This window comes from Nonomuraea sp. NPDC048892, from assembly GCF_040649735.1.
GTDB classification, from domain to species: domain Bacteria; phylum Actinomycetota; class Actinomycetes; order Streptosporangiales; family Streptosporangiaceae; genus Nonomuraea; species Nonomuraea maheshkhaliensis.
In genome coordinates this window covers 817,088-874,758 of record NZ_JBEZFZ010000001.1, presented here as the reverse complement: position 1 = coordinate 874,758, position 57,671 = coordinate 817,088, and the positions used below count along the sequence as shown (strand labels likewise).

Annotated in this window: 47 protein-coding genes and 2 pseudogenes (2 of these 49 running past the window's edge); 25 read left to right on the top strand and 24 right to left on the bottom strand. The window is 70.6% G+C overall.

Annotated features, from left to right (window positions below; genetic code table 11):
* Positions 1-1,152, bottom strand: the 5' portion of a protein-coding gene (locus tag AB0C28_RS04295; protein WP_358073053.1) for a carbamoyltransferase C-terminal domain-containing protein. It extends 633 nt beyond the left edge of the window; only the first 1,152 of its 1,785 coding nucleotides appear in the window; it begins with the start codon at positions 1,150-1,152; the stop codon falls past the left edge of the window.
* Positions 1,153-1,467: 315 nt separating this feature from the next.
* On the opposite strand from AB0C28_RS04295, the gene AB0C28_RS04290 reads away from it, so the two are divergent.
* The 3 genes from AB0C28_RS04290 (at position 1,468) to AB0C28_RS04280 (ending at position 4,449) form a co-directional block, all read left to right on the top strand.
* The gene (locus tag AB0C28_RS04290) at positions 1,468-2,106 is read left to right on the top strand and encodes a GNAT family N-acetyltransferase (protein WP_358073052.1); all 639 of its coding nucleotides are present in this window, start codon (positions 1,468-1,470) and stop codon (positions 2,104-2,106) included.
* Between the two features lie 214 nt (positions 2,107-2,320).
* Entirely contained in the window at positions 2,321-3,454 is a 1,134-nt protein-coding gene (locus tag AB0C28_RS04285) for an alkaline phosphatase PhoX (protein ID WP_358073051.1), read from the top strand.
* A 191-nt stretch (positions 3,455-3,645) separates the two neighbouring features.
* Positions 3,646-4,449: an SGNH/GDSL hydrolase family protein gene (locus tag AB0C28_RS04280; RefSeq protein ID WP_358073050.1), complete on the top strand. Its 804-nt coding sequence runs from the start codon at positions 3,646-3,648 to the stop codon at positions 4,447-4,449.
* Positions 4,450-4,540: 91 nt separating this feature from the next.
* Here AB0C28_RS04280 and AB0C28_RS04275 read toward each other — a convergent pair whose 3' ends face one another.
* The gene (locus tag AB0C28_RS04275) at positions 4,541-5,731 is read right to left on the bottom strand and encodes a helix-turn-helix domain-containing protein (RefSeq protein ID WP_358073049.1); all 1,191 of its coding nucleotides are present in this window, start codon (positions 5,729-5,731) and stop codon (positions 4,541-4,543) included.
* A gap of 26 nt (positions 5,732-5,757) precedes the next feature.
* On the opposite strand from AB0C28_RS04275, the gene AB0C28_RS04270 reads away from it, so the two are divergent.
* Entirely contained in the window at positions 5,758-6,198 is a 441-nt protein-coding gene (locus AB0C28_RS04270; protein WP_358073182.1) for a hypothetical protein, read from the top strand.
* A 46-nt stretch (positions 6,199-6,244) separates the two neighbouring features.
* Here AB0C28_RS04270 and AB0C28_RS04265 read toward each other — a convergent pair whose 3' ends face one another.
* Entirely contained in the window at positions 6,245-6,712 is a 468-nt protein-coding gene (locus AB0C28_RS04265) for a hypothetical protein (protein WP_357838696.1), read from the bottom strand.
* Positions 6,713-6,901: 189 nt separating this feature from the next.
* On the opposite strand from AB0C28_RS04265, the gene AB0C28_RS04260 reads away from it, so the two are divergent.
* The 6 genes from AB0C28_RS04260 to AB0C28_RS04235 all read left to right on the top strand — a co-directional run bounded on the left by AB0C28_RS04260 (position 6,902) and on the right by AB0C28_RS04235 (position 17,148).
* On the top strand, positions 6,902-10,612 hold the full coding sequence (locus tag AB0C28_RS04260) for a BTAD domain-containing putative transcriptional regulator (RefSeq protein WP_358073048.1): 3,711 nt from the start codon (positions 6,902-6,904) through the stop codon (positions 10,610-10,612).
* A gap of 69 nt (positions 10,613-10,681) precedes the next feature.
* Positions 10,682-13,204 (top strand): glycoside hydrolase family 9 protein, encoded by a 2,523-nt coding sequence (locus tag AB0C28_RS04255; RefSeq protein WP_358073047.1) that lies wholly within the window; start codon positions 10,682-10,684, stop codon positions 13,202-13,204.
* 103 nt (positions 13,205-13,307) lie between these two features.
* Complete coding sequence (locus AB0C28_RS04250) at positions 13,308-13,727, top strand: hypothetical protein (protein WP_358073046.1); 420 nt, start codon at positions 13,308-13,310, stop codon at positions 13,725-13,727.
* A gap of 57 nt (positions 13,728-13,784) precedes the next feature.
* Positions 13,785-14,414 (top strand): TetR/AcrR family transcriptional regulator, encoded by a 630-nt coding sequence (locus tag AB0C28_RS04245; RefSeq protein ID WP_358073045.1) that lies wholly within the window; start codon positions 13,785-13,787, stop codon positions 14,412-14,414.
* On the top strand, positions 14,411-15,730 hold the full coding sequence (locus tag AB0C28_RS04240; protein WP_357838710.1) for an MFS transporter: 1,320 nt from the start codon (positions 14,411-14,413) through the stop codon (positions 15,728-15,730). Before AB0C28_RS04245 ends, AB0C28_RS04240 begins: the two co-directional genes overlap by 4 nt.
* Complete coding sequence (locus tag AB0C28_RS04235; RefSeq protein ID WP_357838713.1) at positions 15,727-17,148, top strand: aspartate aminotransferase family protein; 1,422 nt, start codon at positions 15,727-15,729, stop codon at positions 17,146-17,148. The genes AB0C28_RS04240 and AB0C28_RS04235 overlap by 4 nt, the downstream gene beginning before the upstream one ends.
* 148 nt (positions 17,149-17,296) lie before the next feature.
* Here AB0C28_RS04235 and AB0C28_RS04230 read toward each other — a convergent pair whose 3' ends face one another.
* Both AB0C28_RS04230 and AB0C28_RS04225 read right to left on the bottom strand, forming a co-directional pair.
* Entirely contained in the window at positions 17,297-18,379 is a 1,083-nt protein-coding gene (locus AB0C28_RS04230) for a histidine kinase (protein ID WP_358073044.1), read from the bottom strand.
* A 54-nt stretch (positions 18,380-18,433) separates the two neighbouring features.
* Complete coding sequence (locus tag AB0C28_RS04225) at positions 18,434-20,401, bottom strand: family 10 glycosylhydrolase (RefSeq protein ID WP_358073043.1); 1,968 nt, start codon at positions 20,399-20,401, stop codon at positions 18,434-18,436.
* A 185-nt stretch (positions 20,402-20,586) separates the two neighbouring features.
* Here AB0C28_RS04225 and AB0C28_RS04220 point away from each other — a divergent pair, with 185 nt between their 5' ends.
* The 4 genes and pseudogenes from AB0C28_RS04220 (at position 20,587) to AB0C28_RS04205 (ending at position 25,905) form a co-directional block, all read left to right on the top strand.
* Positions 20,587-22,119, top strand: a complete 1,533-nt coding sequence (locus AB0C28_RS04220) for an N-acetylmuramoyl-L-alanine amidase (protein ID WP_357838723.1) — start codon at positions 20,587-20,589, stop codon at positions 22,117-22,119.
* A gap of 99 nt (positions 22,120-22,218) precedes the next feature.
* On the top strand, positions 22,219-23,724 hold the full coding sequence (locus AB0C28_RS04215) for a sugar ABC transporter ATP-binding protein (RefSeq protein WP_357838726.1): 1,506 nt from the start codon (positions 22,219-22,221) through the stop codon (positions 23,722-23,724).
* Between the two features lie 113 nt (positions 23,725-23,837).
* A pseudogene (locus tag AB0C28_RS04210) lies at positions 23,838-24,791 on the top strand (ABC transporter permease); the annotation flags it as partial.
* Positions 24,792-25,077: 286 nt separating this feature from the next.
* Entirely contained in the window at positions 25,078-25,905 is an 828-nt protein-coding gene (locus AB0C28_RS04205; RefSeq protein ID WP_357838728.1) for a D-ribose ABC transporter substrate-binding protein, read from the top strand.
* 322 nt (positions 25,906-26,227) lie between these two features.
* On the opposite strand, the gene AB0C28_RS04200 is transcribed toward AB0C28_RS04205, so the two are convergent.
* Both AB0C28_RS04200 and AB0C28_RS04195 read right to left on the bottom strand, forming a co-directional pair.
* Positions 26,228-26,647, bottom strand: a complete 420-nt coding sequence (locus AB0C28_RS04200) for an ATP-binding protein (protein WP_357838730.1) — start codon at positions 26,645-26,647, stop codon at positions 26,228-26,230.
* Between the two features lies 1 nt (position 26,648).
* Positions 26,649-26,999 (bottom strand): STAS domain-containing protein, encoded by a 351-nt coding sequence (locus AB0C28_RS04195; protein ID WP_043629845.1) that lies wholly within the window; start codon positions 26,997-26,999, stop codon positions 26,649-26,651.
* A gap of 409 nt (positions 27,000-27,408) precedes the next feature.
* Between AB0C28_RS04195 and AB0C28_RS04190 the strand changes: the two genes are divergently transcribed.
* Positions 27,409-29,715 carry a DEAD/DEAH box helicase gene (locus tag AB0C28_RS04190; protein WP_358073042.1) on the top strand — a complete coding sequence of 769 codons (2,307 nt, stop codon included), beginning with the start codon at positions 27,409-27,411 and terminating at the stop codon, positions 29,713-29,715.
* A 186-nt stretch (positions 29,716-29,901) separates the two neighbouring features.
* On the opposite strand, the gene AB0C28_RS04185 is transcribed toward AB0C28_RS04190, so the two are convergent.
* The 4 genes from AB0C28_RS04185 to AB0C28_RS04170 form a co-directional block, all read right to left on the bottom strand.
* A complete protein-coding gene (locus AB0C28_RS04185) occupies positions 29,902-32,292 on the bottom strand; it encodes a hypothetical protein (protein WP_358073041.1) in 2,391 nt (796 codons plus the stop codon).
* Positions 32,293-33,579: 1,287 nt separating this feature from the next.
* Positions 33,580-33,972 (bottom strand): Rv3654c family TadE-like protein, encoded by a 393-nt coding sequence (locus AB0C28_RS04180; RefSeq protein ID WP_357838742.1) that lies wholly within the window; start codon positions 33,970-33,972, stop codon positions 33,580-33,582.
* Between the two features lie 40 nt (positions 33,973-34,012).
* Positions 34,013-34,396 (bottom strand): TadE family type IV pilus minor pilin, encoded by a 384-nt coding sequence (locus tag AB0C28_RS04175; protein WP_357838745.1) that lies wholly within the window; start codon positions 34,394-34,396, stop codon positions 34,013-34,015.
* A gap of 23 nt (positions 34,397-34,419) precedes the next feature.
* Positions 34,420-34,887, bottom strand: coding sequence for a DUF4244 domain-containing protein (locus AB0C28_RS04170; RefSeq protein ID WP_358073040.1), 468 nt, complete (start codon positions 34,885-34,887; stop codon positions 34,420-34,422).
* Positions 34,888-35,604: 717 nt separating this feature from the next.
* Between AB0C28_RS04170 and AB0C28_RS04165 the strand changes: the two genes are divergently transcribed.
* A complete protein-coding gene (locus tag AB0C28_RS04165) occupies positions 35,605-36,381 on the top strand; it encodes a tyrosine-protein phosphatase (protein ID WP_358073039.1) in 777 nt (258 codons plus the stop codon).
* A 153-nt stretch (positions 36,382-36,534) separates the two neighbouring features.
* On the opposite strand, the gene AB0C28_RS04160 is transcribed toward AB0C28_RS04165, so the two are convergent.
* From AB0C28_RS04160 to AB0C28_RS04135, 6 genes and pseudogenes are all read right to left on the bottom strand, one after another.
* Positions 36,535-36,825: a hypothetical protein gene (locus tag AB0C28_RS04160; RefSeq protein WP_358073038.1), complete on the bottom strand. Its 291-nt coding sequence runs from the start codon at positions 36,823-36,825 to the stop codon at positions 36,535-36,537.
* A 348-nt stretch (positions 36,826-37,173) separates the two neighbouring features.
* Positions 37,174-37,752, bottom strand: a complete 579-nt coding sequence (locus tag AB0C28_RS04155; protein ID WP_358073037.1) for a type II secretion system F family protein — start codon at positions 37,750-37,752, stop codon at positions 37,174-37,176.
* Between the two features lie 415 nt (positions 37,753-38,167).
* On the bottom strand, positions 38,168-38,884 hold the full coding sequence (locus tag AB0C28_RS04150) for a type II secretion system F family protein (RefSeq protein WP_357838795.1): 717 nt from the start codon (positions 38,882-38,884) through the stop codon (positions 38,168-38,170).
* Between the two features lie 296 nt (positions 38,885-39,180).
* Positions 39,181-40,332 (bottom strand): annotated as a pseudogene (locus tag AB0C28_RS04145) (TadA family conjugal transfer-associated ATPase); the annotation flags it as partial.
* Positions 40,329-41,372: a septum site-determining protein Ssd gene (gene ssd / locus AB0C28_RS04140; protein ID WP_358073036.1), complete on the bottom strand. Its 1,044-nt coding sequence runs from the start codon at positions 41,370-41,372 to the stop codon at positions 40,329-40,331. The gene ssd and the pseudogene AB0C28_RS04145, both read right to left, overlap by 4 nt.
* Positions 41,373-43,446: 2,074 nt before the next feature.
* Positions 43,447-44,226 carry an oxidoreductase gene (locus AB0C28_RS04135; RefSeq protein WP_357838801.1) on the bottom strand — a complete coding sequence of 260 codons (780 nt, stop codon included), beginning with the start codon at positions 44,224-44,226 and terminating at the stop codon, positions 43,447-43,449.
* Between the two features lie 344 nt (positions 44,227-44,570).
* Between AB0C28_RS04135 and acs the strand changes: the two genes are divergently transcribed.
* The 4 genes from acs to AB0C28_RS04115 all read left to right on the top strand — a co-directional run bounded on the left by acs (position 44,571) and on the right by AB0C28_RS04115 (position 48,662).
* Positions 44,571-46,544: an acetate--CoA ligase gene (gene acs / locus AB0C28_RS04130; RefSeq protein WP_357838804.1), complete on the top strand. Its 1,974-nt coding sequence runs from the start codon at positions 44,571-44,573 to the stop codon at positions 46,542-46,544.
* Between the two features lie 327 nt (positions 46,545-46,871).
* On the top strand, positions 46,872-47,315 hold the full coding sequence (locus tag AB0C28_RS04125) for a phage holin family protein (RefSeq protein ID WP_357838807.1): 444 nt from the start codon (positions 46,872-46,874) through the stop codon (positions 47,313-47,315).
* Complete coding sequence (locus AB0C28_RS04120; protein WP_357838810.1) at positions 47,305-48,225, top strand: alpha/beta hydrolase; 921 nt, start codon at positions 47,305-47,307, stop codon at positions 48,223-48,225. The genes AB0C28_RS04125 and AB0C28_RS04120 overlap by 11 nt, the downstream gene beginning before the upstream one ends.
* Positions 48,222-48,662 (top strand): DUF309 domain-containing protein, encoded by a 441-nt coding sequence (locus tag AB0C28_RS04115; protein ID WP_358073035.1) that lies wholly within the window; start codon positions 48,222-48,224, stop codon positions 48,660-48,662. The genes AB0C28_RS04120 and AB0C28_RS04115 overlap by 4 nt, the downstream gene beginning before the upstream one ends.
* On the opposite strand, the gene AB0C28_RS04110 is transcribed toward AB0C28_RS04115, so the two are convergent.
* Positions 48,659-49,849, bottom strand: coding sequence for a MarP family serine protease (locus AB0C28_RS04110; protein ID WP_357838816.1), 1,191 nt, complete (start codon positions 49,847-49,849; stop codon positions 48,659-48,661). The genes AB0C28_RS04115 and AB0C28_RS04110 overlap by 4 nt on opposite strands.
* 82 nt (positions 49,850-49,931) lie before the next feature.
* Between AB0C28_RS04110 and AB0C28_RS04105 the strand changes: the two genes are divergently transcribed.
* Positions 49,932-50,444: a hypothetical protein gene (locus tag AB0C28_RS04105; RefSeq protein WP_357838819.1), complete on the top strand. Its 513-nt coding sequence runs from the start codon at positions 49,932-49,934 to the stop codon at positions 50,442-50,444.
* Here the strand turns inward: AB0C28_RS04105 and AB0C28_RS04100 are convergent, their stop codons facing one another.
* Together AB0C28_RS04100 and nth are read right to left on the bottom strand one after the other, a co-directional pair.
* Positions 50,445-51,092, bottom strand: a complete 648-nt coding sequence (locus AB0C28_RS04100; protein WP_357838822.1) for a CoA pyrophosphatase — start codon at positions 51,090-51,092, stop codon at positions 50,445-50,447. It abuts the gene before it with no gap.
* Between the two features lie 40 nt (positions 51,093-51,132).
* Complete coding sequence (gene nth / locus AB0C28_RS04095; RefSeq protein ID WP_346107238.1) at positions 51,133-51,855, bottom strand: endonuclease III; 723 nt, start codon at positions 51,853-51,855, stop codon at positions 51,133-51,135.
* Between the two features lie 85 nt (positions 51,856-51,940).
* On the opposite strand from nth, the gene AB0C28_RS04090 reads away from it, so the two are divergent.
* Entirely contained in the window at positions 51,941-52,423 is a 483-nt protein-coding gene (locus tag AB0C28_RS04090) for a hypothetical protein (RefSeq protein ID WP_358073034.1), read from the top strand.
* A gap of 246 nt (positions 52,424-52,669) precedes the next feature.
* A complete protein-coding gene (locus AB0C28_RS04085) occupies positions 52,670-53,305 on the top strand; it encodes a Crp/Fnr family transcriptional regulator (protein WP_326645726.1) in 636 nt (211 codons plus the stop codon).
* On the opposite strand, the gene AB0C28_RS04080 is transcribed toward AB0C28_RS04085, so the two are convergent.
* From AB0C28_RS04080 to AB0C28_RS04065, 4 genes are read right to left on the bottom strand one after another with little or no spacing between them, the layout of a single operon-like run.
* Positions 53,287-54,078 (bottom strand): MBL fold metallo-hydrolase, encoded by a 792-nt coding sequence (locus AB0C28_RS04080; protein ID WP_357838829.1) that lies wholly within the window; start codon positions 54,076-54,078, stop codon positions 53,287-53,289. The two genes, AB0C28_RS04085 and AB0C28_RS04080, sit on opposite strands and share 19 nt — an antisense overlap.
* A gap of 13 nt (positions 54,079-54,091) precedes the next feature.
* Positions 54,092-54,886: an NUDIX hydrolase gene (locus tag AB0C28_RS04075; protein WP_357840640.1), complete on the bottom strand. Its 795-nt coding sequence runs from the start codon at positions 54,884-54,886 to the stop codon at positions 54,092-54,094.
* Between the two features lie 56 nt (positions 54,887-54,942).
* The gene (locus AB0C28_RS04070; RefSeq protein WP_357838831.1) at positions 54,943-55,401 is read right to left on the bottom strand and encodes a RidA family protein; all 459 of its coding nucleotides are present in this window, start codon (positions 55,399-55,401) and stop codon (positions 54,943-54,945) included.
* Positions 55,398-55,553 carry a DUF4177 domain-containing protein gene (locus tag AB0C28_RS04065; RefSeq protein ID WP_148438127.1) on the bottom strand — a complete coding sequence of 52 codons (156 nt, stop codon included), beginning with the start codon at positions 55,551-55,553 and terminating at the stop codon, positions 55,398-55,400. Before AB0C28_RS04065 ends, AB0C28_RS04070 begins: the two co-directional genes overlap by 4 nt.
* Before the next feature lie 77 nt (positions 55,554-55,630).
* Here AB0C28_RS04065 and AB0C28_RS04060 point away from each other — a divergent pair, with 77 nt between their 5' ends.
* Entirely contained in the window at positions 55,631-56,632 is a 1,002-nt protein-coding gene (locus AB0C28_RS04060; protein WP_357838834.1) for an ArsA-related P-loop ATPase, read from the top strand.
* Positions 56,629-57,671: the 5' portion of an ArsA family ATPase gene (locus AB0C28_RS04055; RefSeq protein WP_358073033.1), read on the top strand. It continues 85 nt past the right edge of the window; 1,043 of the gene's 1,128 nt are visible here — the first part of the coding sequence; its start codon is at positions 56,629-56,631; its stop codon lies beyond the right edge, outside the window. Before AB0C28_RS04060 ends, AB0C28_RS04055 begins: the two co-directional genes overlap by 4 nt.

Here is a 57,671-nt window from a genome sequence, read left to right as displayed (position 1 = left end):
GCCGAGGAAGTCGTCCGTCCAGCGGAACCCGGGCCGTACCCCGAGGCAGGCGGCCAGCCCGTACAGGGCGCAACCCACGGCGGTGCCGCCGGTGTGCGGGGCGGGCGGGACGAACAGCTCGCGGAACGGGGACTCGCGGATCAGCCGTCCGTTGGCCGAGCCGCTCAGCGCCGCACCACCGGAGAAGGCCAGCGCGTCCAGGCCGGTCTCGGCGTGCAGCCAGGCGACGACCTGGAGCAGCGCCCGCTCGAAGGCCCGCCGTCCGGCGGCGGCCAGATTCGCGGCCCGCCGGAACTCCTCACCGCCCGGCTCGTACCGGAAGGAGTCTGTACGGCGGGGCTCCCCACCACCTGGCTCGGTACGGCGGGACTCGCCACCGCCCGGCTCGGGTCGCCGGAACTCCCCGCCGCCCGGCTCCTCCCCGAAAGCGCCCGCGTGACGGAACAGCTCCGTCCAGGCGGGCGGGATGTGCACCTCGTGGCCGCGTACGTCCAGGTCGGGCAGACCCAGCGCGTCCGGGTCGCCGTACGGGGCCAGCTCCATCACCTTGGTCCCGTCGCCCTCGCTCCCCGGCCACGTCACCTCGGCCAGCAACGCGTAGAAGCAGCCGAGCCCGGCGGGCCTGGCCCAGTCGCCGTCCCAGAACTGCTTGGCCAGGCACTCGATCCGCCCGCGCGTGCACCGGTAGTAGGAGGCGACCTCCAGCAGGTCCTCGTCCGCGTCGAACGGCAGCTCGACCTGCTCGACCAGGTCCCCGATCCGGCTGCCCCGCGCGTCGATCACCAGCCCCGCCGCCTCCTCGAACGGCGACGGGTGGAACGCGCCGTAGATGTGGGACAGGTGGGAGGAGACCATCACGATCGGCGTCTCGTCCCCGAGGCCGAGGGCCTGGCGGGTCTCCTGCTCGTACGCGCCCGCGTGCTCGATCTCGGTGTCGGCGGCGTAGCCCTCCACGACCAGGTCGACCCGCTCCTTGAGCAGCGGCATGGCGGGCACGTACCGGTCCGGCAGGTCGCCGAGGCGGCCCCAGTGGTGCTCGCGGCGGCTGACGCGCTCCTTCTGCAGGCTGTACATGCCCGACTCGCCCACCGCGACGGCGATGGAACCATCTTGCGTACGATTTATACCGACAACAATGGGAAAGTCAGCCATCGCGATGCCTCCTGATCGTGATCACGGGCACCGATACCCACGGCCAGAACAAGTGGATCTCCCAACCACGTAAGGGACCCGTCAGCCGAGCAACCGCCCGAGGTCACGCCGAGCAACCGCCCGAGGTCACGCCGGGCAGCCGGCCGAGGTCGCACCGGGGCAGCAGGTCGACTCCCGCACGCCCGCGCGACAGGGCGGCGAGGACCCTCGTGCTGCGTTCCCGTACGCCCTCCGTTTACGCTGCGATTGGGGATGGACGCCGAGGCGGCCACCGCCCAGGACACCGCATGACTGATGAGAGGAGACCTGGGCCTCGTGAAAGATACATTCGAAGCCTGGCCGGTCATGGACCGCACATCAGGAGGACCCTTCGCGCTGCGGGTGACCGTCCGCAGGGCCGCGGCCGACGAAGGAGCGGCCGCGGCCGAGCTGATCGCCACCGCGTTCGCCGGGCTGAGATGCTCGGCCTACCTCGTGCCCGACCGCCGGTCGCGGCACCGGATCCTCGCCGCCGACTACCGCATCTTCGTCGAGCACGCTTTGGAGCACGGTGAGGTCCACTTCGCCGACGACGGCCAGGCGGTCGCCGTGTGGTTCCAGCGGACGGCCGACCTGCCCGGGCCGGCCGACTACGACCGGCGGCTGAGCGAGGCCACCGGCGAGTGGGCCGAGCGCTTCCGCGCCCTCGACGAGCTGTCCGAGCAGAACCAGCCGCAGCCGCCGTACCACCACCTGGCCTTCCTGGCGGTCCATCCCGACCGGCAGAACCAGGGGCTGGGCACGGCCCTGCTGCAGTACCAGCACGCCCGGCTGGCGGGCGCGCCGGCGTACCTGGCGGCCAGCGACCCGCGCAACCGCGACCTGTACGCGCGGCACGGCTACCAGCCACGGCAGCCGTTCGCGCTGCCGGACGGCGCGCTCTTCTGGCCGATGTGGCGCCCCGGCGACGCCTGACCCGCTGATTCGGCCGTCGCGGCGGCCCGGCGACGCCTGACCCAGAGCCGGCCGTCGCGGCGGCAGGCCGACTGCTGACGCACAGTGGCGCATGCCCTTTTGTGAGGCGTCACAGATTTGACCGCCCACATTTACTCCACGGTCCAGTTCACAGAATGACGAGCATGGCTCATCGTTTGTCTGCGAATCGAACCGCGACCAGTGGGGAGCCTCCATGCGCCGCCGTACCTTCCTCATGTCCGTGCCGGTAGCGGTGGCGTTCTCGGGGGCGGTGTGGCACGAGGCGGCGGCGTCGATCTCGTCGGTGTCCGCGGGGGCGAGCCCGTACGGGCCGCTCGGCGCGCCCGACGCCAACGGCATGGCGTTACCCTCCGGGTTCACCGGCCGCGTCGTGGCCCGGTCGGGCCGGCTGGTCGGCGGCACGCTGTGGCACCCGGCCCCCGACGGCGGCGCCTGCTTCGCCGACGGCGCCGGCTGGATCTACGTCTCCAACTCCGAGGTGCCGCTGATCGGTGGCGCCTCGGCGATCAAGTTCAGGGCCGACGGGTCCGTGGAGCGCGCGTACCGGATCCTCAGCGGCACGAACATCAACTGCGCCGGCGGCGCGACCCCGTGGCAGACCTGGCTGTCGTGCGAGGAGATCTTCCGCGGCCGCGTGTACGAGACGTACCCGCTCGGCGGCGAGGCCCGCGCCCGCCCCGCCATGGGCCGCTTCAAGCACGAGGCCGCCGCGTGCGACCCCGACCACCGCGTGATCTACCTGACCGAGGACGAGAGCGACGGCTGCTTCTACCGTTTCACGCCCACGACCTGGGGTGATCTGTCCAGCGGCCGGCTCGACGTGCTCTGCGGCCTCGGCGGCGACGCCGTGGAGTGGCGCCAGGTCCCCGACCCCACGCCCGGCGTGCTCGAACGCCAGACCAGGCACCAGGTCGCCGCGGCCAGGCACTTCAACGGCGGCGAGGGCTGCCACTACGCCGCCGGCGTCTGCTACTTCACCGCGAAGGGGGACCGTAGGGTCTGGGCGTACGACACCGCCCGCCAGACCGTGACCACGATCTACGACGGCACGGGCACTCTCGACGGCGTCGACAACATCACCGGCCGGCCGTCGGGCGATCTCTACGTGGCCGAGGACGGCGGCAACATGGAGATCAACATCATCACACCGGACGGCGTCGTGGCCCCGATCATGCGCCTCGACGGCCACGCGAGCTCGGAGATCACCGGCCCCGCCTTCTCCCCCGACGGCACCCGGCTCTACTTCTCCTCCCAGCGCGGCACCAGCGGCGAGTCCGCCGGCACCGGAGGCATCACGTACGAGGTGACCGGCCCCTTCCGCAGCTGACCGACCCACGGATTCCGCACCCCCCACCCCCTGCCGAAGGAGTCCTCATGGCGCGACCGGCCAGAACGCCCCGAACGGCCCGGAAAACGGCATTACGAACGGCCCGGAGAACAGCACGGAGAACTGCGCGGAGAACGCTCAGCACACTCACCGCAACCTGCCTCGTCCTCGTTCTGGGTCTCAGCCTCACGATGTCATCCGCGCACGCCGCCCAGGCCGAGGTGTACGTGGCGCTGGGCGACTCGGCCGCCGCCGGCCCGCTGGTGCCCAACCAGATCGGCCCCGACTACGGCTGCCTGCGCTCCGACCGCAACTACCCCCACCTGACCGCACGGGCCATCGGCGCGAGCACGTTCCGCGACGTGACGTGCTCGGGCGCCAAGTCCACCGACATGTACGAGTCGCAGGACACCGAACTCGGCGACGTGGCACCCCAGCTCGACGCGCTCAGTCAGAACACGACACTCGTCACGGTGCAGATCGGCGCCAACGACGTCGGGCTGACCGACTTCATCGAGGACTGCCTGAACCTGCTGCCGCCCCCGATCGGCGACGCCTGCAACGACGACTACAACTCAGGCGGCCAGGATCAGTGGCGGGTCGCGACCGACGCGCTGCGCCCCCGCCTCACCACCCTGGTCTCCGACATCCGCGCCCGCGCCCCGCAGGCCAGGATCTTCGTGGTGGGCTACGCCACGTACGCGCGGCAGAACGGCTGCTACCCGCGCGTCCCGATCATCCGCGCGGACGCGAACTACATCAGGGCCACGCTGATGTACTTCAACCAGATGCTGGCCGAACAGGCCGCCTCGGCCGGGGCGGGCTTCATCGACCTGCAGACGCCGAGCGCGGGCCACGACCCGTGCGCGTCGCCCGGCGTGCGGTGGATCGAACCGTACGTCCCGGCCGCGCCCGCCGCGCCGTTCCACCCGAACGCCCTCGGCATGCGCAACTTCGCCACCATCGTGACGTCCGCGGTAACCGGCGTCCTATAAGCACCAGCTTGACCAGGATCCGGTGAGGCGGCGGCATTACCGGCATCCGCCGGGGCGGCGGCCTTACCGCGATCCGCTGGAGCAGCGGGCCTTACCGGGATCCGGTGAGGCGGCGAGCGGCCAGCGCGGCCCCGATCCGCTGAAGGTGAGCCGAATCCATCGGATCGAGCCCGGTCAGCGCGGCGGCCCGGCGCAACCGGTAGTCGACGGTGTTCGGGTGCACGTGCAGCAACTCGGCCGTACGCCGCCGATCGAGCCCGGTGTCCAGGTACGCCGTGAGCGTCCTGAGCAGGTCGGGATTGTCGAGCAGCGGGTCCAGCAGCCCCGCGAGCAACGCCGTGGCCTGGCTCGACCGGGTCAGCTGGTATTCGAGCAGCACATCGGCCAGCCGGTAGGCGCCCGGCGGCTGCTCGAAGACCCGCGCCACCTCCAGCACCTCCTCGGCCAGCCGCGCCGCCGCCGGCACGTCGTCCGGTGGCGCCGGCTCGGCCGCCAGCCACACGGGCACGCCCGCCGCCCGCCCCGCCACCTCCGCCAGCTCTCCGACGTCCGGATCGGCAGCCTCCTGCAGCGGAAGAAGCACCACCCCACCCGACGTGTCCAGCGCGGTCAGCACGGGCTCGCTCACGTGCCGCTGCAGCGCACTCCTGATCCGGTGCAACTTGCGCCGCCCCGCCACCGCCGCACCAGGCCCGTCCTCGTCCGGATGCCGCCCCACCGCGATGGCCAGCACCAGGTAGCGCGGCGCCAGCCGGATCCCCGCCAGCGCCGCCCGGTCACCGCCGAGCAGCGCCGCCACGGTGGCGTGCATGGCGTGCTGCTCCTGGCTGAGCACGCTCTCCCGCTCCTCCAGGTACGCCGTGCACACGGCGGCCGTCACGGACTCCATGTACCGCAGGATGATCCGGTTCGCCTCCAGCACGTCACCCAGGTCGTCCGGCCCCGCCTGCGCGAACAGCCGCTCACACACCATCCGCGCCCCCAGGTGATAGGCCGCGAGCAACGCCTCCAGCGGCACCCCCTCCTGCGCCCGGCGCACCGCCGACACCCGCAACGGCGCCAACTCGGCCCTGGCAGGCGGCCGCCGATCACGGAACACCCGGGCGATCAGGCGCAGGTTATGCTCGGTGATGGCCGTGATGTCCCCGTCCAGCTCCTCTTGGGGCAGCCGCCGGTAGACGGGGATCTGCTCGGCGAACCCACGTACGAGCAGCCGGGCCAGCTTGGCGGACTGACGCTCGAGCAACTCGTGCACGGGGCACCCGGCCAGAGTGAGAGCCACGCTCGAACACTCCCAGATCGCGCGACATCAATAAAGGCCCCGCGGAGACGGCGGCGCTGATCTCCCATGTGGTGGGTGAGCACGGCCAGGTGACGTCGGTCGAAGTGGACGCTGTCGTCGCCGAGCACGCGGCCGGGAATCTGCGCGAGGCCGGGTGCCGGCCGCGGCTGCTCGTCGGTGACGGTGCGGAGGGGTGTCCAGATTTCGCCCCGTTCGATCGGGTGCACGTCACGTGCGGGATCCGGCGGGTGCCGTACCCGTGGGTCGAGCAGGTCCGGCCCGGCGGCGAGCGAGACCATCAGGTGTACCAGCTGGGCGATCGGTCCCTGTGGGACGAGCTGGTGGATGCCTACTTCCGCTGGGTGTCGTGGGGCGAGCCCGGACATGAGCGGTTCGGGTGGACCGTCTCCCAGGACGGCGGTCACTCGATCTGGCTCGACTCGCCGGAACGGGTGCTGACGCCGTGAACCGATCGGCCACCTCGCAGGCGGCCGATCGGCGGAGAAGGGACGGTCACTGGCCGGTCAGCTTGAGCCTGACCGTGTAGGCGTACTTGCTGCTGGACAGGACGGTGTCCTCGATGTGGATGTCCCCCACGCCGAGATTGTCGCAGTCGTAGCCGAAGGCCCACGCCTCGCCCAGGTTCTGGCCGCCGGTGATGATCGGCGGGTTGACCTCGCGCAGTTCGAAGTACTTGTTCTCCTGCCGCTGGACGATGGTCGACGGGTTGCCGAAGTCCCCCGGGTCGCCGTCCGAGCGCGCGATGCTCATGTCGAAGTGTCCGTTCTGCGGGAACCAGTTCCCGTCGACCTTGAAGCGGAGCTCGTCGACGCCGTCCTTCTCCCTGGGGTTGCTGAGGTCGATGTCATAGAGCGTCACGACGCACGAGGACGCCATGGCGTGGGCCGGCGCGGCGGCCACCGCCGGCCCGATCATGCCCGCGGCGAGGGTGAGTGCGGCGATGAGCTGAGGAGTGCGCATGCTCTTGTTCTCTCCTTGATGCCTGGATGCCTTGATGTCGAACGCCCCGCGACATTCACCGAGCGCGGCATCAGAGTGGCCACGCCACCGTGAGCACACCGTTAACCCCCAGGTGAGTCACGCAGAACACAACCCATATGTGCCTTTTCGAACAGTCGCCCGGCCGGCTCACGCCTAGCCTGCTCCGCTATGAGGCAGTCGCTGACCATGCTCCTGCTCGGCTCACCGGACGTGTCCGTCGGAGGGATGCCCCTGCGCATCCGCTCCGCCAAGACGCGCGCGCTGCTCTGCCACCTCGCCACCAAGACCGGCCCACAGCCGCGCTCCACGCTGGCCACGCTGCTGTGGGGCGAGCGTCCCGAGGCCAACGCCAGGGGCAGTCTGCGGCTGGCGCTGTCCGAGTTGCGCGCGGAGGTGGGCGGCTGGCTGGAGATCACCCGCACGCACGTACGGTTCCGCGAGGCCGGCGAGTGCTTCGTGGACCACCGGGTGCTGTGCGGGGCCCCGGCCGTGGCCACGGCGCTGCGGTTGTGGCGCGGGGACTTCATGGACGGGGTCGCGTTCTGCGACACGCCGGCGTTCGGCGAGTGGGTGAGCGTGGAACGGCAGCGGATGCGTACGCTGCTGCGCTCGCTGCTCCCGCCGCCCGGGTCGGCGGCGTCCGACGAGGTGACGCGGCTGGCCCGCATCATCACCGGGCTCGATCCGTACGACGAGGAGGCGTACCGGGTGCTCATGGCCTCCCTGGCCGGGACGGGGAACCGGGCCGCCGCCCTGGCCTGCTACGACGAGCTGCGCCGGCGGCTGGCGGACGAGCTGGGAGTCGCCCCCGCACCGCCGACCCAGGCCCTGCGGCGGGAGCTCGCGCCCCGTGCTGCGGCCCGGCCCGGTCCGCCCCTTCCCGGCACGGAGCTGATCGGCCGGGACGCCGAGGTGGCCGCGCTGCGGGCGCTGCTGGCGCGCGAGCGGCTGGTCACGCTGCTCGGGCCCGGCGGTATCGGCAAGACCCGCCTCGCCATCGCCGCCACCGCCCCGGAGTCCCGTCTCGACGCGGGTACGAAGGCCCGAGCCGGCCCTGCGGCCTCGCCGGGCACCGGAGGGAACGGCTTGCCCGTGGAGACGGTCTTCGTGTCGTTCGCCGGGGTGCGGGCGGAGGCGGCCGTCACGACGCTGGCGCGCCGTCTGGACGTGGATCTCGCGCCGCCACGTCCCGCCCTCGACCTGCTCCTGGCCCACCTCGCAGCCCGCCGCCGGCGGCTCCTGCTCGTCCTCGACAACCTCGAACACCTTCCCGCCTTCGACGCGGTCATCGGCGCCGTCCTGCACGCTGCCCCGTCCGTACGGGTCCTCGCCACGAGCAGGCGGCGGCTGAGTCTGCCCGGCCAGGCGACGGTCACCGTGGAAGGGCTGCCGGGACCGGCCGCCGAGGCGTTGTTCGCGGTACGGGCACGCGCGGCGCGACCGGCGTTCGACCCCGACCGCGAGGCGGCCCCGGTGGCGGCGATCTGCGCGGCCACCGGCGGCCTGCCCCTGGCCATCGAGCTGGTGGCAGGCCTGCTGCGCGCCGTGCCCTGCGCCGACCTGGCCCGGCGCCTCGGCGTGGACCCCGGGCTACTGTCGGCCGCCGGGCCCGCCGCCCGGCCGCGGCACGCCTGCATGCGTACGGTCTTCGAGACCTCGTGGCACCTGCTCGACCCGGCCGGGCAGCGGGCGCTGGCGGCGCTGTCGGTGTTCGGCGGCGGGTGCACGCTGGAGGCGGCGCTTGAGGTCGCCCGCACCAGCCTCGACGTGCTGGTCCGCCTGGTGGATCACAGCATGATCCGGCTGACCTCCTCCGGCCGGTACGTGATCCACCCCCTGATCCAGCAGCTCGCCGCCGAACGCCAGAGCCCGGCGGACCTCCAGGCCGCGCGCCGGCGCCACGCCGCCTACTTCGCCCGCCTGCTCGACCGGCACGCGGACGCGTTGCAGGACGCCTCCGACACCGAGGTCACCGCCGTGCTCGGGGCGGAGCTGGACAACATCAGGCCGGCCTGGGCCGCGTCGGGCGACCCGGGTTTCCTGGACCACTACTGGATTCTGTGCCTGCGGCTGCACCTGTACGAGGAGTCGGTGGCCATCCTGCGCCGGCACCTCGAAGGCGCGACGGAGAACCGGCTGCTCCGGGCCCGGCACCTGTGGATGGCGGGGACGAGCGAGCACCATCTGGCCAGGGACCTGGACGCCACCCGCCTGGCCAGGGCGGCCCTGGCCACGCTGGGCGAGCCGCTGCCGGAGTCGCGTACCGGCCTGGTCGTCACCTGCCTGACCGCAGCGGCCCGCCAGAGCGCCCACCGCCTGACCCCGCCCCGCCTCACCCTCCCGCCCAGCCTCACCCTCCCGCCCAGCCTCGGACGCGCCCCCGACCGGCCGGCCTCCGACCGACACGGCTCCGGCGACCACGATCCGGGCGGACGCGAGCGGGAGGCCGGTAGGCGGGAGGCCGGTGGGCGGGAGGCGGCGCAGGCGCTGACCATGCTGGCCAGGCTCGCCTACCACCAGCAGGACCTGCTCACGATGCTGGCCGCCTCGTTACGCCAGCTCAATGCCGCAGAACGGACCCAGGACCCCGCCCTGCGCGCCGAGTCCTACGCCAACGCCGCCACCATCGCCCGCGTCGCGGGCCTGCACCGGACGGCCACCCGCTACGGCACGCTGGCAGACCGCGCCCTGGCCGAGGTCGAGCACGCCCGACTGGAGCCGGCGGGGTCAGCAGGATCAGCGGAATCGGCCGGCTCGGCGGGCACGGCCGGCTCGGCGGGCACGGCGGGCACGGCGGGCTCGGCAGGCGGTGGGGCGGTGGGCGGTGGGGCGGTGGGCGGCAGGCCGGTCGAACTGGCCGTGGAGGCCGCGAATCGGGCCCGGCTGGCTCGGGGGCTCGACCAGCTGCACGCCGGGGCGTTCGAGGCGGCCAGGCGTTCGTTCACCGAGTGCCGCGCCAGGACGCTGACGCCCCGCGTGGCGGAGAACTGCACGGGCATGCTCGCCGAGACCGCGCTCTGGCAGGGGGACTTCACGGCGGCGGCCGAGCTGTTCGCCGACACGGCCGAGCAGGCGGCCAGGCGCGTGGGCGGGGACGACATCGGCCGGCACTGGTGCCTGACCGGCCAGGTCGAGGCGATGCTGCGGATCGACGGGACGGCTCCGGAGCGGATCCGGCAGGTGCTGGAGGCGGCCAGGGCGTCCACGGAGCGCCGCCGTACGTGCGAGAAGGAGCTCGGCCTGCGGGACGGCCCGGTCATGCGCACGATCCAGGACATGCGCCTCCTCACCGCCACCGCCCGCCTGCACCTGCGCACCCAGCACCCCGAAGACTCCGCCTTCCACCACGGGCCCGGCGACGCCGTCCTCCGCCACGGGCCTGACGACCGGGCGCTGACGGTCGGCGTTCCCCAGCCACCGGACGACGTGGCGGCGGTGCGGGAGGTGCGGGAGGTGCTGGGGCTGGCCGAGCGGTTGCCGGTGGGGCAGCGGGGCATGCTGGAGTGCTGGGCCGGGCTGGCGGAGCTGCTCTGGGCGCTGCCCGACCCGCCGGACCGGACGTCCGCGCGGCGCCTGCACCAGCATCTGTCCAGATACCAGGCCAGGAACCCGGGCGCCGCGGCCAGGATCGGCTGGGCCCGCGCGCTCGTGCTGGCCGTCGCGGGCAGAAACGGGCCGGCCGAAAAGGCGGCGCACCGCGCGCTGGCCGCCGCCGAACGCCTGGCCACCCCGTACGACCGCGACCGCGCCGAGGAGATCCTCCTGCACCTCAGCCGCACCACGACCAGGCGACCATCCGGCCGGCAGCCCGACCACGGAACAGAGAGCGGCGTGTCGCCGTCACGGGAAAATTTCAGCCAGGAGTTCCGCGCCCGTTGACGCGGCGGCGCAGGGAATGGAGGATCAGGGTCGCCCTGTTGGGAGCGCTCCCACCCCCTAAGGACCTCCATGACCCGACGCCGGGCCGCCTTACTGGCCCTCTTCACCATGGTCGCCCTGTCCCCCGCCCCAGCGGCCCAAGCCGCCGACGAGGGACCCGAGCAGATCGTGAACGGCACCTTCGACACCGGCACCGCCCCCTGGTGGGGCACCGGCAACGTCACCCTCGCGGTGGACGACGGCCGGTTGTGCGCCGACATCCCCGGTGGCACCACCAACCCCTGGGACGTGATCATCGGCCAGAACGACCTCCCGCTCGTGGCGGGCGAGACGTACGCCTACCGGTTCTTCGCCACCGCGACCCCGGGCAGAGTCGGAAGGGCGCTGATCCAGCTCCCCGTGGACCCCTACACGCAGTATCTGGCGGCCGCGCCGGAGATGAGCGTCTCGGGCAACTCCTACACCTACACGTTCACCGCCCCCGTGTCGCTGCCCGACGCCCAGGCCGTCTTCCAGCTGGGAGGCAGTCCCGAGCCCTGGAGGTTCTGCATGGACGACGTGTCGCTCAAGGGCGGCGCGGAGCCCGAGGTGTACGAACCGGACACGGGCCCCCGCGTACGCGTGAACATGGTCGGCTACCTCCCCACGGGCCCGAAGAAGGCCACGGTCGTGACCGAGGCGACCACGCCCCTGGACTGGCAGCTCAAGAACGCCGCCGGCACCACCGTGGCCCGCGGCAGAACCACCCCGAGAGGCGTGGACGCCAGCTCCGGCCATAACGTGCACACGCTCGACTTCGGCACCTACCGCAAGCCGGGCAAGGGCTACACGGTGACGGCGGACGGCGAGACGAGCAGGCCGTTCGACATCGCGGCCGACCTGTACGCGCAGCTTCCGACGGACGCGCTGAAGTTCTACTACACCCAGCGCAGCGGCATCGAGATCCTCGACAGCCTGCGCCCCGGCTACGGCAGGCCGGCCGGTCATGTCGGCGTCGCGCCGAACCAGGGTGACGTGAGCGTGCCGTGCCAGCCGGGCGTCTGCGACTACAGCCTGAACGTCAAGGGCGGCTGGTACGACGCCGGCGACCACGGCAAGTACGTCGTCAACGGCGGGATTTCGGCCTTTCAGCTCATGGCCGCGTACGAACGTGACAAGACCGCCTTCAAGGACGGCCAGCTGAACATCCCGGAGAGCGGCAACGGCCGCCCTGACATCCTGGACGAGGCCCGCTGGGAGCAGGAGTTCCTGCTGAGCATGCAGGTGCCGGACGGCAAGCCGGACGCGGGCATGGCGCACCACAAGATCCACGACCAGAACTGGACCGGCCTCCCGCTCCTGCCCCACCTGGACCCGCAACTGCGCGAGCTGCACCCCACCTCCACCGCGGCCACGCTGAACCTGGCCGCGACGTCGGCGCAGGCGGCCCGGCTGTTCGCCCCGTACGACGCCGCGTTCGCCGCCAGGAACCTCACCGCGGCGCGCAAGGCGTGGGCGGCGGCCAAGGCGAACCCGGAGCGGTACGCCGACCCGACCGACGGCACCGGCGGCGGCGCCTACAACGACAACGACGTGAGCGACGAGTTCTACTGGGCGGCGGCCGAGCTGTACCTGACCACGGGCGAGCGCGAGTTCAAGGACTTCGTGCTGGCCTCGCCGCACCACACGGGCGACATCTGGCGTGATCGCGGCTTCGACTGGGGCAACACGGCCCAGCTCGGCCGCCTGGACCTGGCGACGGTGCCGAACGCGCTGCCGGACCGGGCACGGGTCCGCAAGTCGGTGGTCGAGGGGGCCGAGAAGTATCTGGCGATCCAGCGGGCGCACCCGTACGGGCTGGCCTACGACCCGCCCGACTTCGACTGGGGCTCCAACAACCTGGTGCTGAACAACCTGGTCGTCATCGCGACGGCGTACGACCTGACCGACCAGGAGAAGTACCGCGCGGCCGTACAGGAGGGCATGGACTACCTGCTCGGCCGCAACGCGCTCAACCAGTCGTACGTGACCGGCTACGGCGAGGTCGCCTCCAAGAACCAGCACAGCCGCTGGTACGCCCGCCAGCTCGACCCCGCCCTGCCCAACCCGCCGCGCGGCACGCTGTCGGGCGGCCCGAACTCCAGCATCCAGGACCCGCTCGCGCAGCGCCTGCTGCAGGGCTGCGCGCCGCAGTTCTGCTACGTGGACGACATCGAGTCGTGGTCCACGAACGAGCTGACCATCAACTGGAACTCCCCGCTGGCCTGGGTCTCCGCGTTCCTCACCGACGAGGGCGGGCGCTCGGACTGCCGGGTCCGCTACACGGCGTTCGGCTCGCGTCCGTTCACCGCCCAGGTCGTGATCGAGAACACCGGCAGGCACAGTGTGGACGGCTGGGACCTGCGCTGGTCGTTCCTGAGCGGCCAGCGGGTGCGTGACGACTGGGGCGCGTCGCTGTCGCAGTCGGGCTCGGTGGTGACGGCCAAGGGGCTCGGCGCGAACAGCCGCATCAAGCCCGGTAAGTCGGTGACCTTCGGCTTCACCGGTACGAACACCTCAGGCCCCAACCCGGCCCCCGAGGTGTTCCACCTCAACGGCGCCCGCTGCGGGTAGCCGCGAGGGGTCCCCTGGGCGTCGCGGGCACCTTCGGACGCCCAGGGGACTCCAGGTAGACGCGTTCGGTGAGCCGTTCGCGGCCGGCGTACGTCGTAGGAGCATGAGGATCTGGCGAATAGTGCTCCTGCCCCTGCTGCTCCTGGCGCTGAGCACGTCCATGGCGCCGGCGCAGGCGGAGGTCGCGTCGAAGCGGGCGCTGGTGGACTTCCGCAAGCAGGGCGGCTTCGCGGGGCTGAACGACCGCGTGATCGTCTACGGCAACGGGTGCGTACGGCTCAGCCGGCGTACGGGGCCGACGATCGACAAGTGCCTGACCGCCAAGGAGCGGCGCAAGCTCCACGGCCACCTGCGTAACCTGCGCATCGGCGCTTCCGAGCGGCCGCCGCAGGGGGCGGACTTCATCAAGTACACGCTCGCGTACGACCACCGCAGGGCCGCCCGCTACCGGCTGCCCGCGAGCTGGCAGCCCGTGGTGCGGCTGCTCGATCAGATCATGGAGAAGTACTGGGCCCCGGACTGACCTGATCTTCCATCAAGCGATTGACCGAGACGGGTCGGCCGAACTACCTTCGGTGGTATGACTCCCGGCGAAAGCACCCAGGCCGGCCTGATTCTCAAGGTGGCCACACACCTGTTCGCGGCGCTCGGCTACGACGGCACCTCCACCCGGCAGATCGCCGAGGCCGCCGGGCTGAACATCGCCACCGTCAACTACCACGTGGGCGGCAAGCGCGAGCTGTACCTGGCCGTCATGGAGCGCGCCCACCAGGCGGAGAAGGCGGCGCTGGAGACCGCGCTCACCCGGCTGCCCGGCGCCGACCCGGTCGCCGCCATCCACCGTCTGGCCGACGACTATCTCGACTTCTGCGTGGACAACCCCGAGGTGCCCGCCCTGTGGATGCACCGCTGGCTCTCCGACGCCAGTGACATCACCGAGCTGGAGCGCCAGTACGTGCAGCCGCTGCTCGCCACGGTGACCGGCGCGCTGCGGCCGGCGGTCGAGTCCGGGCTGATCTCCGGCGAGATCGACCTGGAGTACACCGTGTGGACGGTGATCTGGTCCGTGCACGGTTTCGCCAAGGGCGGAGTGCTGGACGCGGAGGGGCGGCGCAGAGGCGCCGGCGACCGGGCCGCACTGCGCCGCTTCCGCGCCCACCTGCACACCAGCCTCCACCGCACCCTCGGCCTCCCCGGCGACCCCAGGTGACCCAACTGGGGCGAGGCCGGCTGTTCGGTTACGGCGTCGGCTCCGTCGGGACCGGCGTGTTCTCGGCGGTCCCCGGCCTCCTGCTCCTCTACTACCTGACCGACCTGCTCGGCGTCCCCGCCGCCGTGGCGGGCGCCGTGCTGGTGGCGCCCAAGATCTGGGACGTGCTGCTGAACCCCCTGATCGGCGCCGCCAGCGACCGCGAGGCCGTCCGCACCGGCCACAGGACCCGCCTGCTGACCATCGGCGCAGTCGCGCTGCCGGTGACGTTCGCGCTGATGTTCGCGGTGCCGGGCGACGTGCCGGGGGCGGTCTGGGCCGGGGCGGCGTTCCTGCTGGCGGCCACGGCCTTCGCCTGCTTCCAGGTCCCGTACGTGGCGCTTCCGGCTGAGATGTCCCCCGACCCGGGCGAGCGGACGAGGATCATGTCCTGGCGGGTGGTGTGCCTGACGGTCGGCATCCTCGTGGCCGGCGGCCTGGCCCCGGCCGTGGTCGATCTGGCCGGGGGCGGCCGGGCCGGATACGCCGTGATGGGCGTGACGATCGGCGCGATCATGGCGGCGGCGCTGGCCGGTGCGACGCTGGCCACCCGCTGGGTGCCGTCGAGGCCGGGGCCCAGGCAGCTCGGTCCCGTGGCGGCCTTCCGGCTGGCGAGGGGCAACCGGCCGTTCTTCGTGCTGCTGGCGGCGTTCGTGGCGCAGGCGCTGGCCGTGGCGGTGATGCTGGCGGGCGCGCCGTACGTGGCGTCGTACCGGCTGGGGGACTACGGGCTGACGTCGGTGATGTTCGTCTGCCTCGTCGGGCCGAGCATGCTCGCCGTGCCCGGCTGGGCCTGGCTGGCCCGCGTGCACGGGCCGGTGCGCTGCTACCTGGCCGCCTCCGCCGGCTTCTGCGGCGTCGCGCTCGCGCTGATCCCGGCCATCGCCTCGGGCGCCCTGGTGGCCACGCTGACGCTGACCGCCCTGGCCGGGGTCTGCTACGCGGCGCTGCAACTGCTGCCGCTGTCGCTGCTGCCCGACACCGTGCACGCCGACGCCGCCCGTACGGGACACGCGCAGTCCGGCGCGTTCACCGGCCTGTGGACGGCGGGCGAGACGGCGGGGCTGGCGCTCGGACCCGGGCTGTTCGCGCTGGTGCTGACCCTGTCGGGCTTCACCTCAGCAGCGGCAGGCGGGCCGGTCGCGCAGTCGCCCGGCGCGCTGACCGGGCTCCTGCTGGGCTTCACCGCGCTGCCCGCCCTGCTCATGCTGATCAGCCTGCCGTTCGTCGTCAGGTACGGAAGGCTCACCCCCACGAGAACGAAGGAGGCCGCGTGAACCTGCCCCCGGCCGGAAGGACCACGGAAGACCTGCTGGCTGAGGTCGCCCGGCTCAAGGAGCACGACCTGCCCGTACGCGGCGGTCAGGTGACCGCCTACGTCTACGACACCGGGCGGTCCGAGGTGAACGACGCCGCCACCCGGGCCTACCTGGAGATGCTGGAGGTCAACTGCCTCGACCCGACCGCGTTCCCCAGCGTGGTGGACATGGAGCGGCAGGTCGTGGGCGCGGTGTCGGACCTGCTCGGCGGCGGCCACGGCGTCTTCACCAGCGGCGGCACCGAGTCGATCATGCTGGCCGTCAAGGCGGCCCGCGACCTGGCCGGACGGGACCGCCCCAACCTCATCCTGCCGGTCACCGCCCATCCGGCCTTCCACAAGGCGGCGCACTACCTCGGGGTCGAGGTCGTCGCCCTGCCGGTGGACCTTTCGACGTACAAGGTGCGCGCCCGCGACGTCGAGGCGGCGATCACCCCGGACACCGTCCTCGTCGTCGCCTCCGCGCCCTCCTACCCGCAGGGCGTCATCGACCCGATCGAGGAGGTGGCCGCCGTGGCGTCGGCGGCGGGGGTGCCGTTCCATGTGGACGCGTGCGTGGGCGGCTGGCTGCTGCCGTGGTTACGCGAGGCGGGTGCGCCGGTGCCGCCGTTCGATCTGTCGGTGCCCGGGGTGACCTCGATCTCCTGCGACCTGCACAAGTTCGGCTACGCGCCCAAGGGTGCCTCGGTCCTGCTGTTCGCCGATCCGGCGATGCGGCGGCGGGCGTATTTCGCCTCGGCCGCCTGGCCCGGGTACACGATCATCAACGCGACCGTGCAGAGCTCACGGTCGGCGGGCCCGCTCGGCGGCGCCTGGGCCACCCTTCAGGCGCTGGGCCGGGAGGGGTACGTGGAGTTGGGCCGGGCCACGCTGGAGGCGACGGCCAGGCTGCGCGCCGGCCTGGCCGCCGTCCCGGGGCTGCGGGTGCTCGGCGAGCCCGAGTCGTCGCTGGTGGCCTTCGCGGGTGACGACATCGACGTGTTCGTGCTGGCCGACGAGGCGCGGGCGCGCGGCTGGTTCCTGCAGCCGCAGCTCTCGTACGCCGGCATCCCCGCGAACCTGCACATCACGGTCACCGGGGTCACGCTCTCCGGGGTGGAGGCCATGCTCAAGGTGATCGCCGAGTCGGCCGATGCGGCCAGGGAACGCGGTCCCGTCGTGCTGCCCGAGGGGCTGGTCGAGCTGGTGGCGGGGCTGGACCTGGACGCCATCGACGACGCGTCGTTCGCCGAGCTGAGCGCCTCTGTCGGGGTGGACCTGCGGCCGGGGGCGGGGCAACCGGAGATGGCGATGGTCAACGCGGTGCTGGACGCGCTGCCGCCCGCCTCGCGGGAGGCGGTGCTGGTGCGCTTCCTGTCGGTGATTTACGGATCCTGAACCCGCGCGCTCGGGCAGCCGGGAGGGGGCGTCGCGGGCTCGGGCAGCCGGGAGGGGATGCCCGCCCGGGCTCAGGCGGGGAGGGGCGTCGTGGGCTCAGGCGGGAGGGGTCGCCGCGGGCTCCGGCGGCCGGCGGCGCCGCGCCGGTTCAGGCGGCCGGGAAGGTGGCCTCGACGTGGAAGCCGCCGTCCTCCAGCGGCCCGCTCTCCAGCGTCCCCCCGGCCACCTCCACCCGCCGCCGCAGGTCGAGCAGGCTCGGCCCAGGCCCGGCGACGCCGACCCAGGCGCCGGGCCGCCCGGCGGAGCTGCGCACGCCGATCCGCACGTAGCCGGGCGGGTAGCGGACGCGTACCCGCACGTCCGCCCCCGGCGCGTGCTCGCGCACGTTGGCCAGGGCCGCCTCGACCACCAGGTACGCGCTGCGCCCCACCGGCCCGGGCACCGGCACGGGTGTGCCCTCGACCGACAGCTCGACGGGCACCCCCGCCTGCGCCGAGTCGATCACCAGGGGCCGCAGGTCCGGCAGCGGCAGCCCCAGGTCGAAGCCCTCCCCGGTACCCCGCCGCAACAGGGCGGTCATGTGTCGCAACTCCTCCAGCGTCTCGCAGCCGGTCGTGCGGATGTCCTCGGCCGCCGCCCTGGCGCGTTCGTCGCCGGCCGCCAGTGCCAGCGTGCCGGCCTCCAGCACGATGCGGCCGACCCGGTGGGTGACGACGTCGTGCAGCTGGCCGGCCAGGCGCTCGCGTTCGATCCGTTGTTCGCGTTCGGCCAGCTCGGCACGCAGGCGTTCCCTGACGGAGACGTACAGGCCGTACAGGACGGCGAGCGCGATCACCGCCTCGGACCTGGCGACGAGCCCGAACCGGTCGGGCAGGGTCAGGACGCCGAGGACCAGCACGAACACCGGCAGCCGGCGGCAGAGCGGGCGGCTGTCGCGCGCGTACGCCATCGCGGCGTACGCGGCGAACGGCCCCAGGGGCGGCCAGATCAGCGCGTCCTGCGACGGAAGGGGCACGACGGACGGCGCGAGCAACGACAGGGCGGGCACGGCGACCGCGGTGCCGGCGGCGATCCAGGCCACGACCAGAGGCGCCCGGCGCATCCAGAACACCGGCAGCGCCCCTGCCAGCAGAAGCACCAGCCCCGTGCCCGAATAGCCGGCCACCGGCGTCAGACCCGCCGCGGCCAGGACCGCGACCGCGTCGATCGGCCGCGGGCGGGCACCGTCCACGGCCTCATCGTACGATCACCCGCCGTACGTGCCCACCCCTACTTTCGTAGCCGGTCAGAGCCGGGTGATCCGGACGGCGTCCGCGATGACGTACCCGGTCGTGGAGGTCCAGCGGCTCACCCCGACCACGTTGTACGTCCCCGCGTCCAGCCGGTACGTGCCGAGGCCGCGCCACGCGCCGCCCCCCGTGCGCTGGTCGACGGTCACCGTCCGATTCCCACCGGAGGCCGCGACGATGTACGGCGTCGCGCTGTTGTAGCCGGGATCGGCCGGATGCCACACCTCCACCCGGTAGTCGCCGGTGCTCGGCACGGCCGTGCTGAACCAGGCCGGATCGCTGGCCGCGACCGGTTCCGCGAAGCGGTAGTCGGCGCCGTGGAGCTGCGGGGAGTAGGCGGAGGTGCCCCAGGCCGAGCCGGCGGCGAACCCGGGCCCGGCGTTGTCGATCACCACGCTGAACGCGCCGCCGCCGCCCTGGCCGACGGCCCGGCCCGAGCTGGGCGCGCTCTCCTGGTGGGTGCGGTTGAGCGCGGCCACGTAGTAGGTGTAGGCCGATCCGCCGGCGCCGGTGTCGGTGAGCGTCTTCTGCCGGGTGGTCCCGACCAGGTTGCGGGCGTCGGCGAAGAAGCAGGGGTCCGCGGCCGACGGGCTGCCGTCCACCCGGTAGACCGCGTACGACGTGGCCGACCCCGTCCAGGCGAGCTGGACGCCGTTCGAGCCCCGCGTGGCCGAGGTGATCGACGGCGCGGCGGGGGCGGCGGCCGTGCCGCGGGCCGGCAGCAGCGCGGGCCTGGTGTAGTGGGCGTTGACGACCCTGGTGAACGCGCCGATCCGGTCGGCCCTGACGTCCTTGGCGCTGAAGAAGATATCGCCGGCGACCTCGGGATGCTGCCGGTTGTCGGTCAGGTGGTCGCTCAGCTCGGCCGGGTCCTGCCAGGCGACGTCCTGCCCGGAGGCGCCGGCGCGGTAGGCGGCCTGCCCGACGACGAGCTGCACGCCCGTGCCCCGGACGACGTCGGACCACCAGGCGGTGAGCACCTCGTAGGGGGCGGTGGCGAAGCCCATGTGCCAGTAGATCTGCGGCGCGAGGTAGTCCACCCAGCCCTGCTTGACCCATTTCCTGCTGTCGGCGTAGATCGCGTCGTACGACTGCAGCCCCGACGTACGCGAGCCGAGCGGGTCGGTGCCGCTGTTGCGCCAGATGCCGAACGGGCTGATGCCGAAGGACACGTGCGCCTTGGCCGCGTGGATGCGCTGGTCGAGCTCGCGGATCAGCAGGTTGACGTTCTCGCGCCGCCAGTCGGCGACGTTGGAGAACGCGCCGCCGTACTGCGCGTACGCCGCCGCGTCGGGGATGGTCTGGCCGCTCGCCGGATAGGGGTAGAAGTAGTCGTCGAGGTGCACGCCGTCCACGTCGTACTTGGAGACGGCGTCCATGATCGCGTCCTCGATGAAGTCGCGGACCTCCGGGATGCCCGGGTTGTAGTAGAGCTTGCCGTCGTAGGCGAAACGCCAGCCGGGGTTGCGCCGCGCGGGATGGCTGGAGATCAGCCGGGACGGGTCGTCGTGGTTGGCGATCCGGTACGGGTTGAACCAGGCGTGAAACTCCAGGTCTCTGGCGTGGGCCTCGGCGACCATGAAGGCCAGCGGGTCGTAGCCCGGGTTGCCGCCCTGGGTGCCGGTCAGCCACTGCGACCACGGCTCGTACGACGAGGGCCAGAACGCGTCGGCCGTCGGCCTGACCTGCACGACCACGGCGTTCATGCGCTTGGCCACGGCCAGGTCGAGCCAGGCGCGGAACTCGGCCTGCTGCGCCGACACGCTCAGCCCGGTGCGGCTGGGCCAGTCGATGTTGGCCACCGAGGAGATCCACATGGCTCTGAGCTGGCGCTTCGGGGTGGCGGGATCGACGGCGCAGGCGGCGGTCGTCGCGGCGGCGGGGGTCGTCTGGGATGGGGCCACGATGCTGACGAGTGCGGCGGCGGTGAGCGCCGCCATGAGGGTACGCAGGAGCGCGGTCACGAAGGGAAGTTTCAGCGCATTCGTCGGCGAGCGCAATAGTTTTCAGCAGTTTCGCGGGGGCCCAATCTCGGGCGCCGCATGACTGGGCGAAAAGTTTCACCTAACTCCGAGTTAATGTCAATTATCGACATAAGTCAGAAGCTGCCGTAAGTTGCACCCGTCACCTGTGAACGAGGAGCACCCCAATGACTCTCGCCCGCACGCGATTAGCAGCCCTCGCCACCTCGATCCTCGCCGTCATCCTCATCGCCGCAGGCCAGCCCGCCTGGTCGCAGGCGAAGGAGCCCGCACTGCCGGCCGCGTTCGACAAGGCGGCCGCCGCGCACGACGTACCCCGTGACCTGCTCGTCGCCCTCGCCTACGCCGAGACCCACCTCGACGGCCACGCCGGCGAGCCCAGCGCCAGCGGCGGCTACGGCGTGATGCACCTGGTCAGCAACCCCACCAACCACTCGCTCGAACGAGCCGCCGACCTCACCGGACTCCCGGCCGACAAGCTCAAGTCCGACGACGCGGCCAACATCCTCGGCGGCGCGGCCGTGCTGCGCGCCCACGCCGACAAGCTCGGCCTCGACGAGACCGCGAGGAAGGACGCCGGCCGCTGGTACTCCGCCGTGGCCGCGTACGGCAACGCCTCCTCTCCCGAGCTGGCCCGCCTGTACGCCGACGCCGTCTACGAGGGGCTCGGCCTCGGCATCGACCTGCGCGGCGTGCGGGTCAAGCCGCAGGAGGTCACCGCCGACCGCGGCGACCTGGCCAAGGCCCGTGACCTGAACGCCCGCGGCGTGGACGCCCAGGCCGCCGTGGCCAGCCCCGACTACCCGCCGGCCGCCTGGGTCGCGGCCAGTTCCAGCAACTACCGCGTCTCCAACCGGGAGACCAGCTACAACATCGACAAGGTCGTCATCCACGTCACCCAGGGCTCGTACGCCGGCACCATCTCCTGGTTCCAGAACCCGAGCGCCCAGGTCTCCGCGCACTACGTGGTCAAGTCCTCCAACGGCGCCATCACCCAGATGGTGCGCGACAAGGACGTCGCCTGGCACGCCGGCAACTCCTCCTACAACAACCGCTCGATCGGCATCGAGCACGAGGGCTTCGTCAACGACGCCTCGTGGTTCACCGACGCCATGTACCGGGCCTCCGCCGCACTGACCCGCGCCCTGTGCGACAAGTACGGCATCCCCAAGAACCGGACCGGCATCATCGGCCACAACGAGGTCCCCGGCGCGACCCACACCGACCCGGGCTCGCACTGGAACTGGACCACGTACATGAACTACGTGACCGGTGGCGGCGGCACCCCCTCGTGGACCACCACGGTCGACAACACCACCTCCGGCCAGTTCACCGCCAGCGCCAACTGGGGCACCTCCACCTACTCCAGCCAGCGCCACGGCGCCGACTACCGCTTCGCCGACCCGGTCGCCGCCAGCGACCCGGCCTGGTACTCGGCCACGATCCCCAGCGCCGGCACCTACCAGGTCGAGGTCTGGTACCCGGCCGATGCCGGCTACAACAGCTCGGCGCCGTACATCGTGGCGACGTCGAGCGGCAACCAGACCGTCTACGTCGACCAGCGCTCCGGCGGCGGGGCCTGGCGCAGCATCGGCACGTTCTCGCTGAGCGCCGGCACGCAGAACGTGGTCGGCGTGAGCCGGTGGACGTCCGGCACCGGTTACGTCATCGCGGACGCGGTCCGCATCAGCAAGCCCTGACCCCCCTCGGGTGAAAGCGGCCCGCGCCCGACCCCTCCCGGACGCGGGCCGCTCACCTCTCGATGGTTCATCACCCGCCGTAACGGATAATCACACTATGTGAGCGGGGAGGAGATTCTCAAAGCGGAGGGCCTGCGCAAGGTCTTCCCCGGCGTCGTCGCCCTCGACGGCGTGGACCTGAGCCTGCGTACCGGCGAGGTCCACGTTCTGCTGGGCGAGAACGGCGCCGGCAAGAGCACCCTCATCAAGATCCTCTCCGGCGCCTACCGCCCCGACGGCGGCCTGGTCCGCATGGACGGCCGCATCGTGCACCCGCACTCGGCCGGCGACGCCCAGCGGCTCGGCATCGCGACCATCTACCAGGAGTTCAACCTGGTCCCGCAGCTCACGGTCGCGGAGAACCTGGCGCTCGGCCGCCCGCCGCGCAGATTCGGCTTCGTGGACGTCGCCCGCATGGAACGCGACGCCGCCCGGCTGCTCGACCGGGTCGGCGTGGACGTGCACCCGCGCACCCCGGTCGCCCGGCTGGGCATCGCCCGCATGCAGATGCTGGAGATCGCCAAGGCACTCGCGCTGCACGCCCGCATCCTGATCATGGACGAGCCCACCGCCGTGCTCACCACGAGCGAGGTCGCCAAGCTGTTCACCATCGTGCGGCAGTTGCGCGAAGAGGGCGTCGCGATCGTCTTCATCACCCACCACCTGGAGGAGATCGCCGAGATCGGCGACCGGGTGACCGTGCTGCGCGACGGCAGGTCCGTGGCCGAGGTCCCGGCGAACACCCGCCGCGACGAGCTGGTCGGGCTCATGGTCGGCCGGCCCATCGACCAGCAGTACCCGCGCCGCCCGTCCCCTCGGGGCGAGCCGCTGCTGCGGGTGTCGGGGCTGACCCGCGCGGGCGCGTTCGACGACGTGTCGTTCGAGGTGCGCGCGGGCGAGGTGGTGGGCGTGGCGGGGCTCGTCGGAGCCGGCCGCACCGAGGTGGCCCGCGCGGTCTTCGGCGCCGACCGCTACGACGCGGGCGAGGTCGTCGTACGCGGCGAACGGCTGCCGCCCGGCGACGTGCACGCCGCCATGGAGGCCGGGCTCGGCCTGGTGCCCGAGGACCGCAAGGGCCAGGGCCTCGTGCTGGGCGCCGGCATCGGCGAGAACCTCGGCCTGGTCACCATGCGCGACGCCACCCGCGCCGGCTTCGTGGACCGCACCCGGCTGCGCACGGCCGCCGCCCAGGTGGCCGAGCGGCTCGGCATCCGCATGACGGGGCTCGACCAGGAGGTACGCACCCTGTCCGGCGGCAACCAGCAGAAGGTGGTCATCGGCAAGTGGCTGGTGGCCGACGCGCACGTGCTCATCCTCGACGAACCGACCAGGGGCATCGACGTCGGGGCCAAGGTCGAGATCTACCAGCTCGTCAACGCCCTCACCGACTCGGGGCACGCGGTGCTGATGATCTCCAGCGACCTGCCGGAGGTGCTCGGGATGAGTGACCGGATCCTGGTCATGGCACGGGGACGGCTGGTCGGCGAGTTGCGCGCGACCGAGGCCACCCAGGACGACGTGATGGCCCTGGCCGTCACGGAGGTGGAGGGATCCCGTGCCCGCTGACCTGCTCGCGACGAAGGATTTTCATGCCCGCGATGGAGAGGTCCCGAGCCCGTTGACCTGGCCACGACGGAGGATTCCCATGCCCACTGACGTGCAGCCGATGGAGACTCCCCATGTCCGCTGACGTGCTCGCGCGCCGGTCACCGGCCGCCGCCTGGCTGGCCGAGAACGGCGCGCTGGCGGCGCTCGTCGTGCTGGTCGTGGCGCTGTCGCTGCTGTCGTCCGACTTCCTCAGCGTGACGAACCTGCTCAACGTGGGCGTCCAGGCCGCCGTCACCGCGATCCTGGCGTTCGGGTCCACGTTCGTGATCGTCACCGGCGGCATCGACCTGTCCGTCGGCTCGGTGGCGGCACTGTCGGCGATCACGCTGGCCTGGACCGCCACCACCGCCGGGGTGCCGTGGCCGCTGGCCACCGTGATCTCGCTGGCCGTGGGCGTCGTGTGCGGCCTCGTCAACGCGGCACTGATCGCGTACGGGAAACTGCCGCCGTTCATCGCCACGCTGGCCATGCTCGGCATCGCCCGCGGCCTGGCCCTGGTCGTCTCGCAGGGCAGCCCGATCGCGATGCCCGAGGCCGTCTCCCACCTGGGTGACACCATCGGCCTCTACCTGCCGATCCCCGTCATCGTCATGGTGATCATGGGCGTGGTCACGGCCGTGATCCTCAACCGGACCTACCCCGGCCGCGCCATGTACGCCATCGGCGGCAACGCCGAGGCCGCCAGGCTGTCGGGCATCAAGGTGGACCGGCAGCAGCTCATCACGTACGCGCTGTCCGGGGGCTTTGCCGCAGTGGCCGGGATCGTCCTGGCCAGCCGCCTGGCCTCGGCACAACCCCAGGCGGCGGCCGGCTACGAACTCGACGCCATCGCCGCCGTGGTGATCGGCGGAGCGAGCCTGTCCGGCGGGAAGGGCCGGGCGCTGGGCACGTTCGTCGGCGCACTCATCCTGGCCGTCCTGCGCAACGGCCTGAACCTGCTGTCGGTGTCCGCGTTCTGGCAGCAGGTCGTGATCGGCGTCGTCATCGCACTCGCGGTCCTCGTCGACACTCTCCGCCGCAGGACCACCACTTAGGAGCGAAACCATGCGTTTTCCCATACCAAACCCACCCAAGCCCAGCCAGCCGGCCCGCCATCAACCCGCACCTGACCTGGCCGTACCCCGGCAGCAACCCGCGCGCCACAGGCCCGCGCCACCTCAGGGCGCACTACCCGGAACGTCTCCAGGCGCACTCCGCCTGACCATGTTCTCCCTATGCCTGTGCCTTGGACTGGCGGCTTGCGGGACCTCCGGGGGCGGGGACGGCTCCACCGCCTCCCCGGGTGCAGGCGCGGGCGACATCAAGATCGGCATGTCGGTGTCGACGCTGAACAACCCGTACTTCGTCCAGCTCCGCGACGGCGCCCAGGCCCAGGCCAAGAAGCTCGGGGCCACGCTGACCGTCACCGACGCCCAGAACGACGCCTCGCAGCAGGTCAACCAGGTCCAGAACTTCACCAGCCAGAACATGAAGGCGGTCATCATCAACCCGGTCGACTCCGACGCCGCCGCACCGGCGGTCAAGGCGGCCGAACGCGTGCGCATCCCGGTGGTGGCCGCCGACCGAGGCGTCAACGGAGCCGAGGTGGCGCAGACCGTCGCCTCCGACAACGTGGCGGGCGGAAAGCTGGCCGCGCAGGAGCTGGCCAAGCAACTCGGCGAGAAGGGCACCGTGGTCGTCCTCCAGGGCACCCCCGGCACCTCCGCCTCCCGCGACCGAGGCCAGGGCTTCACCGAAGGCATCGCCGCCTACCCCGGGATCAAGATCGTGGCCAAGCAACCGGCCGACTTCGATCGCACCAAGGGCCTGGACGTGATGACCAACCTCATCCAGTCACACCCCGACGTGACGGGCGTCTTCGCGGAGAACGACGAGATGGCCCTGGGCGCGATCAAGGCGCTCGGCGCGAGGGCCGGGCAGCAGGTCAAGGTGATCGGCTTCGACGGCACCCCGGACGGCATAGCCGCGGTCCAGGCCGGCACGATGGCCGCCACCATCGCCCAGCAACCCCGCCTGCTGGGTCAGGAGGCGGTGGACGCGGCCGTCAAGCTCGCCAAGGGCGAGACCGTCGAGAAGACGGTGGCGGTGCCGGTGAAGGTGGCGACCAAGGAGAACGCGTCCGAGTTCCAGACGTCATGAGGGGCTCACGGCCGGCCGCACAGGAACTGCCCGCGTCCTTCGCGGCTGGCCCACCCGTATGCATCCCCTCGCCCCCGTACGAGCGTCTCCGCAAGCCATGCCAGCTCAGCCCCCTCAACGACACCGGCCACGTGAGACGGGGCCGTGGAACACCGACGGGGCCGTGGAACACCAAGGAAACCCCACCAGGCCACCCGAAACCGCCCGAGAAGCCCGAACGGCCGAACGACCTGACACCCGCCTGGCCCGACCGAACCAAACCGACCCAAACCGACCCGGCCGATCGCACACCGCCATCAGACGTCGTGCTCAGACGCCGCCATCAAACGCCGACGGCCGCCGGCCAGCTCATCCGGATGTTCGTCCCCTTGGGGCTGGGGAACACCTCGACGTCATCAGCCAGACCCTCGATGACCGCGATGCCGAAGTTCGACATGAAGGAGTCGGAGAGCATGCCGAGGTCGAGGGGCTGTTCCTGCTTGATGTCATCGCTGGGGGCCGAGTCACTGACCGTGACCTCGAACCGCCCGGAGTCGTCACGTAGCTCGATGCGGATGGGCTCGCCCGGACAGTGCGCTCGATGCGCCTCGACTGCCCGGGAACACGCCTCCCCCACAGCGAGCCTGACTTCGTCCAGCAGGGATTCCTCCACACCGGTGCGCCGGGCGATCGCCGTGGCGACCAGCCGGGCGGTCCGCACATGTGCGGGAAGGGCGCTGAACGTCAGCTCGACGGTAGCCATGCTACTTGTCTTTGCCGTGAGCTTCCTTGGCCTCGTCGACCGAAGCGTAGATCCCGAAGACCTTGGTCAGACCGGTGATCCGGAAGATCTTGAGAATGCGCTCCTGCGTGCAGACCAGCTCCAGGGAGCCGTCGTGCGCGCGAACCCGCTTGAGCCCCCCGACCAGGACCCCGAGGCCCGTGGAGTCGAGGAAGTCGACCTTCTCCATGTTCACAAGAAGGTGGAAGTTGCCCTTGTTGACCAGGTCGATGAGAAGCTCACGCAATCTCGGCGCCGTGTAGACATCGATCTCACCCTCGACCTCCACGATGGTGAGTCGATCTTCGGTGCGGTGATCCAACTTCAGATCCACAGATCCTCCAGCGCCTCGCCTGCGAAAGTACTCTTGCGGGCCTGGCAGTCTGGAGCGTGGCCCCAGACTGTCCGACCCCGACGCGCGGCATTCAACCACGCGCCTGGCTTGTGTCTATACGAAATCACGATTCCCGGCGACTCTGCCCACCGATGCGAGACTGGAAACAGTGACTTCCTCCGGATCCTCCCCACAACAGGCAGGTCCACTCCTCCAGCACCTGCTCGGCGTTCCCGCACGTCACGAGCGTGTCACCCATGTGGAGCATGTTCCAGCACGTCAGGCGGGTCAAGTCCAATGGCCTGATTGGACGCCTGAAGTACTTGTTACGCGCTTGGCGAACCGCGGGGTGACAGGACTCTGGCCTCACCAGTACGAAGCGGCCGACCTGGCATTCCGTGGCCGAAACGTGATCATCTCCACGGGCACGGCGTCGGGGAAATCCCTGGCGTACCTCACTCCGGCGGTCGCCTCGTGCCTCGACGGCGGCACCGTCCTGTACCTGGCGCCGACCAAGGCCCTGGCCGCCGACCAGCTCCGCGGCCTGCGCGAACTGCGCATCACCCAGGTGCGAGCGGCCTGCTTCGACGGCGACACGCCGTTCGAGGAACGCACCTGGGTACGCCAGCACGCCAACTACGTCCTAACAAATCCCGACATGCTCCACCGCAGCATCCTGCCCCGCCACGCGCAGTGGTCGTCGTTCCTCCGCCGGCTGCGCATGGTGGTCGTGGACGAGTGCCACGGCTACCGCGGCGTCTTCGGCTCGCACGTGGCTCAGATCCTGCGCCGCCTGCGCCGCGCCTGCGCCCGCTACAACTCCCGCCCCACGTTCCTGCTCGCCTCCGCGACGGCGAGCGAGCCCGGGGCGTTCGCGATGAGGCTGACGGGGCTTGAGATGGACGAGGTGACGGTGGACGCCTCACCCAAGGGGTCAACCACCATCGCGCTGTGGGAGCCGCCTCTGACGGAGCTACGGGGCGAGGGAGGGGCTCCTGTACGGCGGACGGCCACGGCCGAGGCGGCCGACCTCCTGGCGGACCTCGTCCTCGCCGACGTACGCACGCTCGCCTTCATCCGCTCCCGCCGAGGAGCCGAAACAGTCGCCCTGTCCGCCCGCGCCAAACTAGCCGACGTAGCCTTCTCCATCTCCCCGCCCTTCCCCACCCCAACCCCCACCACCCCCCACACCCCGCCAGCTCCCCTCCCAACCCCCGCAAACGCCCCAGCCGCGCACGCAGCCGACCACCCCACCGACTCCCCTCTCCGGCAAGGACACCAAGCACAGCAGGGGCAGCAAGACCCCATTGCCCCGCAAAGCCCCCTGGCCTGGGCAATCCCCGACGCTCCACACCACGGCTCCAACCTCGACTCCTCCGACCTGGCCGACCTCCCCAACAAGATCGCCGCCTACCGAGCCGGCTACCTCGCCGAAGACCGCCGCCTCCTGGAGAAGGCCCTGCGCGCGGGCACCATCATGGGCCTGGCCACCACGAACGCCCTCGAACTCGGCGTAGACGTCTCAGGTCTCGACGCCGTCCTGATCGCAGGCTGGCCGGGCACCCGGGCCTCCCTCTGGCAGCAGGCGGGCCGAGCGGGCCGCGACGGGCAGGACGCCCTCGCCGTGCTGATCGCCAGGGACGACCCGCTGGACACCTACCTGGTGCACCACCCCCAGGCGCTGTTCGGCCAGCCCGTGGAGGCGATCGTCCTCGATCCGGGCAATCCGTACGTCCTGGGCCCGCATCTCTGCGCCGCCGCCGCCGAGATCCCGCTGACCGAGGACGACCTGCCGATCTTCGGCCCGACCACGTCCGACGTGCTCGAGGACCTGGTAGCGCAGAACCTGCTCAGGAAGCGTCCGGCGGGCTGGTTCTGGACCAGGCGCGAGCGCGCCACCGACCTCGCCGACATCCGCGGCGGCGGGGGCGCCCCCATCCAGGTCGTGGAGTCGTCCACAGGCCGTCTCCTGGGCAGTGTGGACGAGCCTTCGGCGCACACGACGGTCCACACCGGCGCGATCTACCTCCACCAGGGCGAAACGTTCCTGGTGGAGCTCCTGGACCTGGAGGCCGGCGTGGCTCTGGTCTCCAGCGCGAATCCCGACTACACGACGTTCGCCCGCGACATCACCGACATCTCCATCCTCGCCACAGAACGCTCCACCGCTCTCGGCTCCGGCACCCTGCACTTCGGCGAGGTCGAGGTGACCCGCCAAGTGGTCTCCTACCTCAAACGACGCCTCCAGTCGGGCGAGATGCTCGGCGACGAGCCTCTGGACCTGCCGCCGCGCACCCTCCGCACCCGAGCGGTCTGGTGGACACTCCCCGCCTCCGCGGTGACCCCACTCGCCGAAGCCGGCATCGACCTCGGCGGCGCGGCCCACGCGGCCGAACACGCCTCCATCGGCCTGCTCCCGCTCTTCGCCACCTGCGACCGCTGGGACATCGGCGGCGTCTCCACCGAACTGCACGCCGACACCGGCCTGCTCACCGTCTTCGTGTACGACGGCCACGAGGGCGGCGCCGGCTTCGCCGAACGCGGCTACGCCCGCGCCACGGACTGGCTGACGGCCACGCGCGAGGCGATCCTGTCCTGCGAGTGCGAACGGGGCTGCCCGTCCTGCATCCAGTCCCCGAAGTGCGGCAACGGCAACGAACCCCTGCACAAGCGCGGCGCCGTCCGCCTCCTCGACACCCTCCTCACCCCTCGATGAACCACAAACCGCGACGACTCACCCCGACAAGGAATGCCGGGCGAAGCACACCAACACGAACAGATCGCTTTCCGAGTCCCCGACAACCGCCACCTGCCGGATCTCGGGAGACTTCAGAGCGAACGAGGAAGGAAGCCCTGAAGGCCCCTCAAATCTGACCAACACCTCCACACACCGGCAAACCCGCTAACTCTCGCCCCCTATATGCCGACGTCCCACGACACTCCGCGACCCGTCCTTATCGTCACCTTCAACCGCTTCATCATCGGCAGCCCAGAAATCAGCCGCCCCTGGCTGCGGACGCTCCCAGAACCCGCTGTCCTCCATGGACCTGGGCGCGGGCGGCAGGTAGTCGTCCCACCGCTCCTCAAGACGCGCGGGAAGCGCCGCCGCAGCCGGCTCGGACACCTCCGTCGCCGCCGACCGAGGAAGCGCGAGCCGCACCGCCACCCCCTGCGCCTCCTGCCCTCCCCGCACCTCGTCCCGCGCCCATACGTGCTCAACGTCCTTCGTCCGTACGTGCTCCACATCGACGTGCACCGAGAACGCCCCGGCCACATACGGCGACGGAGCCGCAGCCCGCGCCGACGGCCCGGGCAGGTAGAACCCCGAGTCAGCAAGATGCGCCGACCGCCGAGCACCATCCGACGGCGCCCCCGCAACCCGCGCCCGCCCCGCCCCCTCACCGAACGACGACCGCACTGACTCTTCGCCATACGACGACCGCCCCAGCCCCTCGTCGTACGACGACCCCACCGACTCTTCGCCATACGACGGCTGCTCGGCACCCGACGACAGACGCTGCCTCCGAGCGCTGTACGGCGGCTCACCAACAGTCCTCGCCGCCCGCCCAGTCGGCCCGGAAGGCGCCTCACCAGCCGCCTCCCGCTCCCGCCCACGAGCATCGGACGGCAACCGACCAACGGCTCCCTGCTCCTGCCCACGAGCATCAGACGACAGCCGACCAGCCGTCTCCTCCCGATGTCCCCGCGCCTCCAACGACAACCGCCGAACCGTCTCCCCCTGATGCCCTCGAACCTCCGGCGGCACCCGATCAGCCGTCCCCTGCCGATGCCCGCGATCACCGGACGACAGCCGATCCTCCGCCCTCTCCTGCCTACGAGCGTCGGCCGACAAACGACCAGCCGTTTCCCCCTCAGGCATTCGAGCACCGGCCGGCAAACGACCAGTCGTTTCCCCCTCCTGCCGACGAGCCTTGGAGGACGGACGATCGACCGATTCCCCCTCGTGCCCTCCGCCCTCCAAGGGGGACCCATCGGCGTCATCCAGTTGACGCTCATGCATCTCCCACGGCAACTCACCGGCCACCGCCTGCTGCCGTCCCCGAACGTTCTGCGGCGATTCCATGCCCGACGCCGACGACGGAGACTCCTTCACGCCGAGGCCGACGCCCAGGTCCGGGTCCAGGTCCGGTCGCGCGGTTCGGGCCGGCGCCGCCTCGGGAACGCGCGTCCTGGCCACCGCCAGAATGACGGCGGGCCTGCGCCGCACCGACGCCGCCGGTGATGGACCGCCATCCGCCTGAACGCTCTCCGCCCCGGTGACGACCTTGGCGGTCGGCGGCACCACACCGGTCGGCGCGCTCGTCTGGACAGCGCCCGCAGGTGGACGAGTAGAACCGCCTCCTTCGGTGGCGAGCGCGCGCCGCCGCGCCCACGCACCCGCATGGGCGCCGAGCAGAAGCAGAACGATTCCTCCCGCCACGTACAGTCCGTACTGCCCGATGTTCCCGATCGGCGACTCGCTCGACTGGGCCTTCACTCCGTCGCTCTGCACCGGAGCCGATTCATCGCCACCCTTCGCGTCCGCCGGAACCAGCCCACCGTTCTCGCCCTGCTGGTCTGCGTCGGGGATCGGCAGGTTCCCGCTCGGATCGGCATCGGGGATACCAGGGAGCTTCGTCGTCGCCGGCTTACGGGTCGTCGGCTTGGCCGACGGAACGGCTTGCCTCCTGGCGGGCAGAGTGGGCAGCGCTTCGACACCCCTGGAGTCTCGGCTCCTCGTCGTCTGCCGCCCGTCGGTCGTCGTCTTCTTCTTCGTCGGCTGGGCGGACGGTGCGGCGGGGAAGGCGATGTACGCCGCCGCCGAGTCGTCCGAGGCGATCGACCCGCCGTCGCCGTCCCCTCGGAAGGCCTTCACCGTGAAGCCCACCCGCTGCCCCGCCGCCTTGGGCGGCACGGCGAGCACCGCCTTGCACGAGGAGCCGGAGCACGCGCTGTCGGCAGGCAGTCTCCCGACGACGCCGGACTGCGTGTTGGAGACCTCGTAGGACTGGAGGTCGGGCTCGGATCCCTTGCTCCAGGTCACGACGACCTTCTCGGCCCCCTGCTTGCTCGCCTGCACGTTCCCCGGCGCCTCCGCGGGCCGGCGCAGCTTGAACGTGCTGCTCGCGTACCTGGTCCCGGTGATCTCTCCCTTGAGGATCACGGTGAACGAGCCGTTGGGGGCATCGCCGGCCTCGAACGTCCCGGAGATCGTCTGGTTGGCTCCGCCGGAGGCGACCTTCTGACTGGGCGTGGAGGGCCCTTCCACGTACAGCCCTACGGTCAACTGCATCAGCCCCGTACGCGCGGAAACAGTGACGGAAGAGCTGGAAACCACCTGACCGTCAGACGGCGAGGTGATCTGCCCCGCAGAGTCAGCCCGCGAGGTGGAGTCAGCCCGCCGGGTCGAGTCAGTCTGCTGGGTCGAGCCAGCCTGCCAGGTCGAGCTGGCCAGGCCGGAAGGACCGGCTCTCCACGCTGACTGCACCCAACCCGCGGTCGCACCATGCCCCGTATAACCCGTTTGTCCTGTCGCAACGGCCGCATGGGCGGGTCCGCAAAAGGCTAGGAATCCGGCCGCAATCGTCCCCGCGGCCACCATTCTGCCGACTACCGTCACGACGCTTCCCTCCAACGAGAGCCTCGCGCCGCCTGAGCACCCTCGGGGCGTTCACGCGACGACCGGAAGTGCAGTGTGCGCCGGCCGATACGGTCACCGACCGTCCCTCGACCCGCACCTTAGCGACTGCCTTCCTGCTCTCCCAGACTCCCTGTCACATACGGCATGGACCGAGGGTAAGCGGAACCTTACGGGACATAATCAACTCTTGGACACCACGTCCAAGAAGTCGTGACTCGATTGCGACCTAGCCCCGCAAGCCCCAACCGTCACAAAGCACGGGTCGGGTTTCTGGGCATGCAACCCGCCACGACCCGGCCGGCTGTCTGCGCCCGACCCGACCTGACCCGACAGCACACGACCCGACCCAACTGCGCACGGCCCAACCCATCTGCGCACGGCCCAACCCGACCTGCCAGGCGGAGGCGTAGGGCTCGCCAGCGTCGTCGTAGCCGCTCGGCCAGGTGCCCGGGAGGCCGGGCGGTGTACGCCGTGCCGGGTGAGGAGCAGATCAGGTGCGGCCGGCCAGGGCAAGGCTGTGACGGAGGTAATCCACGCCCTCTTCGCAGGTCATGTCATTTACGTGATAGCGGGGCCACGATGCGCTGAGCGAGGGCGGCCAGGACGCCGAGCTTGATCATGCGGCGCGGTGTGGGCCAGCCGATTGCGGCGCAGCGTGGGCCGGACGCTTGCGGCGCAGCGTGGGCCGGACGCTTGCGGCGCAGCGTGGGCCGACCGATTGGCGGTGTGGGCCGGCCCGTTGATCAGCCACTGGGTGGCGCCGCAATCAACATCTCCTCTGCGGATCACCCGGCACGTCCATAACCGCACAGGGCACCTGGCCGCCCAAGCAGTCATGTCCTCGCAGATCCGGCGCCGAGCGCAATCACGCACATCGTGTCGTGGTGCGAGGGTCCGCGGCTTCGTATCGGGCATGTTCTGGCCGATGAGCACTCGCCGTCAGGGGTGCTCAGCTTGTACGTGAACGGTGAGGGTTTGCCCAGGGGTGGGGCCTGCCGGGCCGGCACGGGATCTGCCCGTCAGGGTGCGGGTGCCTAATAACGGGAGCGAGATCGGGAGCGTGGTCCAGACGTCGGCGAAGTCGTCGTTGACCACGCATCGCGTCAGCTCGACGTCGTTCTGGGCGGCCACCGCGGAAGCTCTGTCGCAGGCGCCCTCTGGATCGGTCAACGCCAGCTTGGCGGCTGCCAGGGCGCTGAGGTCGGCAGCGCCGTTGACGTGATGGCGGGCGACGCGTACGGAACCCACGGTCGCGAACGCCGTGGCGATCGCCATCAGCAGGCCCATGAGCGCCACGCCCCAGAGGGTGGCCGAGCCTCGTTCGTGCTGCATGCTGGGACAGCTCCTGTCTGTCGAGGATGGACGTTGAGGTCTACCGGTCGGGAGCATCGCCCTTGTCGGGCCAGGGTTCGGTCCTCGCAGTGGCCGTGGCCGAGACGTTGACCGCCGGGAGGGACTGCGCCCAGGAGGGGTGTACATCCACGGTGATCTGCACTTTCGTGAACTCTGTGTCGCGGGTGATGACCACTTGCGCCTTCGGGCTCGTGACTGCTCGGGCGTAGTCGTGGACCTGGTCCAGCGGCTCGCCCCTGGCTGCGGCTCGGGCGGCGGCGCGGGCCGCGTCCACGCATTCGAGTTGGACGCTGACCGTCTGAATGGCCCAGAGAGCGGCCGCCAGGACGACCATGAGCGCGGGCAGCATCGCGGCGGTCTCGGCCGTGACCGAACCGCGCGATGCCGTCCGCTTGGCGCTCATGGAGGTCCCCGTGTGGCGGGGTGTCATTCCTTGGTGGTGTTGAGTGCTCGATTGATGAGGGCTGTCAGCATTTCCTGCACTTCGGGGCTACTCACGACTTTGAAGAGGAGAGCGGCGAAAGCGCAGGCTGCGATGGTTCCGACCGCGTACTCGGCTGTGGACATGCCGCGCTCTCGGTTGACGGTCGCGTAGTGGACCCACTTGCTGAAACGCGGCCATGTGATTCGGGCGGGCCGGGGCCGGCTGGGCACGGGGCTGTGGGTTGAGGCTGACGTGGGCACAGGGACTGACGCTGACGCTTGGATGGGAGCTTGCGTGGACGCTCGATTCGACGCGCGAGCGAACGCCCGAGTCGGCGCTGCCGCTGTCGCTTGAGCTGACGGTGAGCTGGCGGCTTGTACTGGCGTTGAAGTCGACGCTTGAGCGGATTCCTGAGTCGAGGCTGCGGCTGTCACTTGGGCTGACGCCGAGGTGGCGCTTCGGAGGGACATTGGAGCCGACGCCCGAGTCGGCACTGTAGCTGTCACTTGACGCGTCACCGCGGTGGCGCCTTGGGCTGACGTTGGAGCCGACGCTTGAGCGGACGCCCGAGTCGATGCCTTGGCTGACGCATCAGTTGAGGCTTGGGCTGACGCTGGGGTGAAGGCTTGAGCCGAGGCTCGAGTTGAGGCCGGGGCTTGCTGTCGGGCTGAAGCGGACCTGCGTGTTTGGGATGGCCTGTGCGTTTGGGCTGAGGGTCGCGCTTGCGCTGAGGTTTGGACGGGGGCGGCTTGTGGATCTATGTGGGGTTTGTGGGCCTTGGTGATGAGGCTGGGTGTTTGGGAGCGTGTCGCTGTGGGCTTCGAGTTGGGGCGCGAGGACGGGGTGGCTGTCGGGCTGCGGATGAAGTGGCCGCGTGGATGAGCGGGCTTGGTCAGGTAGGCGTGGGCTGGCGTGGCTTCGATGTTGTCTGGCGTGGTGGCGGGACTCTGCATCTTGCCTCCAGGTGTTGAGGGCCGGTGGATTGCCCGGCGGGAGTCCAAGGGTCGCTGAAGCGGGGGTGGCGCTGAGCAGCCGAACGGCGTTCTGGGGATAAGTGCGGCGTTGAGTGCTCGCTTGTGGATAACGGGGCGGGGTGCGGCTGGCGGCTGGCGTCACCGTGTCTGGCGGACGGTCCTAATTGATTGGCGCAAGACAACAAAGGTCTGCGGAGGCGCGTCTGAGCATGCATGAAGGAATCCACGCATATGCCCGAAGTGGGTGCGGTTTCTGCAGGTGAGGGCTCTGTGAACGTTGTACGGCATCTCGATTGGGAGGGATGCTTCAACGTGCGGGATCTCGGCGGCATACCGGTGGCCGGAGGCGGCGCGATTCGTGGTGGGGCCGTAGTTCGTTCGGACAATCCGGAAAGGCTGACTTCAGAGGGGTGGTCGGCGCTCGTCGGACACGGCGTTCGGACGGTGGTCGATCTGCGCAACGACGACGAACGGCGGGAGGATCAGTGGGATCGGCCGACCGGCCTGACCACTGTGCGCGTACCGCTGGATGATGCCGCGGATGCTGCGTTCTGGAACTACCTGTGGGACAACCAGCTCGATGGTTCGCCGCTCTACTACCGGGTCTTCATCGAGCGGAAGGCGCGGCAGTGCGCGGCTGCTGTCGCGGCCGTTGCTCGTGCGCGGCCGGGAGGAGTGCTCGTTCATTGTGGGCTTGGGCGTGATCGCACCGGGCTCGTCGTGATGTTGTTGCTGGCTCTGGCCGGGGTGGCGCCTGCTGACATCGCGTCGGATTACGAGCTAAGCACTGAGCGGCTGCCGCCGCTGTTCGAGGTGCTCGGTATTGATGACCAGACCGAGGAGGTTCGCGACATCCTCGCGAGTAAGAACACGACCGCCCGGGCTGCTCTACTGGGCGCGCTGGATGGGTTGGATGTTGAAGCTCATCTGCGTGCGCACGGGCTGGAGGACGGGGATCTCACCGCACTTCGGGGTCGGCTCGTGCAGTAGGTGGACAAGGTGCCGGTGGACGAGGTAGCCGAACACCTCGCGCGTCCGTCGGGTTCCGCCCTTCGGGGGTTCTTCGTCAGTGGGTGTAGCTCGTCAGCTCGTTCTCAGGGGCTGTCTGACCTGGCTTGTTGAGGTCTATCAGCGGAACGACGGCTACCTCCGTCGCGGGTCTGGATGGTCACATGGTTGATCATCCTGCGGTGCAGGCTGATCGGGTGGGCGCAGGCGTCTCAGCGCGCCGTCGATGAGTTCCCACCCGTCGATTTCGATTGTTTCGGCAGGTGCGAAGTCGTGGCCGCGTTCCAGGGCTTCGTCCAGCAAGGCACGGGCGACCCCTGGGCGGTGCAGGTTGAGGTAGGCGCGGTCGCTGGTTCGTAGCACTCCGCCGTCGTGGAACATGCCGTCGTTGACCAGACGGCCGGGCCCTTTACGGAAGACGATCACCAACCGGCCCCGGGCCCCCGCCTGCCGGAGACTCAGAACCTCCCGGCAGTCGTCGTTCCGTGGGAGATCTGCTTCGTCCTGGTAGCGCTCGTGACGGTGACCTGCTCTCCAGTGGTAGGTGAGCGATCCGACGACAAGGCGGCGGGGAGGACGGCTTCGACCCATGTCGGATCAACGTAGTCGGCGCTTGGCTATGGCCTCAAAGGATTTGTGTGTGGCTCGCGCTCTGGGTGCGCGCAGTTCAGAGTCTGTCACCGGTGAGGAAGAGCCGCGCCCTTCGTCATTCGCGGGTTCGGGGTTTCGCGGGTCGGGCTCGGGGGTCGCAGGTTCGGGGGTCGGGTGGGGGCGTTATGGGAGGGTGATGGTGGAGGCCAAGCCGGCTATGACCGGGATGATGCCGAGCAGGACGAATGCGGGGAGGAAGCACAGGCCCAAGGGGGCTACTGCCTTGACGCCTACGCTTCTTGCTGCGGCGACGGACGTGGCTCGCGCTGCCTCCCTGGCGTCGTCTGCCAGGCGGGTCAGGACGTCCGCTACGGGGGCGCCGCTCTGAGCTGCTCGGCTCATGGCTCGGGACAGCTGGCCCATGGCGGGATCTGCGGCCAGGGCGGCCCAGGTTGGTTCGGGGTCCGCTCCAAGACGTAGTTGGCTGCTCACCCAGGTCAGGCGTTCGCCCAGAGGGCCGCCTATCGCGGTGGCGGTGATTTCGGTGGCGGTGCTCACAGGGCGGCCCGCTCGTAGGCAGGCGGTCATCAGGTCTGCGGCGAAGGGCAGGTCTGTGGTGATGCGGCGGCGGTCGTGGTGGCTCTGCTGGGGTTCCTTTCTGTGGAGGACGAGTGCCGTTGCCGGGGTGATGACGATGGCGGTTGCCAGGCCGGTGTAGCCGCCGATCAGGAGTCCGGAGATCAGGCCCGTGCAGGTGGCCATGAGCAGGGTTTTGCGGCTCGGGCGGCGGCGTGGGTCTTGGGTGGTGAGCCACGGAGGGGGCTGGTTGCCATCTGGGGAGTGGTGGTTGGACTGGCTTATGGGACTTTGGGGATGTTGGGGATGGGGTGTGGTGGGGGTGCGTGGTGCATCGGTCTGTGGGTGTAGGCGGGCTAGGCGTTCTGTGGGGGTCTTTGAGGAGAACCACAGCCAGGCGGCCATTCCGGCGCATAGAGCGGACAGCAGCTGGATCATCGTGAACTCGGCGCCTTCGTTGTCGGGCGGTGGTGGAGGTTCGTGTTCGTGTTCATGCAGGGGTGAGGTGGAAATGCACCGGTCAGCCAACACGGGGTGGGCGGACGCGGAGCCAACACAGGGTGGGTGGACGCGGTTCGAGTCGAGGGCGGCTGAGGTGAGGTCAGGCTTGGGCTTGGGTGGCCATGCGGTTGGTCCACCACAGGCCGCAGGCGTCGAGGGCGATGCCCGCGATCAGGCACATGAAGCCCGGGATGCTGCCGAACAGGAAGTCCAGGGGGTGCATGTTCAGGGCTCCTGCCATGAGCAGGCCGAGGGCTGGGAGTAGGGCCAGCATTCTGGCTGTGGTGCGTGGGCCTGCCAGTTGTGCGGCGACGTCCTGGCGGTGGGCTTGGGCCACCCGTAACGTGTGCGCCACCCGGTCGACCAAGGAGGCCATGCTGGCGCCGACCGTGGTGCCGACTTCCCAGCAGGCGGCCAGTTGACGTAGGCCCTCGCCTCCCTGAGGTGGGGCCGACGAGGTCAAGGCTGCTGGTACGTCGCCTCCGTCCCTGGCTGCGGCGATGATCGGGCGGAGGAGGTCGGGGTCGGGGAACTCCACCGCTGTGACGGCTCTGGTGAGGGCTTCGCCTGGAGTACGGCCGGCGGAGAGCTCCGCCGACAGGGACTGGCACAGCTCGATCGAGACTCGTCGCCAGGCTTCGGCTCGGCGGGCGGGGCTGGGACGAGTGAGGAGCTTGGACAGGGATGCGTTGTGCGGCCGGTTGGAGTCATGTGAGGGCCTCAGGAGTCTGCTCAGGCGGGTGGTGGCCACGGTGGGGCCTGTCCACAGCCAGATGGCGCAGGCTGTGGACAGTGCGGCTAGAAATGCGCTGGTCATGGGGTTCGCTTCGCGAGGGGAATTGGGTGGGTGTTGGGTCGAAGGTCGCCGCCGGACGCTACGTCGGGTGTGACGCTAAGCCGGGTGCTGAGTTCGGGCGCCGTCGGAGTTCCAGGTCGAGTGCTGGGCTGAGGTTCGTGGTTGAAGAGCTGGGTGGAGGTGGGGCGGGTCGAGGAGTTGGGCCGGGGTGAGCGGGGTGAGGAGCTGGGCGAGGGCGAACGAGGTGGGAGGTTGGGTGGGGGTGGGGCGTGGGTTTGGGTTTTTAGGTATTCGTAGGCGGGGCCGGGGTGGGGGTGGCCTGTGGGGGTGAAGGTCAAGGCTGGAATCGACTCGACGAGGCCCGAGGGTGTTCTGGACAGGAGGCAGATCTCCGCGATGCGTCGGCGGCCGTCTGAGCGGTTGCGGGTGAGGTGGATGACTGCGTCCAGGGCTGCTGCGAGCTGGCTGTGTACGGCTTCTCTGGTCAGGCCGGCCGCGCATCCCAGGGCTTCCAGGCGTGGGGGTACGTCGGCGGCCGTGTTGGCGTGGAGGGTGCCGCAGCCGCCCTCGTGTCCGGTGTTGAGGGCGGCCAGCAGGTCTACTACTTCGGCGCCTCTCACCTCCCCGACCACCAGGCGGTCGGGGCGCATGCGGAGTGCTTGGCGTACGAGATCACGCAGCTCCACCCCGCCCGCGCCCTCCAGGTTGGCTGGGCGGGTTTCCAGGCGGACGACGTGCGGGTGGAGGGGGCGGAGTTCGGCTGAGTCCTCCACCAGGAGGAGGCGCTCGCCTGGGTCGGCGAGGGAGAGCAGGGCGGACAGCAAAGTAGTTTTTCCTGTGCCGGTGCCGCCGGTCACCAGGAAGGCCAGCCGGGCGGTGACCATGGCCGTGAGCACCGGGATCGCGGCTGGGGCGATCGTTCCTGCGGCGACCAGGTCTGTCAGGGTGAAGGTGCGGCGTGGGGGCAGGCGCAGGGAGACGCAGGTGCCGCCGGAGGCTACGGGTGGGAGTACGGCGTGCAGGCGTACGCCTCCTGGAAGGCGCGCGTCCACGTAAGGGGAGGCGTCGTCCAGGCGTCTGCCCGCGGCGGTCGCGAGGCGTTGTGCCAGTCTGCGGACGGCTCCGTCGTCGGCGAAGGTGACGGAGGTGCGGCGCAGGCCGGTGCCGTCGTCGATCCACACCTCCCGGGGGCCGTTGACCAGGACGTCCGTTACGTCGGGCCGGGCCAGGAGGGGCTCCAGCGGGCCTGCGCCGATCAGGTCGGCGCAGAGGGCTCGGGCGACGGCGAGGATCTCCGCGTCGCCGTACACCGACTTCTCGGCTCGCAGAGCCACGGCCACCTGGGCGGCGCTGGGCTCCACGCCGGTACGGGCCAGGCGGATGCGGACGGCTTCGACCAGGTCAGGTGAGACGACGCCGTCGGAGGGTGGGGAAGCCTGTCTGGTGCGGAGGGTATCGGGCGTCGTCATGGCGTCGGTAGCAGGTCGCGCAGGAGGGAGGTGCACAGGGCGCCGAGTACGGTGCGGGGGCCCAGTCTGGGGAGTTCGCCCCGGTTGAGGGTGGCGGTGAGCCTGGGCTGGTCGGGGAGGGTGCCGGCGGACGGGATGCCCAGAGAGATCATGACCGTCTCGTCGTCGACGACGCCCGGGCGCAGGATCGCGCGTACGTCGGCGGTGTGCTTGCGTACCTCGGACAGGATCTGGACCGTCGACAGGACGCCGCGCACGTCGGCCGTGGCCACCGTCAGCGTGGTCTTCGCCCTCGTCAGGGCTTCGATGGCGGCCGGGTCGAGGTGTCTGGGCAGGTCTACCACGACGAGGTCGAAGCCCCGTCTGCCCGCTTCGAGGACCGAACGCATGGCTTGGGCCGGGATCGCCGGCACCTCGCCTCTGTGAGAGGACAGCACGGCCAGGTCTCCGAACGCGGGGAGCGCCGCCTGCAGTGCACTGGAATTGATCCGGCCCTCTCTGGCCACCAGGTCTCCCCAGCGGGCGCCCGGCGCCTCCTCGCGACCCAGCAGGGCGTCTATGCCTCCGCCCAGGCGGTCGGCGTCCACGAGGAGGGTACGGAGGTGGTCGGCTGACGCTCTCAGGGCCAGGCAGGCCGCGAGCACGCTGGCGCCGGCTCCGCCCCGGCCGCCGATCACGCAGATCACGGAGCCTGAGCGGGGGTCGGGTTCCATGGCGTCCGCGAACAGGTCGACCAGGCGGCGTTCGTCGGCCGGGAGGGTGACGACGGACTGGGCGCCTACCGTCACGCATTTTCGCCAGCTGTCCTGGTCTTCCGGGTCTCGGGTGACGAGGAGGACCTGGTCTCGGGCCGGGGGTGAGGTCGTGGCCACCGCGTCCGCCTGGTCGGCGCCGATGGCGACGAGTGGGGCCAGGTTCCAGAAGGGGCGGGCGTGGGCGGGGACCTGGGCCACGTCGAGCTGGGCGCCGGCTGCGGCGGCTATGCGGACGAGGTCGTCGAGCAGGGCATGGTCTTCGGTGATGACCAACGGGCGGTTCATGGTCGGCCTCCCAGCCGGAAAGGGGGTAAGTCGTCGATCGGCGCACCGGTGCATCGATCCACCAGTGCATCGGTGGGTGCATCGGTAAGTGGGTGGTGGCGGGGCGAGGTTGGGAGGGCAACTCTGGTGGAAGGGCGGGAGGTGGAGGGGCTCCGAACGCGGTTCTGGGGATTACGGGTGGGTGGGTGGTGGGGGGCTGTGGATAACGGGTGGCAGGGGTGAGGGTGACGGCACGTGGGTGAAGGCGGCCGGCGTGGGTGAGGACAGCCCGCGTGGGTGAAGGTGATCGTGCGTGGGTGAAGGTGATCATGCGTGGAAACCGGCTCAGGACGACGTGCGAGTTAGCGCGGGCGGGCGCGAAGGCAGGAGGCGAGTCCAGGCTGACGGGCCGGAGCAGCCGGTGCGGGTAACAGGCGCAGCGCGGATCGGCGTGGGTTGCGGGTCACGGCGGGTCGATGCGGTTGCAGGCCAGGCGGGTCAGCGCGGGTAACAGGCCGGTGCGGATCGATGGGGGTAGCAAGGGAGGGCAGGTCGGTGGGGACTGCAGGCGCAGTGCGGGGCTATCCCGATTGCAAGCAAGGGCAGGTCGGCGCGGATTGCGGGCCGGTGCGGAACTGTGCAGGTAGGAGGTCAGACGGGTCGGCGCGGTAGCGGACCAAGGTGGGTTGGATCGGGCGATACGAGAGGTGAGCCGATGGTGTCCGGACCGGCGGTGGGGCATGTGCCCGGACTGGCGGTGGGGCATCCGCCTGGACCGACGGTGCGGCATCTGTCCGAAGTGTGTCCGTGGCAGTGCGGCATCTGTTTGAGCTGGCGGTATGGCTCCGTCCGGACTGGCGGTACTGCACCCAGTCTGAGCTGACGATGCGGCACCCGTCGGGCGCGACGGCGCGACATCCGTCCAGGCTGACAATGCGGCACCCGTCCGGAGCGACGGTGCGGCATCTGTCTGGGCTAGCGCGGTGCTCACCAAGGCATGGCGGGTGTGGCGTGCCCAGTCGATTCTGAGGGAGGTGTGGGAGGCCACGGGTGCGACCGTGCTGGAGGTGGATGCTCCTTGTGGGAGACGGTGAAGGCAGCATCGGGAGGAGGCCGGGATACCGCGCCCGGATGATCGCGCGGGCAGGCGCGCCGGAGGGCCGCGGCCGGGTCTACATGTACGACCGCAGGGATCAGGCGTAGGGGCAGGTCGCGGAGAGCAGGTCGCAAGCCGCAGGGAGTAGGCCGCAGTGACCAGGTAGGAGAAAGCGGGCCGAAGAAAGCAGACCGCAGACCCGTGGGCAGCAGGCCGTGCGAAGCGAATCTCAGGGAGAAGCAGACCTCAGGGAGCAGACCGCAGACCGCGGCAAGCAAGCCGTGGAGGGCAAGGCCGAGGCGGGGAGACGGTGGGAAAAAGGGGCGACCCCCGCCGGGGGGGAGAGCGGGGGTCGCCTGATCGGTCCGGCTCCGGGGGGGTAGAGCCGGTCCCGTTTCAGAAGAAAGCTTTCATCACTTCACCGGAGCCTGGCAAGGGACTCGCAAAGGTATCCCCCGCACGCTCGCTCCAGTTTCTGGCGATACCCCCGTATGCTGCCCGATCCACTCAAGTTTCGTCGAGGAGCAATCTCGTATTTTCGCCAAGTTTTTTCGTAACGCCATAACGATCACATAAAGACGATCACGGAGAGTGATCGTCACGGCTTGATAACCGACCCCCGCGAGTGCCTTCAAGCCCCGCCCAGGAGGCGAGAGGCCATAGGCGGGTAAAGGTCTTGACTCGAGGGGTTCCCATCAGGGCGAATCCGACGTAGAAAGGTGTCACCGGACTACATGTCCGGGTGCATCAGCCGGGCACCCACGCGCGACCAGCCGCGGGAGGCGCGTCGTGACGGGCTTGACCCGCTCCGACGGATTGAGGTGCACGCTTGGTAACCCGGTGTGATGCACTGCAGACGGCGTCTCATGACTGAGACGCCGTCAGCTGTGTCAGATTTCTTCCTTTAGACCCGGTTTCAGGCCCAAGCGCCCAAGCGTCCAAACTCCCGAGCGCGCCCAAGCGGCCAATCCCAAGCGGCCGGCGAGCAGCGCTTCCCGGTCAGCCTCTCTGCATGGCCTCACAGATCGCAGTCGTCTCGCGCACTCCCAGGGTTACCGCAGAGGCACAGTGTTGTACCCAGGCCGCCACACCCTCCGGCGTCCCGCTCAGGTACGCCCGCAGCGCCTCCCCGTACGGCAGCTCCAGGTGCCCCACCTCCACCGCCACCAGCGACTTCGGATCGAGCCCGTACTCCACCAGCGTCAGCCGCCCGGCCGAGCGGGCCACGATCCCGTCCGCCGTGCCGAACGGCCGCAGCACCGCCAGCTCGGCGTGCACCACGGCGGCCAGCACCACGGCGGGCGCCTTCGTGGGCTGTTCGAGCAGCCCGAGCAGGCCCTCCATGCGGGCGGCGGCGTCCGCGGCGGAGGGCGCGGGGCCCAGGGAGAGGGGGTCGGGGGCCTCGTCGAGCGAACGGGGGCGGCCGAGCGAGTCCTGGGGCGCGAGGCCGGCCGCGGCCACCGCGTGCAGCCTGGCCAGCACCTGTCTGGGCGCGGAACGCCAGGTCGAGCCCAGGCGTCCCATCTCCGCCGAGGCCCGCAGCGCCCCCTGGACGAGCGGGTCGTGCGCCTCGTCGCGGCGCAACGCGTCGAGCGGCACGTCCACGCCCTCGATGGCCGCCGAGGCGCGGGCCCCGCGCAGGGACGACTCCGTGGAGACGGCGGGGCTGGCGCGGCGCAGTACGCGGTGGCGGTAGAGCCGGTCCACCGCCTGGCGGGCCTCGTCCACCGCTTCCCGCACGCCGGGGAACTGGGCGATCACGGCCAAGGGGTCACTCACGAGACCTGACCTTACCCATGGGTAAGAGCGAGCAGCCGCCACGGGTGGTGGCTGTCAGTGGCGGAGCCGACGCTCGGGAAGCGGGTGCCCGGCGCCCGGGAAACCGGGAAATTGAGCCCCCGCACGCCTGAGGATTGCTATCGATCATCCGCCCATAACGCGCCCCACTACATAGCTCCATTTCGAGATGACAACGTTTCAATAGCGTTTGTCATTCACCTGGATAAGATCGCGCTCGGCCCGTATGGACGGTACAGACCTGTCTAGACCTCTTGTGTACGGAGGCCGTGAGCTGGTGAAGTGGGACACGAACCTGTCCAATCTGGCCATAGAAGGAGCATGAGGTGGCCCCGGAGCCCGCTGGTAACGAGACCCAGGCGCTGTCCAACCTGCTGAAGGAGAATCGCCGGTTCGCGCCACCGGCTGAGCTGGCGGCCGCCGCCAACGTGACCTCGGCCGCGTACGCCGAGGCCACCGCGGACCGCCTGGCCTTCTGGGAGCAGGCGGCCGACCGGCTGACGTGGACCAAGCGCTGGGACACGACGCTCGAGTGGAATCCTCCGTTCGCCAAGTGGTTCGTCGGCGGTGAGCTCAACGTCGCCTACAACTGCGTCGACCGCCATGTGGAGGAGGGGCGCGGCGAGAAGGTCGCCTACCACTGGGAGGGCGAGCCCGAGGGCGACACCCGCACGCTCACGTACGCCGACCTCCAGCGTGAGGTGAACAAGGCCACGAACGCCCTGCTGGAGCTGGGCGTGCGCAAGGGCGACCGGATCGCGATCTACATGCCGATGATCCCCGAGCTGCCGATCGCCATGCTGGCCTGTGCCCGGCTCGGGGCGATCCACTCGGTGGTGTTCGGCGGGTTCTCGGCCACCGCGCTGAAGAGCCGGATCGACGACGCCGACGCCAAGCTGGTCATCACGGCCGACGGCGGCTACCGCAGGGGCAAGCCGTCGGCGCTCAAGCCGACCGTGGACGAGGCCGTCGCCGAGTGCCCGCAGGTCGAGCACGTCCTCGTCGTACGCCGCACCGGCCAGGACGTCGCCTCCGGCGACAAGGACGTGTGGTGGCACGACGTGGTGGAGCGCCAGAGCGAGGAGCACACCGCCGAGCCCCACGACGCCGAGGACCCGCTGTACATCCTCTACACCAGCGGCACGACCGGTAAGCCGAAGGGCATCCTGCACACCACCGGCGGATACCTGACGCAGACGGCCTACACCCACAACGCGGTCTTCGACCTCAAGCCGGACAGCGACATCTACTGGTGCACGGCCGACATCGGCTGGGTGACCGGTCACTCCTACATCGTGTACGGCCCGCTGGCCAACGGCGCCACCAGCGTCATCTACGAGGGCACCCCGGACACGCCGCACCGCGGCCGCTTCTGGGAGATCGTGCAGAAGTACCAGGTCACGCTGCTCTACACGGCGCCGACGGCGATCCGGACGTTCATGAAGTGGGGTGACGACATCCCCGCCAAGTACGACATGTCCAGCCTGCGGGTCCTGGGCTCCGTCGGTGAGCCGATCAACCCCGAGGCGTACGTCTGGTACCGCGAGCACATCGGCGGCGACCGCTGCCCCGTCGTCGACACCTGGTGGCAGACCGAGACCGGCGCGATCATGATCAGCCCGCTGCCGGGCGTGACCTCGGCCAAGCCGGGCGCGGCCATGCGCCCGCTGCCGGGCATCAGCGCCGACGTGGTGGACGACCAGGGCAACAGCGTCCCCAACGGCGGCGGCGGCTTCCTCGTCGTACGCGAGCCGTGGCCGTCGATGCTGCGCACCATCTGGGGCGACGACCAGCGCTACATCGACACCTACTGGAGCCGTTTCGACGGGATGTACTTCCCCGGCGACGGCGCCAAGAAGGACGACGACGGCGACCTGTGGCTGCTCGGCCGGGTGGACGACGTCATGCTGGTCTCCGGCCACAACATCTCCACCACGGAGGTGGAGAGCGCGCTGGTCAGTCATCCGAAGGTGGCCGAGGCGGCCGTCGTGGGCGCGACCGACCCGGTGACCGGCCAGGCCATCGTGTCGTTCGTCATCCTGCGCGGCTCGGCGGAGGAGAACGACGACATCGCCTCCGACCTGCGCAACCACGTGGCCAAGACGCTCGGCCCGATCGCCAAGCCGCGCCAGATCCTGGTGGTGCCCGAGCTGCCCAAGACCCGGTCCGGCAAGATCATGCGTCGCCTGCTGCGCGACGTGGCCGAGAACCGCAGCATCGGCGACGTCACCACGCTGGCCGACAGCACGGTGATGAACCTCATCTCGGAGAAGCTCCCCTCCGCCAAGGCGGAGGACTAGCGACAAACATCACAGAGGCCCCATGTCCCGATATTTCGGGACGTGGGGCTTCCGTGGATACGGGGCATACCGGAAATATCCGGAAGCCCCCGCCCCAGGCCGAAACCGTGCCCGAGAGACGTACGACACACCCAGCGGGAAAGCCTCGGCCCCCTCATGGTCATGCCCGCCGGGTCGAGCCCAGGCGCGATCTCCTTCCATCGGGTAGTTCTGAGAGTGCCGGCGGGACTCGTGCCAGATAAGTTCGGCGGTGCCCGGCTGTCAGTACGCGCTGCATCACGCTGGATGATGTTTGACACGGCCACCGAGCCCCGATAGGAGACGTTCATGCCGCAGAACCCCGAGGAAGAAGAATCGCTGGGCTCGCTGGTCGCCCAGGCGAGCAGCCACATCTCGTCCTTGATCCGCTCGGAGATCGAGCTGGCCAAGGCCGAGTTCAGATTCGACGCCAAACGGGTCGGCATGGCCGGCGGGCTGTTCGCCGCCGCCGCCTTCATGGCGCACCTGTGCCTGATCCTCGCCTCGTTCACGATCGCGTACGCGCTGGCCCAGGTCATGCCCACCTGGCTCGCCTTCCTCATCGTGACCGTGTTCTACCTGCTGGTCGCGGGTCTGCTGGTGTTCATCGGGATCCGCAAGCTCAAGGGCCTGGCCGGGATGAAGCGCACCGCCAGGTCGATCAAGGGGCTCAAGGAGATCGCCACGCCTGACGAGCAGGCGCTGCCCGCGCTCGACCCGGATCGCGAGCCGGTGACCCGCGATGGCACCTGACGAGTCGGTCGTAGAGATCCAGGGCCCGTGGACGCACCGCGCGGTCCACGCGGGCGGCACCCGGTTCCACGTCGTGGAGGCCGGTGAGGGGCCGCTGGTGCTGCTGCTGCACGGGTTCCCGCAGTTCTGGTGGACCTGGCGGCACCAGCTGACCTCGCTGGCCGGGGCCGGGTTCCGGGCGGTGGCGGCCGACCTGCGCGGCTACGGCGGCAGCGACAAGCCGCCGCGCGGCTACGACCTGCCCACGCTGGCCGCCGACGCGACCGGGCTGATCAGGGCGCTGGGCGAGACCGGGGCGATCGTGGTGGGCCACGACTGGGGCGGGCTGCTGGCCTGGACGATGGCCGTGCTCGACCCCAAGTGCGTGCACCGGCTGGTCGCCGTGTCGGCGCCCCATCCGCTGCGGCTGCGCAACGCGCTGCTGACCGACCCCTTCGGGCAGCTCAAGGTGAGCGGGCGCAGGCTCGGCTTCCAGCTTCCGCTGCTGCCCGAGCGCCGGCTCACCCGCCATGACGCGGCGCTGGTCGGCCGGCTGCTCGACACCTGGTCCCGGCCGGGCTGGCCGGAGCCGGAGGAGTCGCGTACGTACCGGGAGGCGTTCAGGATCCCGGCGGTCGCGCACTCGGCGCTGGAGTATCACCGCTGGTTCGGCCGCTCCCAGCTGCGTCCCGACGGCCGCCGCTACGCCAGGGCGATGCGTACGGAGGTCGAGGCCCCCACACTCCACCTGCACGGGGCGCTCGACCCGAGCGTCCTGCCCCGTACGGCGCAGGGTTCGAGCCGCTATGTGGCGGCACCCTACCGGTGGCGGCTGCTTGAAGGAGCCGGCCACTTCCCCCATGAGGAGATCCCCGACGTGTTCGACACCGAACTGCTCGGCTGGCTGAACGATCCGGAGCCCGACCGATGAGAGATCGCGACCCCGAGGGCAGGCCGCGCAACGCCAGACCGCGCGACGCGTACGGCAGGCCGCTCCCCTACGGCTCCCCCGGCCTGTCCCGGGTCCCCGACGAGTACGCCCCCACCACCGAGCAGGCGCTCGCCGACGGCCGCCGCTTCCTGCAAGAGGGCCTGCCGTTCAACGCGCACGAGGTGTTCGAGGGCCGCTGGAAGTGCGCGCCCGAGGAGGAGCGCGAGCTGTGGCAGGGGCTCGCGCAGATCTGCGTCGGGCTGACACATCTGCAGCGCGGCAACGGGCGCGGCGCGGTGACGCTGTTCAGCCGGGGGGCGGCGAGGGCACAGTCGTACGGAGGCGCGTACGACCCCGTCGGCAAGGCGGCCTCAGGGCTGACCCAGGACAGCGACCCCGGCGAGGCCATCGCGCTCATCCTGAGCAAACTCCCCTAGTCGCACTCCTGCGTGCTGGCCGGGCTGGTGTCGTTGCGGCCCGCCGAGGCGTCGGGGGCGACTTCTTCCGCCGTCAGCACGTAGCCGGTCTGCTCCTCGTTGATCGCGGCGGCGAAGATCACGCCGTAGACGCGCCCGCTGACGGTGAGCAGCGGCCCGCCGGAGTTGCCCGGCAGCACCTGGCCCCTGATCGCGTAGACCTTCCTGCGCACGGTGTTCTCGCGGTAGATGTCGGGGCCTTCGGCGTCGAGCTGGCCGCCGATCCTGGCCGGCTCGGCGGTGAACCCCTTGCCCTTGGGGAAGCCGGCGATGATCGCGCTGTCGCCGCGGCTGCCGTCGCCGTCGAAGTTGAGCTGCGGCAGGTTGAGGCCGGGCACGTAGAGGACGGCGATGTCGCGGCGCGGGTTGTAGCGCACCACGATGGCGTTGTGGCGGACGTTTTCCGAGTCGATGACCTGGAGGTCGCGGGTGACGCCGGCGACCACGTGGGCGTTGGTCATGATCCGCCCGGGGGCGTAGACGAAGCCGGTGCCCTCGATGTGCTTGTTGCAGCTCTCCGCGTTGCCCTGGACCTTGACGATCGCGCGGCGGGCGCGCCGCAGGTTGGGCCCCTGGAGCACGCTCTGGTCGGGCGGCTGCACATCGATGAGCTGCCCCGCGCCGATCGCGTCGAAGACGGGCGGGAACTCCGAGCGGTCGATGAACTTCTTGAACGGCTGCTGCCAGTTGCGCGCGCCCTGCGGGATGGCATCGTCGACCGTGGTCAGCAGCGCGGAGTTCTTGACCTGGTCGACCAGCGGGCTGAACGACGTCGAGACGATCAGCGAGCCGATCAGCCAGGCGATGACCAGCACGGACAGCGCACTGGCGAACGTGCCGCCCACCGCGTCGGCGACCTTGGCCGGCTCCCACGTGACGTGGCTGCGCACGACGGCGCCGAGCGTCGAGGAGGCGAACTGGCCGATGGTCGCGGCCAGGAAGACGATCACGATGGCCAGCAGCGCCTGCGGCGTGTCGCCGTCGACGACGGCCTTGGAGATCGGGGGCGCGATGAAGACGCCCAGCACGGCACCGCCCACGAACCCCACGAAGCTCATCGCCCCGATGATGAAACCCTGGCGGTAACCCGAGATGCCGAAGGCGATCACGAGGCCGATCAAGATGAGGTCAAGCAGATCACCGCGCACGCTTCAAAGGTAACCAGCGATACGGTCAAGTGTGCACGTCTTCGATCAGGACGGCGTCACCCTGCTGGCTATCTTGAGCGGTATGCCGCCGGACGAGGGAACAGTGCACGATCTCATCCAGGCAGCTCTGGGCGACACCGATCCCGACGGTCCCCTGCGCTGGCACGTGATCTCCTTGCTGCGCCAGCGCGGTGACCTGGAGTCCTTCATCGAGGCACGGCGGTTGTGCGCCGCGGACAGCGTCGCCGAGCGGCTGCTCGGCGTGGACATCATGGGCATGTTGCGGCCCTTCGCGGACCGTACGCTGCCGGTGCTGCGCTATCTGGCCGCCAGCGAGGACGACGCGATGGTGCTCTACTCGGTGCTGATCGCGTTCGGGCATCTGGCCGATCCGCGCTCGCTGCCGTCGGTGATCGACCTCGCGGGCCATCGGGACGCCAGGGTCAGGTACGGGGCCGCGTACGCGCTGCAGCACGTGCTGGGCGAGCCGCCCGACCGGGCCGGGCTGGAGACGCTGCGGGCGCTGGCCTGCGACAGCGACGCCGACGTGGCCGGCTGGGCCGCGCTCGGGGTGGCGCTGCGATCGGCCCGCTGATCAGCCCCGTGCTGCGAGGGCGACCACTTCCGGCGGCAGGTCCTCGACCTGGTCGGGGTCCCAGGGCTGTTCGAGCCCGCCCTCCCGCAGCACCGTGTCGAGCAGCATCGCGGTGAACCCCCACACCAGCATGCCGCGCACCCGGAACGCCGGCCCCGCCGTGCCCCTCGGATGCCGGAGGGTGACGCGGTTGGCCGGATCGACCAGCTCGGCGATCGGCACCCGCTCGACGGAGTCGACCTCGTCGGGCGAGGCGGCGTGCACGGCCGACGGCTCGCGCCACCAGGCGATCACGGGGGTGACCCGGTTGTCGCTGTGGGTCAGGTAGAGCTCGGGCATCGTGCACAGCACGCGCACCCCGCCCGGATCGGCCCCGGTCTCCTCCTCGGTCTCCCGCAGCGCCGCCTCGACGGGCCCCGCGTCCTCGGGATCGACGCCGCCGCCGGGGAAGGCCGGCTGGCCGGCGTGCCTGCGCCCGCGCGTGCTGCGCTGGATCAGCAGCACGTCGGGCCCGTTGGGACCGTCGCCGAACAGCATCAGCACCGCCGCGGAGCGCCCGCGCCCGGCTGGTGGCCGGAGGATGCGGGGCACGTGGATCCGCTGCGCTTGCGCCGCCAGGGTCTCCAGCCAGTCGGGCACTTGAGTCACGAAACCTCCAACACGCGGGGCCCCCGATGACTTCCCGCGTTCAGGAGAAGGGGCCGGGTCTGACAAGTTTCTCCGCCTGGGCGGCCGACGTGGGGCCGGTCCCGTACGAGGGGCAGAGCGCGGCCAGCGGGCACACGCCGCACGCGGGCCTGCGGGCGTGGCAGATGCGGCGGCCGTGCCAGATCACCCGGTGGGAGAAGATCGTCCACTCGCGCTTGGGCAGCAGCTCGGCCACGACGTGCTCGATCTTGACCGGGTCGGTCTCCTCGGTCCAGCCGAAGCGGCGCACGAGCCGCTGGAAGTGGGTGTCGACGGTCAGCCCCGGCACGCCGAAGGCGTTGCCGAGCACCACGTTGGCCGTCTTGCGGCCCACGCCCGGCAGCGTGACCAGGTCTTTCAGCTTGCCGGGGACCTCGCCTCCGTAACGCTCGCAGACGGCCTGGGCCATGCCGATGATGCTGTTGGTCTTCGCGCGGAAGAAGCCGGTCGAGCGGATGATCTCTTCCATCTCCGAACGGTCGGCGGCCGCATAGTCCTCCACCGTGGGATATTTCGCGAAGAGGGTGGGGGTGACCATGTTGACCCGCTTGTCCGTGCACTGCGCGGACAGGATGGTCGCGATCAGCAACTCCAGCGGGGTGCTGAAGTCGAGCTCGCAGTGGGCGTCAGGGTAGGTCTCCGCCAGGATGCGGTTCATCTTGCGCGCGCGCCGCACCAGTGCGAGCTGGGTCTCCGGCTTGCGCCCCGCCGCGTTCGTCGCCATGCGGCAAGAGTAGAAGCTTTGGCCGGCCGTTGAACCCAGGACAACCTCGGCGGCGTACAACCTGACGCGTGAAAGGGGGTCGGCCGTGGGCGATCAGGGAGCGACGCTGGCGGAGTTCGTCAGGACCGGTGGGCCGCTGAGCGGCCAGGCGCTGCACCGGCTGGCCGTGAGCTGTGTGGCGGCCATGGCCAAGCTGCACGCCCACGGCACCGCTGGGCTGCGGCTCAGCCCCGAGAGCGTGGCGCTCGGCACGCGCGGGCAGGTGCTCATCGGCTGGCGGACCGGCGACGACGGCGACGACGGTGGCGACGGTGGCGACGGTGGCGACGACCTGCGCGAGGCGCGGGACGTACGCGACTGGGCCGACCTGGTGGTCTTCGCCGCGACCGGCGCCGAGCACGGCGACACCGCCGCGCTGACGCCCGCGCTGCGCATCGCGGTCGAGCGCTGCCGCCACCCCGACCCCGCCTCCCGCCCGAAGTCAGTGGACGTGCTGCGCGTGCTGCTCAGCCGCACGATGTCCGCGGCGGTGGCCTCGGTGGACGGCCTGCTGCGCACCGCCGGCTGAGACCGCCGCGTACCGCCGGATGAGACGGTCACGCGCCGCCGGTTGAGACGGTTCGGTGCCGGTCACAGAACGGGCACGGCCATCCTGTACGTTTCCCCCGGGACGCCACGCACCGGGCATGCCGTGAACACTCCGGCATTCCCATAACCTGTGTGTGCCGCCCGGAGTGGGGTGAGTCACAATGGCAGCAGAGGAGGCAGAGTGAACACCGAAGATGTGCTGGGCAAGGCCCCCCTGTTCGCCGCGCTGGACCGCGAGAGCGCCGCGGCGCTGCGGACGAGCATCACCGAGGTCCAGCTGTCCAAGGGGCAGACGCTCTTCCACGAGAACGAGACGGGCGACCGCCTCTACGTCGTGCTGGAAGGCAAGATCAAGCTCTCCCGCACCTCCCCGGACGGGCGCGAAAACCTGCTGAGCGTGCTGGGGCCGAGCGAGATGTTCGGCGAGCTGTCGCTGTTCGACCCGCGGCCGCGTACGGCGACGGCGACGGCGCTCACCGAGGTGCGCCTGGCCGGTCTCGGCCACGACGACCTGCGGCCCTGGCTGACCGGCCGGCCCGAGGTGGCGCTCCACCTGCTGCGCGCGCTCGCGCAGCGGCTGCGGCGCACCAACGACGTGCTGGCCGACCTGGTCTTCACCGACGTGCCTGGACGGGTGGCCAAGCAGCTGCTCGACCTGGCCGAGCGGTTCGGCACCAAGACCGACGACGGCACGCGGGTCCACCACGACCTGACCCAGGAGGAGCTGGCGCAGCTCGTCGGCGCCTCGCGGGAGACGGTCAACAAGGCGCTGGCCGACTTCGCGCAGCGCGGCTGGCTGCGCATCGAGGCCAAGGCCGTGGTGATCCTCGACATCGACCGGCTCTACAACCGGTCCAGATAGTCGAGCTGGGCCGCCACCGACATCTCGGCGGCGGGCCAGAGCGAGCGGTCGACGTCGGCGTACACGATCTTGACGATCTGGCGCGGCGTCTTCGCTCCCTGCTGCCTGGCCGCCCTGATCTGGTCGAGCCGCTGCCGCCGGTGCGCGATGTAGCCGTCGAGCGCGCCGATCGGGTCGGGCAGCACCGGGCCGTGTCCCGGCAGCAGCGCCCGCGCGTCCAGGCTCTCGGCCACCGCCCTCAGCCGGTCGAGGCTGCGCAGATAGTCGGCCAGGCCGCCGTCGCGGGCGATGATCGTGGTGCCCCTGCCGAGGATCGTGTCGCCGGTCAGCATCGCCCGGTCCGCGGGCAGCCAGAAGCACAGCGAGTCGAACGAGTGGCCAGGGGTGCCGTACACGTGGAGCTCCAGACCGGCCACGGTCACCACGTCGCCGTCGGCGAGCCCTTCGTCGCCCAGCCGGTGGCGCGGGTCGAGGGCGCGCACGGGCGCGCCGACCAGCTCCGCGAAGCGCTTGGCGCCGCCGCTGTGGTCGAAATGGCCGTGGGTGAGCAGGATCTGGGTGACCCGGCGCTCCCCCAGGTGCCCGGCCACGCGGCGCAGGTGCGACTCGTCCTCGGGGCCCGGGTCCACGACGATCACCTCGTCGCCGGCCCCGATCACCCAGGTGTTGGTGCCGTCGAGCGTCATCACCGACGGGTTGGGGGCGAGCAGGTTCTCGGCGTGCGTCGTACGGGATCCGTCGGGCGTGTCGATCGGGATGTGCAGCCCGCTCACTTGAACCCCCTGATCATCGTGTCACCAGCCGCATCTCGCCTTCGATCTCCACGGCCCGTGGCATGATCGTCTCGATCTCCCGGTGCTCGGCCAGCACGCCGGCCACGCCGTCGTACGCGCTCAGCTCGCTCAGCGTCGTGTACGTCGGCGGCATCAGGAAGATCTCCCCCTTGTGCGCCAGTTCGATCGCCGCGCCTGGCCGCTGCCAGACCACCTGGTCGGCCTCGCCGCCCACGTCGCGCGTGCGCTGGCCCTCGGGCAGCACGGCGACGAAGAAGCGGGTGTCGAAGCGCCGTTGCTCGATCTCGGGCGTGATCCAGTGGGCCCACGGCTTGAGCAGGTCGGATCTGAGCACCAGGCCGCGCCGGGCGAGGAACTCGGCGAAGGCGAGGCTACGGTCGATCAGCGCCAGCCGGTCGGCCTCCCAGTCGTCCCCGGTGGTGTCGGCCACCACGGAGCCGGGCCCGGGGCCCGCCAGGAGCACGCCCGACTCCTCGAACGTCTCGCGTACGGCCGCGCACACGAGCCCCCTGGCCAGCCGCTCGTCGGCGCGGAAACGCTCACCCCACTCGGCCGGGGACGGCCCGGCCCAGGCCACGGCCTGGTCGGTGTCGCGGGCGTCGACGGAGCCGCCGGGGAAGACGTACGCGCCCGCGGCGAAGGCCATCGTGGCCTTGCGCCGCAGCAGGTAGACCTCCGGCCCCGGGCGCAGGAGCACCACCGTGGCGGCGTCCCGCGCCGGCACCGGCTGAACCCGCCCGGCCAGGACGTCCCGAGCCCGGGCGGCTAGCTCGGCTGGAAGCGGCAATCCAGTCACATGACCTCCTCCTAGAACATCACTCGGTCATGGTGACATATGCCCACTTAGCCGACTTCGGCGATCAGCTCCACCTCGACCGGCGCGTCGAGCGGGAGCGCGGCCACCCCCACCGCGCTGCGCGCGTGCTTGCCCTGATCACCGAAGACCTCGGCGAGCAGGTCGCTGGCCCCGTTGGCGACCTGGGGCTGCTCGGTGAAGTCGGGTGCGCTGGCCACGAAGACCACGACCTTGACGATCCGCCGCACCTTCGACAGGTCACCCAGCTCGCCCTTCAGCGCCGCCAGCGCGTTGAGCACGCAGATGCGGGCCTGCGCCCTGCCCTCGTCGACACCCAGGTCGACGCCGAGCTTGCCGGTCTGGTGCAGCTTGCCCTCCAGCATCGGCACCTGGCCGGAGGTGTAGACGAGGTCGCCCGTACGGACGGTGGGCAGGTAGGAGCCCACCGGCTTGACCGGCTCGGGCAGCGTGAGCCCCAGCTCCTGGATCTTCTGCTCGGGCGTCACTGCTTCTCCCTCTTGAAGTAGGCGACGAGCTGCTCGGGCGTGGCGCCCTGAACGATCTGGACCAGTTCCCAGCCGTCGGCCCCGAAGTTGTCGAGAATCATCTTCGTGTTGTGGATCAGCACGGGGGCCGTGAGGTACTCCCATTTCTTCATGGGGATCAGATTAGTGTGAGCAATCTCAAAGGATGGTCGTCGGCTTACGACAAGTGACCGTTCGGTAGCCTCGAGACGTGGACTCTCCGGACACGGACTGGACCGACGTACGACTCCACGTCGTCACCGGCAAGGGCGGCACCGGCAAGACGACCGTGGCCGCCGCGCTCGCTCTCGCCCTCGCCTCGGGCGGCCGCAAGGTGCTGCTCGTCGAGGTGGAGGGCCGGCAGGGCATCGCGCAGATCTTCGATCTGCCGCCGCTCCCGTACGAGGAGCGCAAGATCGCGGTCGCACCCTCGGGCGGCGACGTCTACGCGCTGGCCATCGATCCAGAAGAGGCCATGCTCGAATACATGGAGATGTTCTACGGGATGCGCAGGGCCGGGCGGGCGCTGACCAAGATGGGCATCGTCGACTTCGCCACCACCGTGGCCCCCGGCTTCCGCGACGTGCTCGTGACGGGCAAGACCACCGAGGCGGTGCGCAGGCGCGGCAGGAACGGCCGCAGGATCTACGACGCGGTCGTGCTCGACGCGCCGCCCACCGGCCGCATCACGCGCTTTCTGAACGTCACCCAGGAGGTGGCGGGCCTGGCCAGGGTCGGGCCGATCAAGAACCACTCCGACCTGGTCAGCGGCGTGGTCAAGTCACCCGAGACGGCCGTGCACTTCGTCACCCTCCTGGAGGAGATGCCGGTCCAGGAGACGCTCGACGGCCTGGCCGAACTACACGCCGCGGGCCTGCCTGCCGGAGGCGTCTTCATCAACATGGTGCGCGAGTCACTGCTGCCGAAGGCGACTCTTGACACGGCTGTCAAGGGCGGATTCGACGCCGGAGAGCTCGCGCTCGGGCTCAAGGCGAGCGGCGTGGCCGACGGCGCGCAGGCCACCGCGCTGGCCGAGGCGCTCGCCGAGGAGGTCGTCGAGCACGCCCGCCGCACCGAGCTGGAGCGCGCCGAGCGCGAGACGCTCGCCGGGGCCGGGCTGAAGAGCTACGAGCTGCCCCTGCTCGCCGACGGCGTCGACCTGGCCGGCCTGTACGAGCTCGCCGAGAGCATGCGCACCCAGGGAGCAGCGTGAAGAAGCCCGCCAGACTCGACGTCGACGCGATCCTCGACGACCCCGGCACCAGGATCATCGTCTGCTGCGGCGCCGGCGGGGTGGGCAAGACCACGACCGCCGCGGCGCTCGGCCTGCGGGCCGCGGAACGCGGCAGATGCGCGGTCGTGCTGACCGTCGACCCGGCCAGACGGCTGGCGCAGTCGATGGGGCTGACCGAGCTGGACAACACCCCGCGCCTGGTCAGCTCGCCCGAGGGCGACGGCCAGCTCTACGCCATGATGCTTGACATGAAGCGCACGTTCGACGAGATCATCGAGGCGCACGCCGACCCTGAGCGGGCCAGGCAGATCCTGTCGAACCCCTTCTACCAGTCCCTGTCCTCCAGCTTCAGCGGCACGCAGGAGTACATGGCGATGGAGAAGCTCGGCCAGCTCCGCCGCTCGGACGAGTGGGACCTGATCATCGTCGACACGCCGCCCTCGCGCTCGGCGCTCGACTTCCTCGACGCGCCCGAGCGGCTGGGGCGCTTCCTCGACGGCCGGTTCATCAAGCTGCTGACCGCTCCGGCCAAGGCCGGAGGGCGCAGTGCGTTCCGGCTGCTCAACGCCGGGTTCGGGTTGATGGCCGGGGCGATGACCAAATTGCTCGGCGCCCAGGTGATCAAGGACCTGCAGACGTTCGTGTCCGCGCTCGACGCCGTGTTCGGTGGGTTCAGGCAGCGGGCCGAGATGACGTACCGGCTGCTCCAGGCGCCGGGCACGGCCTTCGTGGTGGTGGCCGCGCCCGAGCGCGATGCGATGCGCGAGGCGTCCTACTTCGTCGAGCGCCTGGCCGAGGAGCGCATGCCCCTGGCTGGCCTGGTGGTCAACCGGGTGCACGAATCTCCCGCCCCGGCGCTCTCGGCGGCCCGCAGCGCCGCCGCCGCGGAGGACCTTGAGTCGAGGGGCGAGCACGAGCTCACCGCCGCCGTGCTGCGGCTGCACGCCGGGCGGATGCAACTCGCCGCTCGTGAGAGCCGCGAGCAGGAGCATTTCGTCTCGGCTCACCCCACGGTGCC

Coding starts and splice junctions, on each gene's coding strand:
- AB0C28_RS04265 (WP_357838696.1), bottom strand. CDS start 6,712: ATGCGCACTCCTCAGCTCATCGCCGCACTCACCCTCGCCGCGGGCATG.
- AB0C28_RS04165 (WP_358073039.1), top strand. CDS start 35,605: ATGAAGGAATCCACGCATATGCCCGAAGTGGGTGCGGTTTCTGCAGGT.
- AB0C28_RS04105 (WP_357838819.1), top strand. CDS start 49,932: ATGCCGCCGGACGAGGGAACAGTGCACGATCTCATCCAGGCAGCTCTG.
- AB0C28_RS04120 (WP_357838810.1), top strand. CDS start 47,305: ATGGCACCTGACGAGTCGGTCGTAGAGATCCAGGGCCCGTGGACGCAC.
- AB0C28_RS04205 (WP_357838728.1), top strand. CDS start 25,078: ATGTCGGTGTCGACGCTGAACAACCCGTACTTCGTCCAGCTCCGCGAC.
- AB0C28_RS04065 (WP_148438127.1), bottom strand. CDS start 55,553: ATGAAGAAATGGGAGTACCTCACGGCCCCCGTGCTGATCCACAACACG.
- AB0C28_RS04200 (WP_357838730.1), bottom strand. CDS start 26,647: ATGGCTACCGTCGAGCTGACGTTCAGCGCCCTTCCCGCACATGTGCGG.
- AB0C28_RS04115 (WP_358073035.1), top strand. CDS start 48,222: ATGAGAGATCGCGACCCCGAGGGCAGGCCGCGCAACGCCAGACCGCGC.
- AB0C28_RS04220 (WP_357838723.1), top strand. CDS start 20,587: ATGACTCTCGCCCGCACGCGATTAGCAGCCCTCGCCACCTCGATCCTC.
- AB0C28_RS04175 (WP_357838745.1), bottom strand. CDS start 34,396: ATGAGCGCCAAGCGGACGGCATCGCGCGGTTCGGTCACGGCCGAGACC.
- AB0C28_RS04280 (WP_358073050.1), top strand. CDS start 3,646: ATGTCATCCGCGCACGCCGCCCAGGCCGAGGTGTACGTGGCGCTGGGC.
- AB0C28_RS04185 (WP_358073041.1), bottom strand. CDS start 32,292: ATGCAGTTGACCGTAGGGCTGTACGTGGAAGGGCCCTCCACGCCCAGT.
- AB0C28_RS04260 (WP_358073048.1), top strand. CDS start 6,902: ATGAGGCAGTCGCTGACCATGCTCCTGCTCGGCTCACCGGACGTGTCC.
- AB0C28_RS04250 (WP_358073046.1), top strand. CDS start 13,308: ATGAGGATCTGGCGAATAGTGCTCCTGCCCCTGCTGCTCCTGGCGCTG.
- ssd (WP_358073036.1), bottom strand. CDS start 41,372: ATGAACCGCCCGTTGGTCATCACCGAAGACCATGCCCTGCTCGACGAC.
- AB0C28_RS04245 (WP_358073045.1), top strand. CDS start 13,785: ATGACTCCCGGCGAAAGCACCCAGGCCGGCCTGATTCTCAAGGTGGCC.
- AB0C28_RS04125 (WP_357838807.1), top strand. CDS start 46,872: ATGCCGCAGAACCCCGAGGAAGAAGAATCGCTGGGCTCGCTGGTCGCC.
- nth (WP_346107238.1), bottom strand. CDS start 51,855: ATGGCGACGAACGCGGCGGGGCGCAAGCCGGAGACCCAGCTCGCACTG.
- AB0C28_RS04155 (WP_358073037.1), bottom strand. CDS start 37,752: ATGGCCACCTGCACGGGCCTGATCTCCGGACTCCTGATCGGCGGCTAC.
- AB0C28_RS04180 (WP_357838742.1), bottom strand. CDS start 33,972: ATGCAGCACGAACGAGGCTCGGCCACCCTCTGGGGCGTGGCGCTCATG.
- AB0C28_RS04150 (WP_357838795.1), bottom strand. CDS start 38,884: ATGACCAGCGCATTTCTAGCCGCACTGTCCACAGCCTGCGCCATCTGG.
- AB0C28_RS04170 (WP_358073040.1), bottom strand. CDS start 34,887: ATGTCCCTCCGAAGCGCCACCTCGGCGTCAGCCCAAGTGACAGCCGCA.
- AB0C28_RS04255 (WP_358073047.1), top strand. CDS start 10,682: ATGACCCGACGCCGGGCCGCCTTACTGGCCCTCTTCACCATGGTCGCC.
- AB0C28_RS04285 (WP_358073051.1), top strand. CDS start 2,321: ATGCGCCGCCGTACCTTCCTCATGTCCGTGCCGGTAGCGGTGGCGTTC.